The organism is Streptomyces sp. STAM6, assembly GCF_054963715.1.
On record NZ_JBUEFZ010000013.1, the window covers coordinates 1 to 55,614 of the forward strand.

A 55,614-nucleotide genomic window follows, 5' to 3' on the forward strand; every position below is an offset into this window, starting at 1 on the left:
ACGGGAGCCGACAGGGTGTGCACCCCGGCGACGGCCGGAGTTCGGCGGGGCGTGCACCCCGGCGACGGGAAGGACGCGGCGGGGCGGCGCGGCGGGGCGTGAGTCCCCGCGGCGGACGGGGCTCAGCGGCGCCTGACGCCGGCTTCCTCGCCGTACTCGCCGAGGAGCACCACCCCGACCGCCGCCTCGGCGAAGACCTTGATCGCACGCAGGGCGTTGCCGATCCGGTGGGCGGGGTGAGGCGTCGCGCCGAGGGCGGTGGCGCCTGAGCCGGTGGAGGTGAAGGTGGCTGTGGTCATGTCTCCATGATGGTTTCCCGCACGTCGGGACCACATCGGTCGACAGACCGAAACAGTGTGCCGTCCGCGTACGACTCCAGGCATACGGCATCCCCTACGGGTCGGATATTCGCTCGCTCCCGCCCCCGGGCCCTGGCTAGAATCGCCGACCTTGCCCGCCTCCCTGAGTGGAGCGCTGCCCTCCGGTCGGAAACCGGACGGCCCCGCACACCTATCCATCGCCACGGACCGGAGGCCCCGCTGTGCCCGCGCACGACCCGCTCGCCCATGAACGCGACCACCTCGCCGCCTCCCGCGCCGCCCTGCGGGCCATGCGCGAGGACGTCGAGGCGCTCGACATCCGCGACGTCACCGCGAACTGGGTGAACGCGGCGGTCCTGGAGTCCCAGATCGAGCAGCGGATCAAGGCCCTGGCCGATCTGTCCCACACGCCGCTGTTCTTCGGGCGGCTCGACTACCTGCCGACGACCCAGGAGGGACAGCGCTTCTACATCGGGCGGCGGCACGTCCACGACGGGGACGGCGACCCGATGGTCATCGACTGGCGCGCCCCGGTCTCCCAGCCGTTCTACCGGGCGTCCCGGAAGGACCCCCAGCACGTCGCGCTGCGCCGCCGCTTCGGCTACACGGGCGGCGACCTCACGGCGTACGAGGACGAGCACCTGAGCGACCCGGCGGAGGAGCAGCGCGCGTCCAGACTGCTCCAGCAGGAGATCGAGCGCCCGCGCGTCGGCCCCATGCGCGACATCGTGGCGACGATCCAGCCCGAGCAGGACGAGATCGTCCGCTCCGGGCTCGGCGGCACGGTCTGTGTGCAGGGAGGGCCCGGCACCGGCAAGACGGCCGTCGGGCTGCACCGCGTCGCGTACCTGCTCTACGCCCACCGCGAGCGCCTCGCTCGCACCGGCACCCTCGTCATCGGGCCGAACCGGTCCTTCCTCCAGTACATCGAGCAGGTGCTGCCCGCACTCGGCGAACTGGAGGTCAAGCAGGCGACCGTCGACGACCTGGTGGCCCACGTCGAGGTGCGCGGCACGGACGACGCGGCCGCCGCCGTCGTCAAGGGCGACGCCCGGATGGCGCGGGTGCTGCGCAGCGCGGTGCGCTCGCACGTGACGATGCCGGTGGAACCCGTCGTCGTGGTGCGCGGCTCACGGCGCTGGCGCGTCCCGGCGTACGAACTGGAGGAGGTCGTCCGCGAGTTGCTCGACCGCGACATCCGCTACGGCGCCGCCCGCGAGGCCCTGCCGCAGCGGATCGCGCACGCGGTGCTGGTGCAGATGGAACGCTCGGGCGAGGCGCCGGACGACCGCGTGCAGGACGCCGTGGCCCGCAACCCGGCGGTGAAGGCGGCCGTCAAGGCGATCTGGCCGCCCGTCGACCCGGCCAAACTGGTGCTGCGGCTTCTCGGCGACGCGGACTTCCTCGCCGCGCACGCCGACGGCGTCCTCACCGACGAGGAGCAGAAGACGATCCTGTGGGCGAAACCGGCACGGTCGGTGAAGTCGGCGAAATGGTCGGCGGCGGATGCCGTGCTGATCGACGAGGCGACCGATCTCGTCCGGCGCACGCACTCGCTCGGCCACGTCGTGCTCGACGAGGCACAGGACCTCTCGCCCATGCAGTACCGCGCGGTGGGGCGCCGCTGCACCACCGGCTCCGCGACGGTCCTCGGCGACCTCGCGCAGGGCACGACGCCGTGGGCGACCCGGAGCTGGGACGAGGCACTCGCCCACATGGGCAAGGACGACGCGGTCGTCGAGGAGCTGACGGCCGGTTTCCGTGTGCCGACGGACGTCATCACCTACGCGTCCCGGCTGCTCCCGCACATCGCGCCCGGGCTGACCCCGGTGTCCTCGATCCGCGAGAAACCCGGGTTCTTCGAGCTCCGCCCGATCACGTCCGACGCGCAGGTGGTCGCCGCCTGCGAGGAGTTGCTCCGCAGGGAGGGGTCGATCGGCCTCATCGCGGCGGACGCGCGGATCGCGCCGCTCGCGGAGGCGCTGAGCGCGTCGGGGCCGGCGTTCCTCGACCCCGGCGAGGAGACGACGCCGGACGTCCGTCTCACGCTGGTACCCGCGTCCCTGGCGAAGGGCCTGGAGTACGACTACGTGGTCCTCGACGAGCCGGCGGCGATCGTGGACGGCGAACCCGACGAACGCACGGGCCTGCGCCGCCTGTACGTGTCCCTGACCCGAGCGGTCTCGGGCCTGCTCGTCACCCACGCGGCGCCGCTGCCGGCGCAACTGTCCTGAGGACGGGGCGGGACCCCTCCGCGCCGTGACGGGCCACGGCCCCCCACCGGCCCCCGGGTTCGGGGGCATACGTTCCGCCAGGGGCGATGGGGGTCCCCTGTTCGAGCGAAGCCGAGCGCTTGGGGGAGGGTGGGCGCGGACCGGCCACCGGCGGGGAGCCGCCTGACGACCCCCGCCGGGGGCGGCGCCGCGCGTGCGGCGACCGGCCGGTCGGCCACCCGCCGTCCAGGGACAAGGGCGGCCCAGGACGCTTCCTGCATCAGCCCGGCTCAGGGAGCGGGTTCTCGTGCGGTGCCGACGCAGGGCGGGGAGGGAGCCGCCGCGGTGGGGCACCTCCCGTGCCCGGAAGGGCCATGGGGGGCAGGCGCGACCGACGACGCGGCGATCGCACGCACCGGACGCCCCCGCGCCCCGCCCTCCGGGCGGACGACGCCGCTTTCGCCACACGCCCTAGTCGTCGAGGGCCTTGCGCCAGGTACGGACCGCCGTCGGGGAGACCGGGTTGTCCCACCCCGCCGGACGGGCCGCGCCTCCGATGTGGAAGGCCCGGACCCCCGCCGCCCGCAGCGTCGGCACGTGGTCGAGTCGCAGCCCGCCGCCCACGAGGAGCTGCGCCTCGTACCCCGGCTCGCCCGAGCGCGCCGCCTCGGCCAGGAGTGTCGGAAGACCCTCGTCGACGCCGCCCGCCGCGCCCGCCGTGAGGTAGGTGTCGAGGCCGGGCAGATCGGCGAGCTGCTTGCGCAGCCCGTCGCGGTCGGCGGCGTGGTCGATCGCCCGGTGGAAGGTCCACCGGCAGCCTTCCACCTCGGCGACGAGCCGTTCCACCGCGACCAGGTCGGGGTGGCCCGCCGCGTCGAGGAAGCCGAGGACGAATGCGTCGGCGCCCTCCGCGCGCAGTTCCCGTGCGGCCCGGACCAGCGGGTCGATGTCACCCGCCACGAATCCGCCGGCCAGTCGCAGCATCACGCGCAGGGGGATGTCCACGGCGGCGCGGATCCGGGCGTAGGTCTCGCGGGACGGGGTGAGTCCGTCCGCCGCCATGTCCGTGACCAGCTCGAGGCGGTCCGCCCCTCCGGCCTGGGCGGCAATGGCGTCCTCGGCGTCGAGGGCGATCACCTCCAGGACTGCACGGTTGCTCATGGGAATCCATTCCTCTGGAGGGCCTACAGGTCTAGTCCAATGTACTCCGCAGGGCCAGAACTTGCCCGGCGTACGGGGCGGGGGTATATATTCTGTACCCCCTAGGGGTATGCAGGCCTGTACGTGAGCGAGGAGCATCGGCCCATGAGCACCGCCACCAGTACAGCCGAGGTCGAACTCGCCATCGGCGGCATGACCTGTGCCTCGTGCGCCGCCCGCGTCGAGAAGAAGCTCAACCGCATGGAAGGCGTCACCGCGACCGTCAACTACGCCACCGAGAAGGCCAAGGTCAGCTACGGCGGGGGTGTCTCGGTGCAGGACCTCGTCGCCACCGTCGAGAAGACCGGCTACACCGCGCACGAACCCGAGCCGGAGGCGGACGAGGAGGACGTCGACGACCTGCGCCCGCGGCTCCTCACCGCCGTCGCGCTCGCCGTTCCGGTCGTCGCCATGGCCATGGTCCCGGCGCTGCAGTTCCCGTACTGGCAGTGGCTCTCACTGGTGCTGGCCACCCCGGTCGTCACCTACGCGGGCCTGCCCTTCCACCGCGCCGCCTGGGCCAACGCCCGGCACGGCGCCGCCACCATGGACACGCTGATCTCGGTGGGCACGTCGGCGGCGTTCCTGTGGTCGTTGTGGGCGCTGGTCTTCGGGGACGCGGGCATGCCCGGCATGACGCATCCGTTCGAGCTGACCATCGCCCGCACGGACGGCGCGGGCAACATCTATCTGGAGGCCGCCGCAGGCGTGACCGCCTTCATCCTGGCCGGGCGCTACTTCGAGGCCCGCAGCAAGCGGAAGGCGGGCGCCGCGCTCAGGGCGCTGCTCGAACTGGGCGCGAAGGAGGTCACCGTGCTGCGCGGAGGCCGCGAGGTGTCGGTGCCGACCGCCGAGCTGAAGCCCGGTGACCGGTTCGTCGTGCGGCCCGGCGAGAAGATCGCGACGGACGGCACGGTCGTGGAGGGCTCGTCCGCCGTCGATGCCTCGATGCTCACCGGCGAGTCGGTCCCCGTGGAGGTCGGGACGGGCGACCCGGTCACCGGCGCCACGCTGAACGCCGGCGGCCGGCTGGTCGTCGAAGCCACCCGGGTCGGCGCGGACACCCAGCTGGCGCGGATGGCGAAGCTGGTGGAGGACGCGCAGAACGGCAAGGCCGCCGCCCAGCGCCTGGCGGACCGGATCTCGGCCGTCTTCGTACCGGTGGTCATCGTGCTGGCGCTCACCACGCTCGGCTTCTGGCTGGCCGCGGGCGCGGGGCTGACCGCGGCGTTCACGGCCGCCGTCGCCGTACTGATCATCGCCTGCCCGTGCGCACTGGGACTCGCCACTCCGACCGCCCTCATGGTGGGCACCGGGCGCGGCGCCCAGCTGGGCATCCTGATCAAGGGTCCTGAGGTGCTGGAGACCACCCGCCGGGTCGACACGATCGTGCTGGACAAGACCGGCACGGTCACCACCGGCCGGATGACCCTGCTGGCGGTGCACACCCACGGCGCGACCGAGGACGAGGTGCTGCGGCTGGCGGGTGCGCTGGAGCACGCCTCCGAGCATCCGGTCGCCCGGGCCGTGGCAGCGGGCGCCGCCGCGCGGGTGTCGCTTCCGGCGGTCGAGGACTTCGCGAACGTCGCCGGACTGGGTGTGCGGGGCGTCGTCGAGGGCCGAGCCGTGCTCGTCGGCCGCGAGAAGCTGCTGGCGATGGGGGTCCCCCCGCGCGAGCGGAGCCGAGCGTGGGGGAGGGCGATCGAACTGCCCGCCGAGCTGGTCCGCGCCAAGGACGAGGCGGAGGCCGCGGGGCGTACCGCCGTCGTGGTGGCCTGGGACGGTGAGGCCCGCGCGGTGCTGGAGGTCGCGGACGCGGTCAAGGACACCAGCGCCGAGGCGGTCCGGCGGCTGCGCGCGCTCGGCCTCACCCCGATCCTGCTGACCGGCGACAACGAGCGCGTCGCGCGGGCCGTGGCCGCCCAGGTCGGTGTCGACGAGGTGCACGCCGAGGTCCTGCCCGAGGACAAGGTCGACGTCGTCAAGAGGCTGCAGGCGGAGGGCCGCAGCGTGGCGATGGTCGGCGACGGCGTCAACGACGCGGCCGCGCTCGCCCAGGCCGACCTCGGTCTGGCGATGGGCACCGGCACGGACGCCGCGATCGAGGCCGGTGACCTGACCCTCGTACGTGGTGACCTGAGGGCGGCGGCGGACGCCGTCCGGCTCGCCCGCCGCACCCTGACCACCATCAAGGGCAACCTGTTCTGGGCCTTCGCCTACAACGTCGCCGCGCTGCCCCTGGCCGCCGCCGGGCTCCTCAACCCGATGATCGCCGGTGCCGCGATGGCGTTCTCGTCGGTCTTCGTGGTCGGCAACAGCCTCCGCCTGCGGGGGTTCAAGCCGATCAGCCGGACGTGACGAAGCCCTCTCCGGCCGCTTCGTGGCGCGTAGCACAATGACCGCATGGCCGCCCTTCCGGAGCACCCCGCCCACGACGCCCTGCGCAGCCGCTGGGCCGAGACCGTCCGCCACGCCCCGCACGCCGACCGGTACGCGGACGACCTGCTCGGCAGGTGGGCCGAGCCACAGCGCCGGTACCACACCACCGACCACCTGGTGGCGGTCCTGGACCGCGTCGACGAGCTGGAGCAGTACGCCGACGACCCGGCGCTGGTCCGGCTCGCCGCCTGGTTCCACGACGCCGTCTACCTCCCCGAGCGGTCGACCAACGAGGACCGCAGCGCCCGCCTCGCCGAACGGGCCCTCCCGGAGCTGGGTTTCGACGAGGCGGGTACCGCCGAGGTGGCCCGTCTCGTGCGGCTCACGGTCACCCACGACCCCGAGGGCGGCGACCGCAACGGCATGGTGCTGTGCGACGCGGACCTCGCGGTCCTGGCCGCCGCTCCCGACGCGTACGCCGCCTACACCGCGGCCGTCCGCGAGGAGTACGGGTTCGTGCCGGACGAGCTGTTCCGCCAGGGCCGCGCCGCGGTGCTGCGTCAGCTGCTGGACCTGCCGCGTCTCTTCCGCACCCCGCACGGGGAACGGTTCTGGGAGGAGCGGGCCCGCCACAACCTCACCGCCGAGCTCGCGGCGCTGACCGGGGAAATGTAAGCAGCTTGTTCGGCATCGGCGCCCCGGTCGGTACGACGATCGGCGGCCGGGTCGCCGACGCGCACATGTTCGGCGTGCTGCTGGGCGGCATCACCGCGTCCACGGTCTTCCTGGTGGGCCTGGCCCCGTTCGCGCGGAGCCCGGTCGCCGCCGTGGCCCTGTCGTTCCTCCTCGGCGTCTCGGCGTGTTCACGGCACCGGCGCTCAACGCCCGGGTGTTCAGCGTCGCCGGCGCGGCCCCGACCCGAGCGGGCGCGACAACGACCGCCGCGTTCAACCTGGGCAACACGAGCGGCCCGTGGCCCGGCGGTACGGTCATCGACGCGGACTTCGGGCTCCAGGCGACGGCGTGGGCGGGAGCGGCGACGGCGTGGGCCGGAGCGGCGATGGCGCTGACGGTGCTCGCCGCCGCGGCGCTCGCGCCGGCCCCACCACCGCACCTCGGCCTCCCGCGTGGTGGCGGGCTCCGCGGGCGGGCCCGCACCCGCCTCGACGGAGGCCGCACGCACGTAGCGCCGCTCCGCGGGCGGGCCGGGCGCGCGTCCGGCCCGCCCCGCCGCCGGGTGCACCGTCACTCGGGCCGACGGCCCGTCAGTGCCACCGCGGCCGCGGCCAGCGCAAGCCCGCCGCCGGCCCACAGCACCGCGCCCACGCCCCACCAGTCCGCGGCGCGGCCGCCGAGGGCGGCACCCAGAGCGATCGCCGCGTTGAAGACGCCCGCGAAGAGGGCCGAGCCGGCTTCGCGGGCGGACGGCACCGCCGCCATGACCCAGGACTGGGCGGCCACCGACACACCGCCGTAGGCCAAGCCCCATGTCACCAGCAGGGCGGCCCCCAGCAGGGGGGTCAGCAGGACGGTCGCGGCCAGGGCGCCGCTCAGCACGAGCAGGGTGAGCCTCGGCGAGCGGCCCGCGCCCGCGCCCGCGCCCGCGACGAAGTTGCCGGCGACGCCCGCCACGCCGTACACGAGCAGCAGGGTGCCGACGACGCCGGGCCGCACGCCCGAGACCTGCTCCAGGACCGGACGCACATAGGTGTACGCGGCGAAATGGCCGGTCACGAGGAGCGCCACCACCAGCAGCCCCGTCCTGAGCGAGGGGTTGCCGAGCAGGCGCAGCACACCGCCCGTGGGGGCCCGTTCGGCGGGCAGTGGCGGAAGGAGCAGGGCGAGCAGTCCCCCGACGGCCACGGCCAGGCCTCCGGCGACGGCGAACGGGGCACGCCAGCCCGCAAGCTCGCCGAGCCATGTGCCCGCCGGGACGCCGAGGACCGAAGCGACGGCGATCCCGCTGAAGATCAGCGATGTGGCGCCGGGCACCGCGGCGGGCGCGACCAGCCGTACGGCGAGCCCCGCCGCGACGGCCCACACCCCGCCCATGCCGAGTCCGACCAGTACCCGGCCGGCCACCATGAGCGCGAAGTTCGGTGCGCACGCGGCAAGGAGGTTCCCGGCGGCGAGGGCGCCCATGAGGGCGACCAGCGCCCGCCGCCGGTCCAGGCCGCCCAGCAGGGGGGCGGCGAGCGGGGCGGACACGGCGGCGACCAGGCCGGTGATGGTCAGGGTGAGCCCGGCGGTGCCTTCACTGACGGCGAGAGCGCCGCCCATCGGGGTGAGCAGTCCGACGGGAAGCATCTCGGAGGTGACGACGGTGAACGTCGCGAGTGCCAGGGCGAGGACGGCCGTCCGCCCGCCGTGCCGTGCGGGAGTGCCTGTGTGGGATCCGGTCTGTGCCATGTCCCCAGGCAACTCCCGCTCGCCACCGGGAACAACGGCCGATCGCTCACGCTTCCACAAGCGTGACTCATCGATCGCCCGCCGCCCACCCGTCCGTGGACCTCAAGGAGTTGGAGGCGTTCCTCGTCCTGGCCGAGGAGCTGCACTTCGGACGGACCGGCGAGCGGCTGTACGTGTCACAGAGCAGGGTCAGCCAGTTGCTGCGCGCCCTGGAGGGCCGGGTCGGCGCCCGCCTCGTCGAGCGGACCAGCCGCCGGGTCCGGCTCACCCCGCTCGGTGAGCGGTTCGTGGCCGATCTCGGGCCCGCGTACGCCGCGCTGCTCGCGGCCGTCGACACGGTCAGGGCGGCCGCCCGCGGCGTGGAGGGCACGCTGCGCATCGGCTTCCAGGGGACGTTCGGCGACCACGTCGTGGCCGCGGTCGACCTCTTCGAGAGCCGTCACCCGGGCTGTGCGACGGAGGTCGTCGAGGTGCCCCTGGCGGACCCGTTCGGCGCGGTGCGGCGGGGCGAGGTGGACGCGGCGGTGGTGCTGCTGCCGGTCGAGGAGCCGGACCTGGTGCTCGGTCCGGTGTTCTCGCGGCAGCGGCAGACACTGGCGGTGGCCGCGGACCACCCGCTCGCCTCGCGGGTGTCGGTCCCCGCGGAGGAGCTGGCCCGGTGCGCGCTGATCGGTGTCCGAGGTCCGGCGCCCGCCTACTGGCGTCGGGCCGCCGCGCCCGACCGGACACCGGCCGGGGTGCCGATTCCGCCGGGTCCGTCCGTCACGACCCTCCAGGAGGGGCTGACGCTGGCCGCGGCGGACCGCGGCGCGATGCTGCTGTGCCGGCCGACCGCCGACTACCACGGGCGGCGGGCGCTGGCGTTCGTGCCGGTGGAGGGGCTGCCGGAGTCGGCGCTCGGCCTGGTCTGGCACGCGCACCACGAGACGGCCCGGGTACGGGCTTTCGCGCGGGCCGTCGCCGAGACGGCCCCCGCGCCGGTGACGCCCGCGCCCTCCGCCCCGGGAGCCTCCGGGCCGGGGCCCGCCGCCCCGGGAGCGTCCGTCCCGGGGCCCTCCGGGCCGGGGCCGTCGGGCGTCAGGGCGTCGGGCGTCAGGGCGTCGGGCGTCAGGGCGTCGGGCGGCGCCGCTTCGGGCGCCGCAGCCCCGCCTCCGTAAGCCTGCGGACGAGTTCCTTGGAGCCCACTTCCACCGCGCCCGCCGCGACCGCGTCCGCGTACCGCTCGGAGGGGATGTCGTAGTGGTCCCCGTCGAACGCGCGGGGCGGTGCCCCGATCTTCTCGGCCAGGGCGTGGAGTTCGTCGTACGAGACGTCGCTGATCATGTGGGACCACATGCGGCCGTGGCCGGGCCAGTTGGGCGGGTCGATGTACACCGTCACGTGAGGCCGCCCACGCGGGCCACCACGACGCCCGCCTTGCCGCACACCCAGTGCGGGTCGGGGCCCAACTCCGGTTCCACGTCGAGCGCGTGCGGATCGCCGGAGGAGCAGACGGGACACAGCGGCCAGCGACCGTACCGCTCCAGCAGGGCGTCCTGGACGTCCTGGGCGACGAGCCCCGCGAGGTACTCCCGGCCCTCGGGCCACTGCTCGACCCACCAGCGGCGGTGCGTCACCGCGTTCTCGACGAGCGAGACGACCTCGGCCTCGGCGACGTCACGTGCGACGAGGTCGGCGAGGACCAGCGCCCTGGCCGCATGGAGGGCCTGCTCCAGGGGGTCTACCGCGTTCATGGGGCCATTGTCACCCCTCCTCACCAGGGGGTTGACGCCACACAGTGCTGAAAATACCTTTCAGGTGTGACCAATGACGTGAAGGAAAGTTTCACCCGGGCCCACGGCGGCGCCGAGGCCCCGCCCGCCCCCGCCGCCCTCGCGGCGAAGGTGCGCACCCTCGCGCCGTCCATGACCCGCTCGATGCAGCGGGTCGCCGAGGCCGTCGCCGGCGACCCGGCCGGCTGCGCGGCCCTCACGGTCACCGGACTCGCCGAGCTGACCGGCACCAGCGAGGCGACCGTCGTGCGCACCGCCCGTCTGCTGGGCTATCCCGGCTACCGCGACCTGCGTCTCGCCCTCGCCGGCCTCGCCGCACAGCAGCAGTCCGGCCGGGCGCCGTCCGTCACCGCCGACATCGCGGTCGACGATCCGATCGCGGACGTCGTCGCCAAGCTGGCGTACGACGAGCAGCAGACCCTCGCCGACACCGCCGCCGGGCTCGACACCGTGCAGCTCGGGGCCGCGGTCACCGCGCTCGCGGTCGCCCGCCGCACGGACATCTACGGCGTCGGCGCCTCCGGCCTCGTCGCGCAGGACCTCGCCCAGAAGCTGCTGCGCATCGGGCTGGTCGCGCACGCCCACAGCGACCCGCACCTCGCCGTCACCAACGCCGTCCAGCTCCGCTCCGGCGACGTCGCGATCGCCATCACCCATTCGGGGTCCACCGGAGACGTCATAGAACCGCTCCGGGTGGCCTTCGACCACGGCGCCACGACCGTGGCCATCACCGGCCGCCCGGACGGCCCCGTCTCCCAGTACGCCGATCACATACTGACCACGTCCACGGCCCGTGAGAGCGAGCTGCGTCCGGCGGCGATGTCGTCCCGGACGAGCCAACTCCTCGTCGTCGACTGCCTCTTCACCGGTGTCACCCAGCGCACGTACGAGACGGCGGCCCCCGCTCTCGCCGCGTCGTACGAGGCGCTCGCGCACCGGCACTCTCCCCGCACCCGCTGAAAGAGCACCGCCCATGACCTCCGACCTGCAGTCCGAGCTGTCGGCCCTCACCACGGAAGCGTTCCGCCCCGAGCTCGCGGAGATCGATCGGCTGCCCACGGCCGAGATCGCCCGCCTGATGAACGCCGAGGACCAGTCCGTACCGCCGGCCGTCGCCACCCAGCTGCCGCGGATCGCCGCGGCCATCGACGCCACGGCCGAGCGGATGGCCCGCGGCGGCCGGCTGATCTACGCGGGGGCGGGTACGGCGGGCCGGCTCGGGGTCCTGGACGCCAGCGAGTGCCCGCCCACCTTCAACACCTCGCCCGGGCAGGTCGTGGGACTCGTCGCGGGCGGCCGTCCGGCACTGGTGGAGGCGGTCGAGGGCGCCGAGGACTCCCGCTCCCTCGCGGCCGACGACCTGACGGCCCTCGCCCTGACCACCGACGACACAGTCGTCGGCGTCTCCGCCTCCGGCCGCACTCCGTACGCCGTCGGCGCGGTCGAACACGCCCGCGCGCACGGGGCGCTGACGATCGGCCTGTCCTGCAACGCGGGCAGCGCCCTCGCGGCCGCCGCGGAACACCGCATCGAGGTCGTCGTCGGGCCCGAACTCCTCACCGGCTCCACCCGCCTGAAGGCCGGCACGGCCCAGAAACTGGTCCTCAACATGATCTCGACGATCACGATGATCCGGCTGGGCAAGACGTACGGGAACCTGATGGTCGACGTCCGGGCGTCGAACGACAAACTCCGCGCCCGCTCCCGCCGCATCGTCGCGCTGGCGACCGGCGCGTCGGACGAGGAGATCGAAACGGCACTCGACGCGACGAACGGCGAGGTGAAGACCGCGATCCTCACCCTCCTGGCGAGCGTCGACGCCGAAACGGCCACGGAGCTGCTGACGAAGACCCGGGGTCACCTGCGAGCGGCACTCGGTGAAGAGGCCCCGCCTCACGGGAGATCGTGACGCAGGGCGGAACGGGTGGGCCTGCCCCCCGCACCGGCGTGCGGCCACCCCACGACCGGCCCCTGCTGGCAGCATCCGCGAACATGACCGACGCCCGCACCACCGCCGCCGCCCTCCTGCCCCTCCTCGGCGGCGCCGCCAACATCACCTCCGTCGCCCACTGCATGACCCGTCTCCGTGTCGGCCTCGTCAACCGCTCACTCGTCCGTGATGCCGAGCTCAGAGCCCACCCCGCCGTGCTGGGCGTCGTCGAGGACGGCGGCACCTACCAGGTCGTCCTCGGCCCCGGCACGGTCGCGAGAGTCACGCCCGAGTTCGAGGCCCTGGTCCGGGTCGCGGGCCGGGACCTCACCGCCCAGGCACTCGCCACCCGCGGCGCGGCCCTCAAAGCGGCCCAGCAGACCAGGAACGCCACTCCCTTCAAGCTCTTCCTCCGGAAGATCGCGAACATCTTCGTCCCCCTGATCCCCGCCCTCATCGGCTGCGGCATCATCGCCGGCCTCAACGGCCTCCTCGTCAACCTCCACTGGCTTCCCTCCGCCACTCCCGCCCTCGCCGCCGTCGCGTCCGGCTTCATGGCCCTGATCGCCGTGTTCGTCGGCCTCAACACGGCCAAGGAGTTCGGCGGTACGCCCATCCTGGGCGGCGCGGTCGCCGCGATCATCGTCTACGCGGGCGTGGCGCGGATCGAGGCGTTCGGCCAGCAGCTCTCCCCCGGCCAGGGCGGCGTCCTCGGGGCCCTCGGGGCGGCGCTCATCGCCGTGTACGTGGAGAAGTGGTGCCGCCGCCGGGTGCCCGAAGCGCTGGACGTCCTCGTCACCCCGACCCTCACGGTCCTCGTCGCCGGGCTGGTCACCGTCTTCGGTCTGATGTTCCTGGCGGGCGAGGTGTCCTCCGCCATCGGGCACTTCGCGAACTGGCTCCTCGCCCACGGCGGGGCCGCCGCCGGCTTCGTCCTCGGCGGGCTGTTCCTGCCGCTCGTCATGCTGGGCCTGCACCAGGCCCTGATCCCCATCCACACCACCCTGATCGAGCAGCAGGGCTTCACGGTGCTGCTGCCGATCCTGGCGATGGCGGGCGCGGGCCAGGTGGGCGCCGCCGGGGCCGTCTACGTACGCCTCCGCCACAACACGGAGATCCGCCGCACCATCAGGTCCGCACTGCCCGCCGGCCTCCTCGGCGTCGGCGAACCGCTCATCTACGGCGTGTCGCTGCCCCTCGGCCGCCCCTTCGTCACCGCCTGCGTCGGCGGCGCCTTCGGCGGCGGGTTCGTCGGCCTGTTCGGCATGCTCGGCGACCAGGTCGGCTCGACCGCGATCGGCCCGTCCGGCTGGGCGCTGTTCCCGCTCCTCGCCGGCAACCGGGGACTCGGCGAGACCGTCGCGATCTACGCCGGCGGCCTGCTGACCGGGTACGCGGTCGGCTTCCTCGTCACCTACGCCTTCGGCTTCGACCGGCGGCAGCTGGAAGCGCTCCGGCCGGATCCGGTACCGGACGCGCAGCCGCGGACCGCCGCCGCCACCTAGGGCGTGTTTCGAAAGTGGCGTCGTCCGCCCGGAGGGCGGGGCCGGGGGCGTCTGGTGCGTGCGATCGCCGGACGGGACTCTCGAAACACGCCCTATGAGCCGCTAGAGCCGGACGGCGATCCAGCCCGCCATCGTCCCCGGCGACTTCGCCGCCCGGTCGACGTCCCGCGCGGTGCGAGGGGGCGGGCCCAGCCCGCTGGTGACGACCAGCAGCAGGCCACCGCGTTGCCGGATCGCGTGTTCGAGCACGTCGTCGACACCGATGCCCCACGTCTCCACGCCCGGCCGGACCTGGAGCTCGCGGCCCAGCAGGAATGCGGCTTCCGGAGCGTTCCGGACATCCGCGCGGAAGTCCCTCCGCGCATCGAACGGCTCCAGCCGCACCAGGCTCGCGTCCATCACGGGGCCGGACACCACCCATCTGCCCGAATCGCCGTCCGGCCGCAGGTTCAGCGACTCCGCCGACGGGTTGACCACGAAGGCGGCGAACCCGCCCGGCGTGCCGTTCCCGATGACCAGGCCTTCGGCCCACCAGGTGGCGCCACCGTTCCGGGAGGAGACGAACACCGGACCCGAGTCGTTCCAGAGGGGATAGCGGCACACACCGAAGTGGAACAGCCGGGCGTCGGTCATGTCCGGCCCCGCTTCGTCCACGTGAAGCGCGGGCACCCCCTCGCCCAGCGGATAGCCGCAGTCCATGCAGTCCCCCGCCCACAGCCGCGACATGAGCGTGCGGATCTCCGTCTCGCCGAGCCGCTCCCAGGTCTTCCCGTCCACGGCCAGGGCGCTCAGCCCCGGCCCGCTTTCCTCCCGTTCGACGACGATCCAGGGCAGTTCGCCGCCCCGTTCGGCAGCGTGCCGGGCCCACCGGCGGCCTTGTGCGCGCTCTCCCAGCACCATGGCCACCACGGACGCCAGCAGTGCGCTTCTCGGGCTTCCGCTCAGCAGGGCGTCCTTGCGGGCGGCGTCATAGGCGCGGGCGACGAAGGCGTTGGCCTGCTGGACCTCGTCCCGGGCGAGCAGGGCTCCCGCGTACCTGAGCCCGGCGATCGGGAGCCCGCCCTCGGCCGCCGCGCGCAGGGCGTCGAGCGACTCGTCGTCGTGGATGAACTTGCGGCCCAGGGCCCTGGAGAGGCCGAAGGCGCTGCCCGGGTCGCCGTGCTCACTGCCCTTGCGCCACCAGTCGAGTGCCTCCTGCTCGTTCCCGGCCTCTTCGGCGAGGTCGCCCAGCGCGCCGTAGGCCTGGGGCTCACCCAGCTCCACCGCTCTCAGGAACCAGCCGCGTCCGCCGTCCCGGTCGCCCGCGAGGCTCCTGAGGCAGCCCATGTTGTGCGCGCCAACGCCATCGCCGTGTTCGGCGGCGCGGGTCCACCAGCGTTCGGCCTCGGCGGTCTCCCCCGCGCGCAGCAGCACCGCACCGAGGTTGACCATCGTGGCGACGTCCCCGGCGATGGCACGCGGTGTCAGTACGGCCATGGCCAGATCGGTCCGTCCGGCCGCCAGGGCCGTCATCCACACGAGCTCCCGGTCCCCGTCGCCGACCAGTGTGGCGGTGGCCCGCCATGTCTCCTCGGGCAGTTCCTCCAGCGCCGAAGTACGGGCCGTGGCCGACACCAGGTAGTCGAAGGGCCGCCAGCGCTCGCCGCCGGCCGGGATGAGGGGGCTGGTCACACCCAGCACCACGGCACCGGCCCACGCCCAGGCCTCGTCGAGGGGCTCCGGCCGCAACGCCGCCCCTCCGGCCGCGTCGAGGTAGTGGCTGTGGAGCCGCTCCAGCACCCCGGCGTCGACGGCGCCCCGCACGCCGGTCCTGGCCAGGTCGACGGCTGCCGCCACGAGCGCGGCGCCCCTGGGGTTGCCGCCGACGCGGGCGGCCTCCTTCCACAGGTTCCACAGCTGCGGCCCGGCCGCGAGGTACTCGGCCACACCATGGACGCTGTCCGCGGCGAGCGCCTCGGCCATCCGGGGATCCAGGTCCTTCCGCTCCCCGGCCCGGCGCCTCTCGGCGCTGCTCCAGGTCCGCGGCAGCTCGACGCGACTCGCGGATCGCATCACCCGGAGCATCCCGTGGGAGACGTCGCCGACGGAGCCTCGGCGCGGGGCGTGCCCCATCAGGGGGCCGTAGAACTCGGAGCGCAGCGTGGCCAGTACGACGCATCCCGCGTCCATCAGGTCGTTCAGCAGCCGCGCCGTCAGACCGTCCGGCCGCAGGTACATGTGGATGTCGTCGAGCCAGAGCACGAGCCCGCCGCCCTGCCGGGCAGCCGCGGCGGCGATGGTGGAGAGCGGTGCGTCCGGGTCGGGATGGCACACCGCCCACCCCTCGAGATTGCGGCGCATCGCCTCGTACAGGGCCCGTGTCTTGCCCGCCGTGGAGTCTCCGGTGACGAGGAGCAGGCCGCCCGTCGCCGCGAGGCGCCCGATGACGGCGTCCAGTTGGTCGTCGCAGTCCCGCGGCACGTAGTCGACGGTCTCCGGCAGCCCGGGCACCTCCGGAACGCGGTGCACTCCGAACGCCGCCGGGTCGGCCGACGACACCGGTGTCCACGCGAACTCGGTCCCCCGGACCTCGGGTCGCCCGCCCAGTTCCACCAGGACCGGACGCCGGCCGGTGTGCCGCTCGACGGCCGCCGAGAACGCCGGGTCGTCCACCAGGACCTCGGCGGGGACGGCCTCCACCCGCCCGTGTGCCCAGCTGCGCGGATCTCCGCTGACGACCCCCATGAGCAGACCGTCGGCGAACAGCGCCGCGCCCGACATGCCCTGCCAGGGCGAGGATGCCGCGCCGGACGGCGCCGGCGCCCCGTGGATGTTGTCCAGGACGTACCGTCCGCGCAGGACGGACGACCCGGGCTTGAGCGTGCCGACGAGCTGCTCGGTGTCGGGGCGTTCGCCGTTCCCCGCGGCCTTGGGATAGCCGATGGCCTGGCATCCGGGCCGGGCGTCGAGCGTGACGGTACGGCCCCACGCCACGTCCGTGAAGCGCCGTGCGGTCTCCGCGTCGACCAGATCGCGGTCGGCGAGCAGCAGCGCGGCGTCGCACAGCCTGTCCTGGCGCGCCCACAGCACCCTGCACTGTTGCATGCCGGTCCCTCTGGGCACGGCGGCAGAGGGCTTCCCGTTCCGCAGGACATGGGCCGAGGTCAGCACGAGCCGCGGTGTCAGAAGGAAACCGCTTCCCTGGGCCCCCGCGTCGACGACGGCTATACGGCTCTCGCTCAGGAGCATGCCGCTAACGACCCCCCGGCAGCCCGAAGTCGCTGAAGTCGACCGGCTCGTCGTTGCCGATCGCGATCGGGTCACCGGTGCGCACGTCGGCCGGTTTCAAGGTCAGTCCGATCCGCTGGGTACGCCGCCGCCCCGCGCTGCCCTCCATGTCACCGGAGACGACCCAGGCCTTGAAGCCCGCCTTCGCCTTGGCGTCCGCGCGCAGCTCCACTTCGAATTCCAGCGTGATCTCGCCGACCTCGAAGCGGATCTCCTCGCCGTCGGCGGCGGCCGCGGCGGTGCGCAGTTCGTCCCTCAGGACCCGTACCGCTGCGGCCAGCTCGATCTCGTCCACCATCTACCCCCCGTTGAAAGCCGGTTGAGCCTTCATTCTGCCCGGCCGCGTCCGGCACGGCGGGGCTGCCGGGGGGTTTGCTGCAGGGCGCCCTAACAGCCCATGGACCACACATGGGCGTCGCCGCGGTCGTTGGCAGTGGCGTTGTAGCCCACCTCGTCGCCGGGGCGGAGGCAGATCGTGACGTCGCCGCCTCCGGAGGGCCACTGGATCGCGCTCTCGTACACCTTGACGTGGTCCTTGACGCCCGGGCCGGAGATCCCGTGGTTGGCCCAGGAGGAGTCGGTGTCGGCGATGAACCCCTCCCACCACTCGTCGTCACCCGAGGCGTTCATGCGCTGGCCGCCGTAGTTGGCCTCGGTCCAGGCGCAGAAGTGGCCGCTGGGGCAGTCCGCCGCCGACGCGGGTGTGGCGGTGACCAGACCCGCGCCGGTGGCGAGCAGGACGGCGGCGAGCAGGGCTACGGGCTGCTTCATGACGTGCGGTTCTCCTTGTGTGCTGCGGTGGATGCGTGGTGTTCGGCGGTGAGCAGGGCCCTCGCCTCGGCGAGGGCGTGCGCCCGCAGCTCGCGGTAGGCGGTGCGGTCGCGCGAGGGAGCCTCGGACTTCAGGTTGTTGACGGTCGTGACGGCCTGGAACCAGCGGCGCTGGTCGCCGTAGAGACGGCGTTCCGCGTCCGCCAGGCAGCCGTCGGTGTGGTGGCCGATGACGTGCCCGCTGGGCAGCGTGAGGGTCAGTTCGGTGCGTCCGGTTCCGAACAGCGCGCGGTCGACGCGCCGGGCCTCGGCGTCGCTCGCGGGCGGCCTGCCGGGGCGGGGCGGGGTGAGCCCCTGCCGGGTCAGACAGCGGTCGGTGAGGACGACTTGGGCCGCCTTGATCGTGTCGGCCGGGCTGAGCGAGACGACCGGCTCGCGCGGCGCGCCACAGCCGGTCAGCGCCGTCGGCACGGCCATCAGGCAGAGCGTGGCGAACGCGGCGGCGCGCGTACGGGCCGGGCCGGTCACCCGGGCTCGCAGTCGGAGTGCGGGGTGGTGTCGACGGCGACGGTGCGCCGCGGGCAGCGTCCCTGGCGGGGGAAGTGGAGGGCGTACACGGTCGTATCGACCTGCGAGCCGAACGACGTGGCGTGCCGGCGTACGCGGTCCTCCGGTACGTCGAACCCCGAGCCCGGCCGAGAGCACCAGGCGCCTCCGGGCCCCGTCTCACCCGGCTCGGGCCAGAAGCAGAGGTGCCCGGGCAGGGCCTCCGCGGGGGCTGCGCGCGGGGGCGCCGACAGCATCGCCGGCATGGCGAGGGAGCCGGAGAGGGCGAGCGCGGAACGTCTCAACTGGGCCTCCGGAGACGGTGGTCGGACCGTGGTGCACGCGCTGACTTCCCCTGCGTCGTCGCAGGTAAGCGCCGCGGGTCCGGGTGTCACCCGAGGTGGTGAGTAGTCGTATCGCAGCCGTGGTGCGCGTGACCGTACGCGACCGCCCGCCCGGGCGCCCACGGCGTGGCGGGCACCCGGGACGGGCGGCGTGGCGGGCGGCCGGGCGGGCGCCCGGGGCTCGGGCGGCGGGCCTCAGCCCACGACCTGCTCCCTGATCGTCACGCGTCCCTGGCGGATCGTGGCCAGCCGGGGCGCCCGCCGTGCCAGCGCCGTGTCGTGGGTAACCATGACGAAGGTCAGGCCGTTCTCCTCCCACAGCCCTTCCAGCAGGTCCATGATCTCGTCGCGCATCGACTCGTCGAGGTTGCCGGTCGGCTCGTCGGCGAGCAGCACGGCGGGCCGCTTGACCAGGGCGCGGGCGATCGCCACCCGCTGCTGCTGGCCGCCGGACAGTTCGCCCGGGAGGTGCCCGCGGCGCTCCCCGAGCCCCACGGAGACCAGCGCGTCGGCGGCCCGTTCGCGCCGGTCGGCCGCCTTGAGCCCGAGGGGGACGAGGGCGGTCTCGACGTTCTCCTGGGCGGTGAGGGTCGGCACCAGGTTGAAGCCCTGGAACACGAAGCCGATCTTCTCCGCGCGTACGCGGGTGAGCCGCGCCTCCGGAAGCGTGGCCAGGTCGACGCCGTCGAGGACCACCTTTCCCCCGGTGGGCCGGTCCAGGCCGCCCAGCATCTGCAGCAGCGTCGACTTGCCCCCGCCGGTCGGGCCCTGGACGACCAGCCGTCCGCCGTCCTCGATGATCAGATCCACGCCGTCCAGGGCCTGGACGGTCTCCTTGCCGCGCCGGTAGCGCTTGGTGACGCCACTGAGCTCGTACATCTTCTGCTCCTGTTGGTACGTGTGAGGTGTCGGGGGCCGGGATCACTCGACGCGGCGCAGCGCGTCCGCGGGCCGCAGCCGGGCGGCCCGCCAGCTGCCGAACCCGCCCGCGACGAGCCCGCCGGCGAGGGCGAGCGCCACGGCAAGGCCGACGGTGGTGAGGGAGACGGGCGCGGTGAGCGTGATGTCGAGGGCATGGGAGGCGGCCTGCCGCACGGGCCCGCCGCCGGGGCCGCCGACCACCGTCCCGCCGCCCACGGGTCCGCCGCCCCCGCCACCCGGGCCGCCGCCGAGCCGTGCGGTCAGCGTCGGGCCGAACGCGGTGATCGCCCACGCGCCCGCGAGACCGAGCGCGATGCCCAGGGCACCGCCGATCAGCCCGTTGACCAGCGCCTCACCGGCCACCTGCCGGGTCACCCGGCCACTGCGCCACCCCAGCGCCTTCAGCGTGCCGAACTCCCGCACCCGCCGGCTCACCGCCGACGACGTGAGCAGCCCCGCGACCAGGAACGCGGCCGCCAGCACCAGGTAGGAGAGCCACTTGCCGACGCCCGACGCCAGATCGGAGGCGGTGGACAGGGAACCGGAGACGGTGTCGGCGAGGTCGGCGGACGTCGTCACCGTCGTACCGGGGATGTTCTTCCGGATGGTCCGCTCGACCCCGTCGATCCGCTGCGAATCGGTCGCCCGGACGTACACGGTCGTGATCCTGTCCTTCGCGTCGGCCAGCGCCTGGGCCCGCGCGAGCGGCAGATAGACGTCGGCGGCCGCGTCCCCGCTGTCGGCGGTGGCGATGCCGATGACGTCGAAGGCCGTCCCGTCGACCGTCAGCTTCTCGCCGACCGACAGGCCCTGCTCCTTGGCGTAGGCGCTGTCCAGAACGGCGACCGCGGCGTTCGTCTCGGTCGCCTCGAACGTGCGCCCGGAGGTGATCTTCGAGGAGGTCAGCGGCCCGAGGTTCCGGTGGGTGACGTCGGTGCCGTAGGCGGTGTACGCGTCGACGTCGAACGCGGCCCCGCCGCCGCGCACGTCGCCGCCGCCCCCGGCGGGCGCCGTTCCGCGGCCCTGCCCGCCCGGTTGCTGCGGTACCTCCCCGCGCGTGAAGTCGCCGTCGACCGTCATCACGCGCACGTTCAGCCCGCCGGCGGCGTCCGCGACCCCCTCCTGCTTCCCGACCCGCGCCACGATCGAGGCGGCCAGCGTCTCGAACCCCTGGACCATGACGATGTCCTGGCTCTGGTTCGTGTCGTCGTCGCCGTCCTTCGCGTCGAACTCGAACCGTGGCCGCCGGACGGTTTCCCCCTTTCCCGGCGGCGAGGCGGCCTTGGTGACCGTCATGTCGGTCCCCAGCCCGTACAGCGATTCCAGGACCTTTCCCTGGGCCTGACTCATCCCGGCCGAGACCGAGTTGACGACGATGACCAGCGCGATTCCGAGGGCGAGCCCCGAGGCGACGACGAGCGCCGCCCTCCTTCTACGGCGCAGCTCGCGCCGGAGGTACGTGAAGAACATGCCGCGAAAACTAGGGACGCGGCGTGATGGCCGGTTAAGGCACCGATGAGATGCACATGAGAAGCACCGGGGTCACGGCAGGCGCCCCTGCCGGTTGAGCTGCCGCACCCTCGCCCGCAGCACCTCGGCCGGCGGCGCCGGGGTCAGCACATGGGCGGGGCAGTCCCATTCCCGGCCCCCGCCCGGCGGACGCAACTGCACGTAACCGCCGACGTGCCCCATCACCTGGCCGATCCGCCCGTCACGGGCGTCGACCATGTACTCCCCGGCGGTCACCGGCGGGCCTCGTGCAGAACCGCGACGATCCGCAGCGCCGTGTCGAGGTTGCACCGCCCCAGATCCACGAGCGGGAACGGCAGATCGCCCGCGACCGACACCGGATCCACCCGCAGCGAAGGCAGGGTCACCCCCACCTCGACCAGCTCGTTACGGAGCTGGGTCACCACTTCCTCCGCCGCACGCAGCCGATCCATGCCCCGCAACCCCATGACCAGGCACCTCCACGCTCGGTGTTCGCTTTACCCACACAGCGTGGTCGACATGGCCTCGACCTGAACAGCGATGACGGCTCAACAACCCCATCTGTGCTAACGGGAGTTGACACGCGCCCGGTCCGGCGGATCGAGATCCGCCCTCCTCGCCGCGGGCCCTGCCCGGCACGGAACTGCGCCACGCCCGCGAGAACGCCGGCCCCGGCCGGGAAGCGCCGGGCCGGCCGCCGTTCCCCCGGGGCTCAGCCCTCGGGGCCGATACTTCGCTCCATCAGCCGCCGCAGGGCCGCGAGGTCCCTGCGGTTGGCGCGGCGGACCGCCACCGTGGCCATGCGACTGCCTTCGCCGCGGTTCCTGAGCGTCATGCGCGTGCGCTCGCCGGCGACGCCGTACGGTTCCCAGGCGTACGTGGTCTCCATGGGGAAGGGCCCCTCGGTCGTGCGCATCACCAGGCGCCGCCCGGGGTCGTACGCGACGATCTCGTACGTGTAGACGAGCCGCCGCCCCAGGAAGCGGGCCACGAACCGGACGCGGGCGCCGACCTCCACGACGGAGGAGGTCTCCCACTCGACCGAGACGATGTTGGCGTACCACTCGGGCGCGGTCGACGGGTCGGCGGCATATGCGGCGACCCGCTCGCAGGGGGCGTCGATCACGGTCTCGGTCAGGACGTCGACGGCCATAACCCCAGCGTAGGCCCGAAGCTCCAGCCCCGATCGCCGAGCCCTCTTTACGAGGAATGGTGGTAAGGGCCTGTCTGCAACCCACCCGCCCACCCGCTGAGTTGGCAACAAGTATGACTATGCGGAGTGCATTTGCCACGGAGGGTGATCTCCCTCTAGCGTCCCGCATAACGAAACAGCCCCCGCCCGGTGCGGGAACACCTGCGGGGGCTTGACCTCTAGATCGAAGGACTCTCGATCCATGGCTGACAGCCAGCTTAGTGCCGCCGCGCACCCTCTCGCCAACCCCGGCTACGGCAAGCGCTCCGCGCCGGGCCAACACCGGGCGACGACCAGCGACTTCGCCCATCTGCCCCGGCGGGAAGCCGCCATCGCGGGGTACATCGACCGGTTGACGGACGGCGCGGACATCTCCTACAAGACCCTCGCCAAAGTCCTGCCGGACTACGGCCAGTGCGCCGTGCGCACCGCGCTCAACAACCTCGTCCGCGCCGGGCACCTGCGTCGGGGGCAGGAGCACATCGCGGGCTCCGGCAGCCGGCTGTGGGTGACCCGCACCTGGTGGTCGCGCACCCCGCGGGACGACGCCTGGTGGGCGGCGTTCCAGCGCGGGGACGTGCCGGAGGACGAACCGCCCCGGCGGCAGACCCGTTCGCGGGCGTACATCCTGCTCGCCGCACTGGGGCGCGAGGCGCCCACGATGTCGCTGTCCGCGACCGAATGCGTCGCGCTCGCGCCGCTGGTGACCGAGTGGTTCGACCGGGGTGCGACGGAGGCGCAGATCATGACCGCCCTGACGGCGGGCCTCCCGACACCGGTCCACCACCCGCTGGCCCTGGCCCGCACCCGCCTGACGACCAAGATCCCACCGCCCCGGACCGTACCCGAACGCCCTCCCCTGCGCGTCCTGGAGTGCGCCACGTGCGGTGCGCCTGCCCGCCCGGAGGCTTTGCTGGGTGGCGACTGCGCACCCTGCCGGGGCGAGCCCCTGCCCGTACGGCGACCGAGCCTGTCCCCGGACCGGGTCCGAGCCCGAGCCGCCCAGGCGCGGGCGAACCTCCAACCCGAAGGAAGCCGTACGTGACCACCGGGGCCGCCCCCGCTCGCGCTGCGGGGGCCCATGGGCCGGACGTATCGTGGGAGAGGCGCCACCCCAGCATCGATGCGTGACCTTCGGTGTGAGGAGGAGGCGAAGCCCCGTGAGGCGTTCGGTCCTCGCGCTCGCCATGACGAGCGCTCTCTCGGTCGCCACCGTCGTTCCGGCCACCGCATCGGCCGAGACGGTCCCGGCCACCCACAACATGAACTGCGGTGCGGTGGAGAAGGACAGACCACCTGGCACCGGCACCAGCCGCTTCGGGTTCGACATCCTGTTCCCCTCCATCGCGGTGGCGTGCCTGATCAACGAGGAGCGCGCCAGGCGCGGGCTTCCACAGGTCGAATGGCAGGACGCCCTCGTGCAGGCGGCGCAGAAACACGCGCGGGCCGCCGTGAACATCAAGTGGTGGGGGCCCGGCAAGGACTCGCACACCAATCCGCAGACCGGTTCGAAGCCGGTCGACCGGATCCGGTCGGAGGGCTACTGCGCCCACGGGCGGTCGTGGCGGGTCAACGAGGTCACCTACAACGGGTGGGGTTCCGGCCATGGAACGCCTCGGGCGGCGGTGAACTGGTGGGTCAATGTGAGCAAATGGGGCCACCGGGAGATCGTTCTGGACCCGAACCTGCGTGACATAGGCGCCGCGGCGCGCGGCGGGGCGGCCGATCCGGCGGGGGCCGGGTTCAGCGACGCGGGCACGTTCGTCGTGACCTTCGGGGTCTGCGCCTAGGGCGTGTTGCGAAAGTGGCGTCGTCCGCCCGGGGGGCGGGGCCGGGGGCGTGTGCGCCGGCGGCGGAAACGCCCGAGGGCGGCACCCCCTGGGAGAAGGGGTGCCGCCCTCGGTCAAGGACGGTGATCAACCAGAGGTCGATCAGAAGTCCATGTCACCGCCCGGCATGCCGCCCGGAGCGCCGGCAGCGGCCTTCTCCGGCTTGTCGGCGATGACGGCCTCGGTGGTGAGGAACAGCGCCGCGATGGAGGCCGCGTTCTGCAGAGCGGAACGGGTCACCTTCGCGGGGTCGAGGATGCCCTCGGCGATCATGTCGACGTACTCGCCGGTCGCGGCGTTCAGGCCGTGGCCGATCGGAAGGTTGCGCACCTTCTCGACGACGACGCCGCCCTCGAGGCCACCGTTGACGGCGATCTGCTTCAGCGGGGCCTCCAGCGCCAGCTTCACCGCGGCGGCACCGGTCGCCTCGTCACCCTCGAGCTCCAGCTTCTCGAAGACCGAGGAGGCCTGCAGCAGGGCCACGCCACCACCGGCGACGATGCCCTCCTCGACGGCGGCCTTGGCGTTGCGCACCGCGTCCTCGATGCGGTGCTTGCGCTCCTTGAGCTCGACCTCGGTGGCGGCACCGGCCTTGATGACGGCCACGCCGCCGGCCAGCTTCGCCAGACGCTCCTGGAGCTTCTCGCGGTCGTAGTCCGAGTCGGAGTTCTCGATCTCGGCGCGGATCTGGTTGACGCGACCGGCAACCTGGTCGCTGTCACCGGCACCGTCGACGATCGTGGTCTCGTCCTTGGTGATGACGACCTTGCGGGCGCGGCCCAGCAGGTCCAGGCCGGCGTTCTCGAGCTTGAGGCCGACCTCCTCGGAGATGACCTGGCCACCGGTGAGGATGGCGATGTCGTTCAGCATGGCCTTGCGGCGGTCGCCGAAGCCCGGGGCCTTGACGGCGACGGACTTGAAGGTGCCGCGGATCTTGTTGACGACCAGGGTCGACAGGGCCTCGCCCTCGACGTCCTCGGCGATGATCAGCAGCGGCTTGCCGGACTGCATGACCTTCTCCAGCAGCGGAAGGAGGTCCTTCACGTTGCTGACCTTGGAGTTGACGATGAGGATGTACGGGTCGTCGAGCGACGCCTCCATACGCTCCATGTCGGTGGCGAAGTACGCCGAGATGTAGCCCTTGTCGAAGCGCATACCCTCGGTGAGCTCCAGCTCCAGACCGAAGGTCTGGGACTCCTCGACGGTGATGACGCCTTCCTTGCCGACCTTGTCCATGGCCTCGGCGATGAGCTCACCGATCTGGGTGTCGGCGGCGGAGATGGAGGCCGTGGAAGCGATCTGCTCCTTGGTCTCGACATCCTTCGCCTGCTCCAGCAGCGCGCCGGAGACGGCCTCGACGGCCTTCTCGATGCCGCGCTTCAGGGCCATCGGGTTCGCACCGGCGGCGACGTTGCGCAGACCCTCGCGGACGAGCGCCTGGGCGAGGACGGTCGCGGTGGTCGTACCGTCACCGGCGACGTCGTCCGTCTTCTTGGCGACTTCCTTGACCAGCTCGGCGCCGATCTTCTCGTACGGGTCCTCGAGCTCGATCTCCTTGGCGATGGAGACACCGTCGTTGGTGATCGTGGGGGCGCCCCACTTCTTCTCGAGGACGACGTTGCGACCCTTGGGGCCCAGGGTCACCTTGACGGCGTCGGCGAGCTGGTTCATGCCGCGCTCGAGGCCGCGCCGTGCCTCCTCGTCGAACGCGATGATCTTGGCCATGTGAAGTGGTCCTCCCGGACGGGGTGGAAACGCAAACGGACCGTGCTGGTGCCCGCGACGGACGGCCTGCGCGCCCAGTGGTTCCTTGCCCCACTCGGCCTGCGGACCTCACCGACCCGATCCAAGTTCTGTCACTCTCACCTTCAGAGTGCTAACGCCAATGATTAGCACTCGACCCTGGAGAGTGCAAGGCCGCTCCACGGGAGCGTCGCCGGGAGGATGGCGGTCGGGCGGCGGGAGGGCGCGAGCGGCGCCCGCGGATCGGCCCCCTCCGGGGGCCGTCCCGGGCATGCGCGAGGGGCCCGCATCCCTCCTCGGATACGGGCCCCTCGACGCTGCTGAAGTCGATGGTCGATCGAACGCGCGGCTCTCAGCCGGCGGCGAGCTTGACCATGTCCGCCTGCGGACCCTTCTGGCCCTGCGAGATCTCGAACTCGACCCGCTGACCTTCTTCAAGGGTGCGGTAGCCGTCCATCTGGATCGCGCTGTAGTGGACGAAAACATCCGCACCACCGTCGACCGCGATGAAGCCGTACCCCTTCTCCGCGTTGAACCACTTGACGGTGCCCTGAGCCATGCCTAACTCCCCTATTACTGGCCCTTGCACAGGACCGCACTTCGCGGACCCGGGTCAGACCTCACCCACTGACAGTTCCCCTATGCCCAGGGGGCATGGGGAGACCCCATGAGCGTGCGCCGGAACGCGTCGACCGCCGCTGAATGTATCTGCCCAACTGCCGTCTGCAACAGGTCAATCGGACGAGAATTCCGAGCACGAGTGAACGGAAAAGGTGGCCGAATTCGGCGGAACCCCGGGCAAGTCGGGCCGGGCAAAGCGCGCATATGGCGCAAAATGCAGGGGTACTTTGACTGCATCTTGTCGCGCCGGGCTGCATTTTCATATGCACGTGACATGGGCTGCGGCGGGGACTTCCCCAACTCTACCGCGCTCAACCATGCAGAATTGCCCCCTCCGCTTCTCTCGCGGAGGGGGCAATCGTGGTGACTCTGCGTGTCCGCAGGGGCTGCGGCGGGACGGTTCAGCAGCCGCCGGCCACGGCGGGAATGATCGAGACGCCCGCACCGTCCGGCGTGGCGGTACCCAGACCGTCCTCGAAGCGCACGTCGTCGTCGTTGACGTACACGTTCACGAACCGGCGCAGCTTGCCCTGGTCGTCCAGGACGCGGGCGGCGATGCCCGGGTGGTTCTTCTCCAGGGACTCGATGACCTCGGAGAGGGTCGAGCCCTCCGCCGGGACCTCGGCCCGACCGCCGGTGTAGGTGCGGAGGATGGTGGGGATGCGGACATTGACGCTCATGCGAGGCCAGCCTCTCGGAAAGAGTCCAGGTTGGGGCTGATGACCGCGGACATGCCCGTGGTGGGGGCCACCGCGTCAAGGGTCTTGAGGCCGTCACCGGTGTTGACGACGACCGTGGTGAGGGCGGGGTCGATGACGCCGGCCTCGATCAGCTTCTTCGCGACTCCGAGGGTCGTCCCGCCGGCGGTCTCCGTGAAGATGCCCTCCGTGCGCGCCAGCAGCTTGATCGCGTCCACGATCTGCTCGTCGGTCACGTCCTCGACGGCACCGCCGGTGCGGCGGCAGATGTCCAGGACGTACGGGCCGTCCGCCGGGTTGCCGATGGCGAGCGACTTGGCGATGGTGCTGGGCTTCTGCGGGCGCACCACCTCGTGCCCGGCCTTGAAGGCCACCGACACCGGCGAGCAGCCCTCGGCCTGGGCACCGAAGATCTTGTACGGCTTGTCCTCCACGAGGCCCAGCTTGATCAGCTCCTGCAGACCCTTGTCGATCTTGGTGAGCTGGGAGCCGGAAGCGATGGGGATGACGATCTGGTCGGGCAGCCGCCAGCCGAGCTGCTCGCAGATCTCGTACGCCAGCGTCTTGGAGCCCTCGGCGTAGTACGGCCGCAGGTTGACGTTGACGAATCCCCAGCCTTCGCCCAGCGGGTCGCCGATGAGTTCGGAGCAGAAGCGGTTCACGTCGTCGTAGTTGCCCTCGATGCCGACGAGCTCGCCGCCGTACACCGCGGCCATGACGACCTTGCCCTGCTCCAGGTCGTGCGGGATGAACACGCAGGAGCGGAAACCGGCCCGGGCGGCGGCGGCGCCGACCGCGCCGGCCAGGTTGCCGGTGGAGGAGCAGGACAGGGTGGTGAAGCCGAAGGCGCGGGCGGCCTCGATGGCCTGGGCGACGACACGGTCCTTGAAGGAGTGCGTCGGGTTGCCGGAGTCGTCCTTGACGAAGAGCTTGCCCGGCTCGACGCCCAGTTCACGGGCGAGGTTGTCGGCCTGGACGAGCTGGGTCCAGCCGGGGTTCAGGTTCGGCTTGTCGGCCACGTCGGCCGGGACGGGCAGCAGGGGCGCGTACCGCCAGATGTTGGCGGGGCCGGCCTCGATCCGCTTGCGCAGGGCCTCGGCGTCGCCGCTCGGCAGGTCGTAGGCGATCTCGAGCGGCCCGAAACACTCGGCACAGGCGAAAATGGGTCCCAGCGGGAAGCGCTCGCCGCATTCGCGGCAGGAGAGTGCGGACGCAGGCCCGAGGTCGACGGTCGTGGGGCTGTCGGTGGCAACAGTCTGTACAGCCATGGAGGCGAGGCCCTTTCTCCTCATCTTCCTCACGACGCATTTCGCCGCGAGACGGATTTGGCACCTTCCCTAGCCGGGGCCTCGCGTGCTGAGACGTGCGAGTGCCGACTGGAGGGTTGCCGGGGCTTCAACGGGCCGTGTCCCTCTGCCCCTCTGGATGAGCGGTATTCGATTGTTCGCGGCAGGACCCCCGACATGCGACGGTCATCCGCGTTGTTCAAGACTGTAACCGAACCCCCGGACGGTTGAGACGGTCGTCCGATCCGCGAGATGGAGATCACGTGCTGGAAGAGGTGGAGCGCTGGCTGGACCGGCGGTCCTGGTCCGTGGCGGACCGCCCGCTGGACCGGATCCTCGCCGCCAAGCAGGGCACCACGATCAGCGTGGTGCTCCCCGCGCTGAACGAGGAGGCGACGGTCGGTGACATCGTCGCGGTGATCCGGCGCGAGCTGATGTCACGGGCGGTGCCGCTCGTCGACGAGCTGGTGGTGATCGACTCGGGTTCGACGGACCGCACCGCCGAGGTCGCCGCCGCGGCCGGGGCGAGGGTGGTGGCGCGGGACGCGATCCTGCCGCGCATACCGGCCGTTCCGGGCAAGGGCGAGGTGCTCTGGCGGTCACTGATGGTGACCAGCGGTGACATCATCTGCTTCATCGACGCGGATCTGCGGGACTTCTCGGCCGATTTCGTCAGCGGCGTCGTGGGGCCGATGCTCACCGACCCGCCGGTGCAGTTCGTCAAGGCGATGTACGACCGGCCGCTGACGGTGTCCGGCGAGCCCGCCTCCGGCGGCACCGTCGCGGGTCAGGGAGGCCGGGTGACCGAGCTGGTGGCGCGTCCGCTGCTGAATCTGCACTGGCCGCAGCTGGCCGGGTTCGTCCAGCCGCTGGGCGGGGAGTACGCGGCGCGGCGCTCCCTGCTGGAGCGGCTGCCCTTCCCGGTCGGTTACGGAGTGGAGCTGGGGCTGCTGGTGGACGCGCTGCACACGGTGGGCCTGGACGCGCTGGCCCAGGTGGACGTGGGGGTGCGCAAGCACCGGCACCAGGACGACCGGGCGCTCGGGCGGATGGCGGCGGCGATCTACCGGACGGCACAGCTGCGGCTGTCGAGGGGGCACCTGGTGCGGCCGAGGCTCACCCAGTTCGACCGGGGCGAGGAGGGCTTCGTGCCGCGCACGCACCCGGTGGACACCGAGGAGCGGCCGCCGATGGCCGAAATCGCCGAGTACGCGCAGCGGCGCCGGGTGGCGTGAGCGGCCGTACGTTTGAGCGTTTCCGGTACGGGCTAGGTTCGGCTACATGGCTTCCGAGCAGGGTGCTTCCGAGCACGGTGAAAAGGCCCGGGTCCTCGTCGCCTCGAACCGCGGGCCGGTCAGCTATGTGCCGCACGCGGACGGCACGCTGGACGCCCGGCGGGGCGGTGGCGGACTGGTGTCCGGGCTGTCGGCGATCGGACCGGACGCGGGCGCGCTGTGGGTGTGCGCGGCGCTGACCGACGGCGACCGCGAGGCGGTGCGGCGCGGGGTCGGCGAACCCGGCGTGCTGATGCTCGACATCGACGCGCGCGTGCACGCGGACGCGTACAACGGAGTGGCGAACTCGGTGCTGTGGTTCGTCCACCACATGCTGTACCAGACGCCGCTGGAGCCGGTCTTCGGCTCGGAGTTCCGGCGGCAGTGGGCGGCGTACCGGATCTACAACCGGGCGTTCGCCGAGGCGCTGGCGGCCGAGGCCGCCGACGACGCCGTGGTGCTGGTGCAGGACTATCACCTGGCGCTCGTGCCGGGAATGCTGCGGGAGCTCCGCCCGGACCTGCGGATCGGGCACTTCTCGCACACCCCGTGGGCGCCGCCGGAATACTTCCGGATGCTGCCCGACGACATCGCGGAGGAATTGCTGCTGGGGATGCTCGGCGCGGACCGGCTCGGGTTCCTGACCCGGCGCTGGCTCATGGCGTTCCAGAACTGCTGCGCGGCCGTGCTCGCCCCCTACGACGGGCGGACGAGCTGGCCCAAGGACCAGGAGCCGGCGTTCGAGTACGCCCTGCCGGGCCGGCCGCGCAGGCGGACCCGGCTCGGGGTGCACGGCCTGGGCGCGGACGCCGACTTCCTGCGGGAGCGGTCGCGCCGCTCGGACGTGGAGGACCGGATGGCGGTGCTGCGGGAGCAGGTCGGCGACCGCAGGACGATCATCCGGGTGGACCGTACGGAGCTGTCGAAGAACATCGTGCGGGGCCTGCTGGCGTACGAGACGCTCCTGGAAGAGCGCCCGGAGTGGCGCGAGCGGGTGGTGCACATCGCGTTCGCCTACCCCTCCAGGCAGGACCTCCCGGTGTACCGGGACTACACCGCGGAGGTGTCGCGGGTCTCCGACGCCATCAACGCCCGGTTCGGTACGGAGGACTGGACGCCGGTCCTGCTGCATGTGAAGGACGACTTCGCCCGCTCCCTGGCCGCCTACCGGCTGGCCGACGTGGCACTGGTCAACCCGATCCGGGACGGCATGAACCTGGTCGCCAAGGAGGTTCCGGTCGTCTCCGACGAGGGCTGCGCGCTGGTCCTGTCGCGGGAGGCGGGGGCGTACGCGGAGCTGCACGAGGACGCGGTGACGGTGAACCCGTACGACGTGACGGGTACGGCGCGGGCGCTGCACGAGGCACTGTCCATGCCGCCCGCCGAACGCGCGGAACGCACCAAGCGCCTCGCGGCCGCGGCCACGGCCCTGCCGCCGGAGCGCTGGTTCCTGGACCAGCTGGCGGCCCTGCGGGACGTGTGAACCGCCCGGCCTGTGCGGCGCCCCGGAGGAGCCGAACCGAGCCCTAGAAGGCGGACGCCAGGGCAGCGAGGAAGGCGACGACGGCGGCCGGGCCGGGGAGCAGGAGGTCGGCGCGGTCGGAGAGTTCGGTGACTTCGGCGCTGCCGCTGCACACCAGGAGGCCGGGCCGGCCGTCGGAGCGGAGCTTTTCGACGGCCGCGAAGGCGGGGAGGTCGCCGAGGTCGTCGCCCGCGTAGAGGACGGACTCGGCGCCGGTGGCGCGCAGGTGCTCGCCGAGGGCCATGCCCTTGTCCATGCCGGGCGGGCGCAGTTCCAGGACCATCCGGCCCGGTTCGAGGACGAGGCCGTGCCGGGCGGCCAGGCCGGCGAGGGGCTCCTTGAGGGCCTCGAAGGCGGCCTGGGGGTCCTCGGCGCGGCGGGTGTGGACCGCCACCGCGCGGCCCTTCTCCTCGATCCACGTACCGCGCCAGGCGCCGACGCTCTCCAGGAAGCCGGGCAGCTCCGCGCGGACCGCCGCGACCCCGGGGTGCGGGGCGGCGGCCGTCACGGTGCCGGTGCGGGCGTCCCAGCGCTCGGCGCCGTAGTGCCCGAGGACCACGAGGTGTTCGAGGCCGGGCACCCCGGCGAAGCCGCCGTACCGTACGGCGACGCCGGCCGGGCGGCCGGTGACGACGGCGACCGAGGCGACGCGCGGTGCCAGCGCGGCGAGCGCGGGGACGGTGCCCTCGACGGCCCGGGCCTGCTCGGGGTCGTCGACGATCTCGGCGAGCGTGCCGTCGAAGTCGAGGGCGACGACGGCCTTCTCGGGGCGCGCGAGCAGTGCGGCGAGGCCCTCGCGGCCGGCGGCGGTGGCGGGACGCGGCAAGGAATCGGGGGTGCTGCCCATGCGGGGAACCCTATCCACGCACGGGTGTCCACACACCTGGTCGCGTCACACCCGGGCACACCTTTGGCACCTCGCGGACCTTCGCCGGGGCGTGTTTCGAAAGTCCCGTCCGGCCGGGGCCCGGCCCCGCCCCCCGGGCGGACGACGCCACATTCGAAACACGCCCTAGCGGCGCGCCTCGCGGGAGGCGCGCAGACGGCGGAGGCGGTTGACGGTGACGGGGTCGTGGGCCAGCGCCGCCTCGTCGTCGAGCAGGGCGTTGAGGAGCTGGTAGTAGCGGGTCGGGGAGAGGGCGAGCTGCTCCCTGATCGCGCGTTCCTTGGCGCCGGGGCCCGGCCAGGAGCGCCGTTCCACGGCGAGGACGGCGCGGTCCCGGTCGGTCAGCTCGCGCCCGGCGGCGGGCTCGGGGTCGGTGGCGGACTCGGGGTCAGTGGCGGACTCGGGGTCGGCGGTCATATCAGCAACATAATGCCGGGCCGGCCGGGGAGGGTCACTCCTCCTCGGCCTCCGCGGTCCGGGCGTCCCGCGCTATCTCCTCCAGGACGCTCTCGGGGCTGCCGTCGGGCTCGACCGCCCGGCCGATGTTCCGCTTGACGCTCTCGCTGACCCTGGCCCAGGACATCTCGCCGACCGGGTAGAGCTCCGAGGTGGGCAGGGCCTCCAGGAAGGCCTTGAGGTCCTTGTGCTTGGGGTCGTCCCGCATGGCGCTGGACGCGGTGACGGTCACCGGGAGGATGTCGTACAGGTCGGAGAACTGCAGCACGTTCTTGTCCTGGTACACGAAGTCCAGGAACTTGCCCGTCTCCTCACGGTGGCCGTTCTGCTTGAACGCCATCATCCAGTCGGCGACGCCCATGGCGGCCTTGGCCCTGCCGGTGGTGCCGGGCAGCGGCACCTTGCCGACCTTCACGCCCGCCTTCTCGGCCTTCTCCATCAGGGTCGGGTGGCCGTTGAGCATGCCGACCTCACCCTTGGCGAAGGCGTCGAAGGCCTGCTGGCGGTCGAGCTTGCCGGGGGCCACCGGGCCGGTCAGTCCCTCTCCGACCAGGTCCTCCTTGAGCCACTTGAAGGTGGCGACGTTCTCGGTGGAGTCGATCTCGTAGGACGTGTTGGTGGCGTCTCGGTAGCCGCCGCCACCGCTCAGCAGCCACATCATGGTCTCGGCCTGGGACTCCTCGGAGCCGAGGGGCAGTGCGAAGGGGTACTTCACCCCGTCTGCCTTGAGAGCCTTGGCGGCCTTCTGGATGTCGTCCCAGTTCTGCGGCGGCTTCACGCCCGCCTTGTCGAACAGCTCCTCGTTGTAGAAGAGGAGCCGGGTGCTGGCGGCGAACGGCATGCCGTACTGCACCCGCTTGACCTCGCCGGCCTCGCTCAGCAGCGGCAGGAAGTTGGCCTGGGTGGGCACCGACAGCAGGTCGTCGACCTTGTAGAGCTTGTCGGCGTCGGCGAAGTCGGCGTACGCGCCGATCTGCGCGAGGTCGGGCGCCTCGTCCCGCTTCACCATCTCGGCGACCTCGCGGTCGACGTCCTTCCAGGACAGGACCTGGACGTCGACCTTGATGCCGGGGTGGGTGGACTCGAACTCACGGGCAAGGCCGTCCCAGTACTTCTGGGACGAGTTGGCCTCGCTGTTGCCGTAGTCCGCCGCGACCAGTTTCAGGGTCACGTCCCCGGACTCGCCGGTCGATCCGCAGCCGGCCAGCGGAGCGGCCATGCTCAGTGCGGCCACCGCCGCGATCAATGACTTGTAGCGGCGCTGCACAGCTGTTTCCCACCCTTTGCTCTTCGTTGAGCTGCGATTCTCCCTCATGGCGAGCCATGAGGTCTACACCACTCTGGGTATCGCTCCGACCACGTGTCTGCTAGACCGGCAGGGACCTGTACGCGTACGACGCCGTAGGAGCCGCCTCGCATGTCCCGTACCGCAGCAGAGATAGCCACTCAGCCGAGCAGCTGGCGTCGCGCCGCCGAGGCGGCGGCGTCCTTCGAGGGCATGCCCCGGCCGGGCGAGCGGGTCGCCGTCACCGGGTGCGGCACGTCGTGGTTCATGGCGATCGCGTACGCCGCGCTGCGCGAGGCGGCGGGACAGGGCGAGACCGACGCGTTCCCCTCGTCGGAGTTCCCGTCGGGCCGTTCGTACGACCGGGTCGTCGCGATCACCCGATCGGGTACGACGACCGAGGTGCTGGCCCTGCTGGGCGCGGTGCGCGGCAGGGTGCCGACGCTGGCGCTGACGGCGGACCCGAAGACGCCGGTCATGAAGGCGGCGGACGCGGTGGCGGTGCTGGACTGGGCGGACGAGGAGTCGGTCGTCCAGACCCGGTTCGCGACGACGGCCCTGGCGTTCCTGCGGGCGGGTCTGGGCGATCTCTCGGCGCTCGGGGTCAAGCCGGTCACGCAGGCGGCCGTGGACGCCGAACTCGCCGTGACCGAACCGCTGCCCGAGGCGGTGACGGCCGCCGAGCAGTGGACGTTCCTGGGCCGCGGCTGGACCTACGGGCTGGCGCTGGAGGCCGGGCTGAAGATGAGGGAGGCGGCGGGCGCGTGGACGGAGGCGTACCCCGCGATGGAGTACCGGCACGGGCCGATCGCGATCACCGGTCCGGGCCGGGTCGCCTGGGTCTTCGGCCCGCTGCCGGAGGGGCTCGCGGCGGACGTGGCCCGGGTCGGCGGCACCCTGCACGCGCACGCCACGGCGGACCCCATGGCGGACCTGGTCCGCGCGCAGCGGCTCGCGGTCGCGCTCGCGGAGGCCGCGGGCCACGACCCGGACCGGCCGCGGAACCTCACCAGGAGCGTCATCCTTTCCCCCTGATCACCGCTGGCCCGGGATTTGTATGGCTTCACAACAATCCCGGAAGTGGACTAGACCTTTCATGGGTGCACCAGCCACACTGTCTCCCGTGAGACACGTCATCGCCCTGGATGTGGGCGGCACCGGGATGAAAGCCGCCCTGGTCGGAGCGGACGGCACCCTGTTGCACGAGGCGCGCCGCGCGACCGGACGGGAGCGCGGCCCGGACGCCGTCGTGGAGTCGATCCTCGACTTCGCGGCCGAGCTGCGCGCCCACGGCCGGGAGCGGTACGGCGAGAACGCGGCGGCCGCCGGCGTCGCCGTGCCCGGGATCGTCGACGCCGCGGCGGGCGTCGCCGTGTACGCCTCCAACCTGGGCTGGCGCGACGTGCCGATGCGGGCCCTCCTCAGCGAGCGGCTGGCCGGCGTGCCCGTGGCGCTCGGGCACGACGTGCGCACCGGCGGGCTCGCCGAGGGGCGGGCCGGCGCCGGGAAGGACTCCTCGCGCTTCCTGTTCGTGGCGCTCGGCACCGGAATCGCCGGAGCCATCGGCATCGCCGGCGGTATCGAGGCCGGTGCCCACGGGTACGCGGGGGAGATAGGGCACATCGTGGTCCGCCCCGGCGGGCCCGCCTGCGGCTGCGGACAGCGCGGCTGCCTGGAGACCCTCGCCTCCGCGGCCGCGGTGAGCCGGGCGTGGGCCGCGGCGAGCGGCGACCCGGACGCGGACGCGGCGGACTGCGCCGAGGCCGTCGCGTCGGGCGACCCCGCCGCCGTGCAGGTGTGGCAGGAGGCCGTCGACGCGCTCGCCGACGGGCTGGTCACCGCGATCACCCTGCTGGACCCCCGCACGCTCATCATCGGTGGCGGCCTCGCCGAGGCGGGGGAAACGTTGTTCACACCCCTCAGGGCCGCGGTCGGGGAACGGGTGACGTTCCAGAGACTGCCCGCCATCGTGCCGGCGGCCCTCGGGGACACCGCCGGATGCCTGGGCGCGGGCCTCCTCGCATGGGACCTACTCACCAATTCGGAGGTAACCGCCTGATGGCCGATCACAAGGTTCTCGCCGGCGCCCACGTGGTGCTGCCGACCGGGATCGTGGACAGCGGGCGGGTGATCGTCGAGCACGGGAAGATCGCCGGCGTGGGTCCGGCCGACGCGCCGGCGGCTCCGGGCGGCGCCCCGGCCCTGGACCTGTCCGGGCACTGGGTCGTGCCGGGCTTCGTCGACATGCACAACCACGGCGGCGGCGGCGCCTCCTTCACCTCCGGCACGATCGACGAGGTCCTGCACGGCGTCCACACCCACCGGCTGCACGGCACCACCACGGTCGTCGCCTCCACCGTCACCGGCGACATGCACTTCCTGGCGCAGCGGGCGGGCGAACTGTCGGAACTGGCCGAGCAGGGCGACATCGCCGGCATCCACTTCGAGGGGCCCTTCATCTCGCCGTGCCGCAAGGGCGCCCACAGCGAGGAACTGCTGCGGGACCCCGACCCCGCCGAGGTGCGCAAGCTGATCGACGCCGCGCGCGGCCGGGCCAAGATGGTCACCCTCGCCACCGAACTGCCCGGCGGCATCGACTCCGTACGGCTGCTCGCCGAACACGGGGTGATCGCCGCGATCGGACACACCGACGCCACCTACGAGCAGACCGTCGAGGCCATCGACGCGGGCGCGACCGTGGCGACGCACCTCTACAACGCGATGCCCGCGCTCGGACACCGCGCGCCCGGCCCGATCGCCGCGCTGCTGGAGGACGAGCGGATCACCGTCGAGCTGATCAACGACGGCACGCATCTGCACCCCGCCGCGCTGGAGCTGGCCTTCCACCGGGCGGGCGCCGACCGGGTCGCGTTCATCACGGACGCGATGGACGCGGCCGGCTTCGGCGACGGCGTCTACCACCTCGGACCGCTGGAGGTGGAGGTGCGCGACGGCGTCGCCCGGCTGGTCGAGGGCGGTTCGATCGCGGGCTCCACGCTCACCCTGGACACCGCCTTCCGGCGGGCGGCGACCATCGACCGGCTGCCCGTCGAGGCCATCGTGCGGGCGCTGTCCGCCAACCCGGCGAAACTGCTCGGGCTGTACGACAAGGTCGGCTCCCTGGAGGCCGGGAAGAACGCCGACCTGGTCGTCCTGGACAGCGAATTCACCCTCAAGGGTGTGATGAGGCAGGGCGAATGGGTGATTGAGCCTCAACAGGGCTGAGTGTTCCACTCATTCCTGCATGCTGTTCGGCCGCGTTCGGCCCTCGGGGCTGGGCCAACCGCCTTCCGTTTGGCATGATCAGGGCCCGGAAGCAGGCTGGTCACGTCTCGGGGGTGCGCAGGGTGATCTTGACGGTCACGCTCAACACCGCGCTCGACATCACCTATCGGGTGCCCTCGCTGACCCCGCACGCCTCGCACCGCGTCACCGACGTCGCCGAACGCCCGGGCGGCAAGGGCCTGAACGTGTCACGGGTCCTGGCCGCGCTCGGCCACGAGACGGTGGTCACGGGCTTCGCCGGCGGCCCCACCGGCGACGTCCTGCGCACCCTGCTCGCCCCGCTGCCCGTGCGCGACGCGCTCGTCCCGATCGACGGCACCACTCGCCGCACGATCGCGGTCGTCGACGACACGACCGGCGACACCACCCAGATCAACGAACCCGGCCCCACCGTGTCCCCGGCCGAGTGGTCGGCGCTGCTCACGACGTACCGCTCACTGCTCGCCGACGCCGACGCGGTCGCCCTGTGCGGCAGCCTGCCCCCCGGCATCCACGTCGGCGCGTACGCGGACCTGATCCGCCTCGCCCGCGGCGCGGGCGTGCCCGTACTGCTGGACACCAGCGGCGAACCACTGCGCCGGGGCATCGCGGCCCGCCCGGATCTGGCCAAACCCAACGCCGACGAGCTGGCCAGGCTGACCGGTGCCCGCGAGCCGCTGCGCGCCACCCGCGACGCCCGGCGGCGCGGCGCCCACTCCGTCGTCGCCTCGCTCGGCGCGGACGGGCTCCTCGCCGTCACCCCCGAAGGCACCTGGCACGCTGCCCCGCCCACCGCGGTGAAGGGCAACCCGACCGGCGCGGGCGACTCGGCCGTGGCCGGCCTCCTGGACGGACTCGTCACGGAGCTGCCCTGGCCGGACCGCCTCACGCGCGCGGTGGCCCTCTCCGCTGCCACCGTCCGGGCGACCGCGGCGGGCGAGTTCGACCTGACGACCTACCAGGAGCTGCTGCCCCGGGTGACAGTGACGGAGCACGCCACGGCCGCTTGATCGGAGGTACCACGGATGCCCCTCGTCCCCACCGGCGAGCTGATCCATCGGGCCAGGTCCGCCGAGGGCGCCGTCGCCGCGTTCAACGTCATCACGCTGGAGCACGCCAAGGCCATCGCCGCCGGCGCCGAGCGGGCCGGGGCTCCCGCCATCCTCCAGATCTCCGAGAACGCCGTGAAGTTCCACGGCGGGGACCTCTCCGCGATCGCGGCCGCCACCTCGGCCGTCGCCCGCGCCTCCACCGTCCCCCTCGCCCTCCACCTCGACCACGTCGTCTCCACCGACCTGCTGCGCGCGGCGCACACCGAAGGCTTCAGCTCGGTCATGTTCGACGCGTCGAAGCTGCCCTACGGCGACAACGTCAAGGCGACCGCGGACGCCGTCCGCTGGGGGCACAAGCGGGGCATGTGGGTCGAAGCCGAGCTCGGCGAGGTCGGCGGAAAGAACGGGGAGCCCCCGCCGGACGCCCACACCCCGGGCGTCCGCACCGACCCGGCGGAGGCCGCGGCCTACGTCGAGGACACCGGCGTCGACGCGCTCGCCGTCGCGGTCGGCTCCACCCACGCCATGACCGAGCGCACCGCGACCCTGGACCACGCCCTGATCACCGCCCTGCGCGACGCGGTCGGCGTTCCCCTGGTCCTGCACGGCTCCTCGGGCGTCCCGGACCACGAACTGCGTGCCGCGGTCACCGCCGGCATGACCAAAATCAACATCGGTACGGCCCTGAACACGGCCTACACAGCCGCGATCCGCGGCTTCCTGGCCGACGACGTCACGACGGTCGACCCCCGGAAATACCTCGTCCCGGCTCGCGAGGCGATGACCGGGACGGTGGCACGGTTCCTGACGGTGGTGGGCGGCGCGCACCCCTAGGGCGCTTCTTTCACGTGCCCTAGTCGCTGGTGTGCTGGCCCTTCTTCAGCCACACCTGGTCCAGGTACGCCTCGCACTGGTCACCGGGCTCGCACGACATCTTCATCGTGTTCTTGCCCTTCTTGAGCTCGGCGTAGGAGTACGTGTAGGTCCAGCCCTTCTCCCAGTCGCCTTCCTTGGCGTGGGCGAAGTTCTTCATCCGGATCTCGCGGGACTGCCCGCCGTTGACGGAGAGCGACGCCTTCCCGTCCTTGCCCGGCACGGTGTACTGGATGAACAGCGTGTACTGGCCGTCCTCCGGGACGTCGACCGTCCAGCTGGCGGAGCCACCGACACCGTTGAACATCACATAGGCGCCGTTGATGCCCTGGGCGCCCTTGATCTGCGTGCCCAGCGCCGCCGGGCCGCCCAGCTGGAGCGTCGCCGCGTCCTGCTTCGGCAACTCGCCCGGCTCCGGGGAGGGGTTGTCCGAGGGCTTCTGGGAGGGGGACTCCTGGACCTGGGACGCCGGGGCCGAGGGCTGCGGCTGGGCGCCGTTCTTGTCGCCCTCGCCGTTGTTCGTGAGCAACGCCACGGTGATACCCGTCACCACGACCGCCACGACGGCGATCGCGCCGATCAGCAGACCCTTGGTGTTCGGGCCGCCGCCGCGTCCGCCGCGCTGCGGCGTGACGGGCACCGGGCGGGTGGCCTGGGCTCCGCCCGGCAAGGTCTCGGGGGCCGCGTACTGCGGGTTCGGCTGGGCGTACTGCTGCTGCGGGACCTGGCCGTACTGGCGCTCGCCGACGGCCCTGACCTGGTTGTACGACGTCCTGGGCACACCCGGCTGGGCGGCCGGACCCGGGTAGCCGTAGCCGCCCTGGCGCGGCGGCTGAGCCCCTGACGCCTGCCCGTCCGCGTACAGGTAGCCGAACGGATCGTCGTCCTCGGGCGTGCTCGCGCCGTTGTTACCGGCAGCCATCCCTGGTCACTCCTCATCCCTGCTCGTCAGTCGTCACCGACCCGGCGAGCCTACCCCGAACGGACCAGCCGACCGGGCGGGCAGGGTCAACCGGCCCGGCGGTGCACCTTGGCGCGGGACCGCTTCTCGATGTACATACGCTGGTCAGCGGAGTTCAGCACTTCCTCGACGGTCATGCCGCACTCGGCCCATCCGATGCCGAAACTCGCCCCGACGCGGACGGCGCGCCCGTCCACCCGGATGGGCGGGATGATCGCGTTGCGCAGACGGACCGCCAGGTCGGCGGCGTCGGCGGCGCCCAGGCCGTCGGCGAGGACCACGAACTCGTCACCGCCGAGCCGGGCCACCGTGTCCCCGTCGCGGACCCCCGCCGTCAGCCGGCGGGCCACCTCGATGAGAACCGCGTCACCCGTGTGGTGACCGAACCGGTCGTTGATCGACTTGAAGCCGTCCAGGTCGCAGAAGAGGACCGCCAGCCCCTTCGTACCGTCGTCCACGTCACTCGACGGCGCGACGGCGTGCACATGGTGGTCGTAGGCCCCGCTGGCCGCGACCACGAAGTCGAAGCCGTCCGTGCGGTAGGCGTGCTCGCCGCGGCCGTCGTCGTAGCTGTACTCGGCGCGGTCCGGTTCATGGCCGCCCCCGGTGGCGGAGCGGGCCGCGTGGGGGCGGCGGCACAGCCTGGAGCTGAGCCGGGCCCGCAGCTCGGCGCTGTTGGGCAGGCCCGTCAGCGCGTCGTGCGAGGCACGGTGGGCCAGCTGCAGCTCGTGCCGCTTGCGCTCCTCGATGTCCTCGACGTGCGTGAGCAGGAAACGCGGCCCGTCGGCGGTGTCGGCCACCACCGAGTTCCGCAGGGACACCCACACATAGGAGCCGTCCCGGCGGCCGAGGCGCAGCTCGGCACGGCCGCCCTCGGCCGAGGTGCGCAGCAGGGTGCCGATGTCCTCGGGGTGGACCAGGTCCGCGAAGGAGTACCGCCGCATCACGGACGCGGGGCGGCCGAGCAGCCGGCACAGCGCGTCGTTGGCACGCAGCAGCCGCCCGTGCTGGTCTCCGCCCATCTCGGCGATCGCCATGCCCGACGGCGCGTACTCGAAGGCCTGGCGGAACGACTCTTCACTGGCCCGGAGGGCCTGCTGCTCGCGCTCCAGACGGACCAGGGCGCGCTGCATGTTTGCTCGCAGCCGGGCGTTGCTGATCGCAATCGCGGCCTGCGAGGCGTACATCTGGAGCGCCTCCTGGCCCCAGGGACCGGGACGGCGGCCGTTGCGCGGCCGGTCGACGGAGATGACCCCCAGGAGCTCACGGCCGCTCCCCGAGGCGTACATCGGGGCGTAGAGCCGGTCCCTGGGGTGCCACTCGTCCTCGAAGCGGGGCTCGGGCCCGTCGGTGTGCCACTGGGGCACGTCGTCCTCGATGAGGACCCAGCCCTCGGTGTGCGGGATGAATCGCAGCTCGCCCCACGCCTCACCCATGCTCAGGCGGCGCTCCCAGGAGGCGCGGGAGCCGACACGGCCGGTGATCAGGGCTTCCGCTGCGGGACTGCCCGCGAAGGCGGCGACGACCAGGTCACCGTCGGGGCGCACGAGATTGACGCAGGCCAGCTCGTACCCGAGGCCCTGTGTGACACCGTCCGCGACGGTCTGCAGGGTGTCGGCCAGGCTCCGGGCCGTGTTGAGGTTGGCGACGACCTGATGCAGCTGCCGCAGGGTCGCAAGACGGACGTACGGCTCCGACTCGGTCTCCATTGCTCGCTCTCCCCGAGACCTCGACAGCAACTCCAGGGTTCTCATCGGCGCTCGTGTTGCACTGTCATCGGCCACTGAATCACAGCGAGCTGTGCCCCAGGTACACAGGGTCAACAATTAAGGCGCTCTGTGACTCAAGTCACAGCAGATGATGTCGGGTCGCACGCATTACGGATGCTTTGCCGATCGCAAATCGACGGTCCATGGTCCTAGGACCCGGCTGGTCCCCTGGTCCGATGCGGGCGGCCGGAGGCCGCGGCTAGCGTTCCGGGTGTGTTGCCGACGACGCGGTCTCCCGCCCCCGCCCCTGCCGTCCCTCATCCTGAGGGGGTGAGCAACGACGACTTCCGTGCCGCCATGTCCCGGCTGGCCGCCGGAGTGGTGCTGGTGACCGCGCAGGAGCCGCCGCTGAGCGCGGACGGCCCGGGCGGCGAGGACGTGGGAATGACGGCCACCGCGTTCATGTCGGTGTCTCTGGAACCGCCGCTCGTGATGGTGAGCCTGCGCAACGGCTCACGGATGGACGACCTGCTGGAGGAGCAGCCGCGGTGGGGCGTCTCGATCCTCGCCGAGAACCAGCGGCACATCGCGGGCCGGTTCGCCATGAAGGGCCGGATCAGCGACCGGCTGCTCTTCGCGGACATCGCCTGCACCCGGGGCGAGGTGAGCGGCGCCCTGCTGGTGAGCGACGCGCTGACGGTCCTGGAGTGCAGGACGGAGGAGCGCGTGGTGGCGGGCGACCACACGCTGGTGATCGGCCGGGTCCTGAACGTCGGCTTCCCCGGCGGCGCCGACGGCCCGCTGCTGTACTTCCGCGGCAGGTACCGCCACCTGAGCTGAGCCCCCGGCCCGGTACGGGCCGGCCGCGGGAGACCCCCGTCCCCCCGCCACCGGCCCACGGCCCCCACCAGGGGCGGCGCCCCCGGCCGCCCACAGGCGCACCACCCACCACACCGCCACCACCGAGCCACCGGCCCAGGGCGACCCGGGCGCGGGGTGGCCCTACCAGTCGCGGCCGGAGCGGCCGCGCTTCGTCTCCGCGCGCTGCTTCTTCTGGCGCAGGCGGCGCTCGTTGATGCCGCGGGGGATCTTCGTGGGGCGGCGCGGCTTCGGCGGCGGGGCCGTCGCCTCGGCGAGCAGGGCCGCGAGCCGTACCGCCGCCGTCTCGCGGTTGCGCCACTGCGAGCGGTGCTCCGACGCACGCACCGTCAGCACCCCACCGACGAGCCGGGACGCGAGGCGCTCCAGCGCCCGCTCCTTCCAGACCCGCGGCAGCGATTCCGTGCGCGCCAGGTCGAAGCGGAGCTCCACCTGCGAGTCACTGGTGTTGACGTGCTGCCCGCCCGGCCCGGAGGATCGCGAGAAACGCCACATGAGCTCGGCCTCCGGAAGGACGACCGAACCGCGGATGGGATAGGGACCGGACATGGCTCCCATGGTCCCGCCCCGGCGGGGTCGCGTCATCCGCTTTTCCGGACCGCGTGTGGAACCAGCCAGTGGCGCACTGCGTTATGTGCAGTGACGCCACGACGTACGAACCGTAAGAACAACGAAGGGGACTTCCCATGGCTGTAAGCCTGTCCAAGGGCGGCAATGTCTCGCTGACCAAGGAGGCACCGGGCCTGACCGCCGTCACCGTGGGCCTCGGCTGGGACGTCCGTACCACCACCGGCACCGACTTCGACCTGGACGCCTCCGCGATCGGCGTCGACGGCGCGGGCAAGGTCGCGTCCGACGCGCACTTCGTCTTCTTCAACAACAAGTCCACGCCGGACCAGACCATCGTCCACACCGGCGACAACCGCACCGGTGAGGGCGGCGGCGACGACGAGCAGATCAACGTCAACCTGGCGGGCCTCCCGGCCAACGTCGAGAAGATCGTCTTCCCGGTCTCGATCTACGACGCGGTCAGCCGCACGCAGAACTTCGGCCAGGTCCGCAACGCCTACATCCGCATCATCAACCAGGCCGGCGGCGCGGAGATCGCCCGCTACGACCTGAGCGAGGACGCGGCCACCGAGACCGCCATGGTCTTCGGCGAGCTGTACCGCCACGGCGCGGAGTGGAAGTTCCGCGCGGTCGGCCAGGGGTACGCCTCGGGCCTGGAGGGCATCGCCCGCGACTTCGGCGTCAACATCTGACGGACGGCACGCGTTCCGACGGGCCCCGGCGACGGACTCCGCGCCGGGGCCCGTCGCGTACCGCGGTTGTCCGGCGGACACCGCCTAGGGTGTCCGCATGATCGTCGAACCGCTGGTGCTCGGCGAGGACAGCGCCCTGCCCGGGCCACTTCTCACCGAACTCACCGAGTTGTACGCGTCGAACCAGGAGTTCCAGCAGCTCAGCGGGGACTTCCCGAACCCGGACGACATCCGTCCCGAGCAGGTCGCCGCCTCGCTCGCCCAGGAGCTGGCGCAGCCGGGCGCCGAGGTGCTGCTGGCGCGCTCGGCCGGGCGGGTGATCGGCATCTCGGTGACGCTGGCGCACCATCCCGACCCGGACGACCCCGACCCGTGGATCGGTCTGCTGATGGTGCACGCGCGCGACCACCGGGCGGGGTTCGGACGCGAGTTGGCGGAGATCGTCGAGAAGCGGTTCCGGGAGTCGGGCCGCACCGGCGTCAAGCTCGCCGTGCTCGACAACAACCCCCGGGCCGTCGCCTTCTGGACGGCGCTCGGGTACGAGGAGATCGACCGGCGCCCGGATCTGCGGGCAGGCCGGGACTGCCTGGTCATGCGGAAGGATCTGTAGGTTTTCCGTCCCCGTAGAGCCAGGTGTCCCACAGCTCGGTCAGGTCCTCGTCCGACTCCTCCTCGACGTACCGGGTGAAGTCGCTCGTCGAGGCGTTGCCGTGCCGGTGCTCGGCGGCCCAGCCGCGGAGGATCGAGAAGAAGGTGTCGTCGCCGACCGCCTGACGGACCTTGTGGAGCACCATCGCGCCCCGGTAGTAGACGGGGTCGCCGGAGATGTCCTCGGCGGTGGGCGGCTCGGCGGGCGGGAAGGCCCAGTTGTCGTCGTCGGCGAAGGCCGCCTCGAAGCTCTCCTGGGCGGGCGTGTCCTTGAAGTCCTCGGCGTACAGCCACTCGGCGTACTGGGCGAAGCTCTCGTTGAGCCACATGTCGCGCCAGGACTCGGGCGAGACGGAGTTGCCGTACCACTGGTGGGCCAGCTCGTGGACGAGCACTCCCTCGGTGAGGGTGTCCTTCGCGAAGAACGGCCTGGTCTGGGTCTCCAGCGCGTACTCCACGTCCACCAGGGGGTCGACGATCGCTCCGGTGGAGGAGAAGGGGTACGGGCCGAAGTTCTCCACCTCCCACGCCAGCAGCTCGGGAATCCGGGCGAGCAGGGCTGGGTTGCCCCGCGAGGCGGTGTGGACGGGCAGCCCGGCCGGTGTGCGGGACGACCTGGTATCGTACCGGCCGATGGCGAGGGTCGCGAGATAGGTCGCCATGGGCTCGGCCGAACGCCAGACGAAGGTGGCGCGGCCGCCGCGTGTGTGATGCTCCTTCAGCTCCCCGTTGGAGACCGCCTGCAGAGCCTCGGGGACGGTGACGGTGAGGCTGTAGGTGGCCTTGTCGCTGGGGTGGTGGTTGCCGGGGAACCAGGTCGTGGAGCCGGTCGGTTCACCGAGCGCGACCGCGCCGTCGGCGGTGCGGATCCAGCCCTCCCTCGACTCGTCGGCGCCGGTGAGGGTGCGCGGGGTGCCCGAGTAGGTGACGACGGTACGGAAGGTGTCGCCCTTCTCGGGGCCCGTGCGGGGGCGCAGGGTCAGTTCCCCGCCGGAGCGGTCGACCGCGGCCGGCTCGCCGTCGACAGTGGCGCCGTCGACGGTCAGCCCGGTCAGGTCGAGGTTGAAGGCGCTGAGGTCCTGGGTGGCGCGGGCGGTGATGTCGGCGGTGCCCTTCAGACGGCCGGTGGACGGCTCGTAGTCCAGGGTGAGGGCGTAGTGCCGGACGTCGTATCCACCGTTGCCGAGCCCGGGGAAGTACGGGTCGCGCAGCCCTGCCGCGCCGGGCTTGCCGTGTACGCCGTCGTCACCGCCGCCACCGCCGCCGGTGCAGCCGGCGGTCAGGGCGGCGGCGAGCAGCAGGGCGGCCGCGGCACGGGCTCGGGCTCCCGCGCGGGCTCGTGCGCGGGCTCGGCTTCGGGTTCCTAAGGGAATCTGCTGGTCCACGCAGCGATCCTAGGAGCTCGAACAGATCAGCGGCCGAGCGACGCGACACCCGCCTGGGCGTACTTCTCGTCGAGGGCACCGCTCGGCGCGCCCGCGACACCGATCCCGGCGATGGGCGCACCGTCGGCCGCGACGGGGACACCGCCGCCGAGGAAGAGCGTGCCGGGGATGTCCTTGAGGTTCGGGGCGGTCTCCAGGCGCTTGACCAGCTCCGAGGTCGGGGCGTTCCAGGAGACGGCGGTGAAGGCCTTGCGCTCGGCCGACTCGTAGGACTGCGGGCCGGCGCCGTCGCCGCGGAGGGTGACGAGCGTGTTGCCGTTGCGGTCGACCACCGCGACCGTGACGCGCTGGTTCTCCTTCTCGGCGGCCTTCAGTGCCGCCTGGGCGGCCTCGGTGGCGGCGTCGGCGGTGAGGTGCGTGGTGGTGCGCAGGTGGTGGTCGGAGGCGTTGACGCTCGCGGCGGGCGCGGCGGCGGGGGCGGTGGCCGGGGCGGCGTTCGCCGAGAGGGCGCCGAAGGTGCCGGCGGACAGCGCGGCGGCGGCCACGGCACCGGTCAGGATGCGGGCACGCGTCGACATCTTCTTGCCGTGCTTCATGGGCGGATCTCCTCGGGAGGATCGGGTCGGGCTGGCTTGACGTCTCGATCCTGGGGCCGCCACCGGGGGTGCGGGGTCAGCCGATCGGTTGATGCCGCCGCGCGCGGGCGGGGTGAGGATGGAAGCGGAATTCCGGTACGAGGAGTGATGTGCGAGGAGTGATGGACGTGGAGCGGGACCCCGACGCCCCCTGGCTGGCCCGGGTGATGCACGCCGCGTTCTTCGCCCTGCTCGGCGCGTCCCTGGTGCGGTTCCTGCTGCGGCACCCGTGGCTGGACCTCGGCCCGTGGGTCGTGGCCCTGTCGGTGACCCTCGCCGTGCTGTACGTGGTGGCGACACCGCGCATGCACCGGCTGGTGTGGCTGTTCGCGGTCGTCGCGGTGTGGATGGTGCTGGTGGTGCTGGCGCCGAGCTTCGCCTGGTGCGCGGTGCCGCTGTTCTACACCGGGCTGCGGACCCTGCCGTCGCGTGCCGCGCTGGTCCTGGTCGCGCTGCTCACGGTGTTCGTCGTGGCCGCCCAGCTGAAGCTGGCGGACGGCGGCATCGACCCCAACCTGCTGGTCGCCCCACCGGCGGTGGCGGCCATCGCGACCGCCGTGTTCGTCCACGCGCAGCGGCAGGCGGACCGGCTGGCCGCCACGCAGCGGCGCGAGGGCGTCCTCGCCGAGCGGCAGCGGCTCTCCATGGAGATCCACGACACCCTGGCGCAGGGCCTGTCCAGCCAGCAGATGCTGCTGCAGGCCGCGGACCGGACCTGGGACAGCGAGCCGGACACGGCCCGCCGCCACGTCCGCACCGCCGAGTCGATCGCCGAGCACAGCCTCGCTGAGGCCCGCCGCTTCGTCCACGACCTGGCCCCCGCCGACCTGGCCGGGGGCGGCGGACTGGAGGACGCGCTCGCCTCGCTCGCCGCCCGCGAGTCGGCCGGCTTCCGGGTCGACGGCACACCGGTCGCCCTGCCCGACCGGGTCCGCTCGGCGCTGCTGCGGATCGCCCAGGGCGCCCTGGCCAATGTGCGCGAACACGCGGACGCGACGTCCGCCGCGCTCACCCTGACGTACCTCGGCGACCAGGTCGTCCTCGACATCGCGGACGACGGCCGCGGCTTCCGGCCCGGTGCGGCACCTGGCGGCACCCGCGCCGGGCGCGGCGTCCGGGGCCACGGGCTGCCCGCGATCCGGGCGCGCGCCGAGCAGCTCGGCGGCACGCTCACCGTCGAGTCCGCACCCGGCGAGGGCACCGTGCTGTCCGTCTCGATCCCCCTGGAGAGCCCATGACGGTCCGGATCCTGCTCTGCGACGACCACGCCGTCGTACGTGCCGGGCTGCTCGCCCTGCTGGGCAGCGAACCCGACATCGAGGTCGTCGGGGAGGCCGGCGGCGGCGGGGAGGCGGTCGCCATGGCCGCCAAGCTGACCCCCGACGTGGTGCTGATGGATCTTCAGCTCGGTCCGGGCATCGACGGCGTGGAGGCCACCCGCCGTGTCGCCGCGATGCCGGGCGTCCATGTCCTGGTCCTCACGACGTACGACACGGACGCCGACATCACCCGGGCCGTCGCGGCGGGCGCCACCGGCTACCTGCTGAAGGCCGAACGCCCCGAGGAACTCTTCGCCGCCATCCGCGCGGCCGCCCGGGGTCGCACCGCGCTGTCCGCCCCGGTCGCCCTGCGCGTCCTGGACCGCAAACGCGGCACGGCCGGCCCGTCGCTCACCGACCGCGAGCGGGACATCCTCGCCCAGCTCGCCCACGGCCTGGGCAACCGGGAGATCGCCCGCGCGCTGTTCATCAGCGAGGCGACCGTCAAGACCCACCTGGGCCGGATCTACGCCAAGCTGGGCGTCGAGACGCGTGCGGGCGCGGTGGCGGTGGCCAAGGAGCGGCGGCTGCTGACCTGAGGCAGCCGCCCGAGCACCGAAGGGCACGGCACCTTCCGGTGCGGCGCCCTCCGGTACGGCACGTTCCGGGGCGGGATCAGTAAAGCCCCTTGTAGCGCTGCCAGCCCGTTCCGATCTTCACGGTGGACCGGAACGACCCGGTGCCGTTGCCGTAGTTGCGGAGCAGGTCACCGGCCGCGTTGCGACTGATGAGGTCCGGGATGCGGTCCTTGTTGAGGTCGCCCACGCCGACGAAGGCGTTGCGGCCGGAGGCCCAGTTGCTGCCCAGGACCAGCTTGCGCGGCTTGAGACGGCCCGTGCCCGTGCCGTCGTAACGCCACAGCGAGTTGGCGCCGTCGACCGCGAGGACGTCGGCGATGCCGTCGCCGGTCATGTCACCGGCGCCGAAGACGGCTCGGTAGCCCTTCCACCCGGCACCGATCCTGCCCCTGGCCTTCAGGCCGCCCCAGCCGTTGTGCTCGTACAGGTAGAGGTCGCCGGTGGTGGCCTGGCGGCCCACCAGGTCGGGGTTGCCGTCGCCGGTCAGGTCCCCGGGGGACATCAGGATGTTGAACTGGCTCCAGCCGGTGCCGAGGACGGTCTCCTCCCAGAGCTCCTGGCCCTCGGCGGTGCAGTTGCCCCGGAGGGCGACGAGCCGGCCACTGGCCCGGCGGGCGATCACGTCGTTGCACCGGTCCCCGACGATGTCACCGAACGGCACCACGTGGTTGATGTCGCTGTACATGAAGCCGGTCGGCGTCCGCAGGCCCCCGCTGCCGTTGCCGTAGTGGAAGGACAGCGCGTTCTCCGCCTTGTCGAGCGTGACCAGTTCCCCGAGGCCGTCCGTCGGGCTGGAGAAGTCCCGCCACGGCGAGAGTGCCCCGGTCAGCCTGAAGGCCCCCTCCCGGACGAGGGGCGCGCCGTGCCCGTCGGCCGGGGTCGCCGTCAGCGTCCAGCGGTAGGCGCCGGAGAGGAGCAGCCGGCCGCCGTCGCCCCTGCCGTCCCAGGCGGGCTGGAGCACACCGCGCGTCTCCGCGCCGCTCATCGTGCGCACGGTCTTGCCGGTGGCCTGTTCCTTGACGGTCAGGGTCCAGGCGGACGCGGGCTTCGACAGCGTGCCGCCGACGAGCGTGCCGTTCTGGTCGCCGCCGGGGTTGAAGCCGATCGTGTCGTCCGCGGTCACGTCGTTCAGGGCCAGGGGCTGGGTGGGCACCCCCATGGGCACGACGTGGACGCGCTGTTGGTCGTCGGCGTACGCGGCATGCCCGCCGAACCGGTCCACCGTCCAGCGCACGTGCCGCTGCGAGGCACCGCTGCCCGCCGGAAGGTCGCCCACGGTGCGGCTGACCGCCGTGCCCGTGGTCACCGCCGTCCCGATCAGCTTGCCCGCCGCCTTGTCGTGCGTGACGACGAAACCGTCGCCGAGCAGGGCCTCCCCGGACGGGACCGGCACGGACTTCTTCGCCGTGCGGTCGTAGACGCCCGCCGCGCCCGACTCACAGGTCCAGTACATCCAGCGGCCGGTGTTCTGCAGCTCGGAGGGGACGCAGCCGGAGCCGGTGTCGACGGTCTCCACCGTCTTCTTCGAGGCGAGGTCCAGCGCGGTGACGGTGCCGGGCGTGCCGGCGGCCACGGGCGTCCACAGCTTGCCGTCCCAGACCGCGGCCGCGCCCGGGGCACGCTCCAGGACCTGGATGCCGTTGACGTTGTAGACCCGCTGGCTGGCGGGAGCCGTGTGGATGATGTGCCCGCCCGAGACGTCGGTCACGGCGCCGTACTCGGGGACCCGGAAAGAGGTGACGCCGTGGGGCTTGCCGCGCACCGTGATGTAGCCCGCGTCACCCGCCCGCACCTCGCGCACGAACGCGCCCTCGCCGCTGCCGGTCAGCGCGCAGGCCGACGGGTCGGCCTGGGTGCATGCCGCCACTTCCGCGTCGCCGAGCGTGTCGCGCTCCCCATAGGTGACCGGGCCGCTCGTGGACAGGGTGCGGAGGTAGTCGTACCGACGGCCGGCCTGGGTCTTGTCCGTGACGGCCAGCCGGCCGTGGGTGAGCGCCAGGCCCTCGACGGGCGCGGGCACCTCAGGGAGCACCTTGACCGTGCTGACGACGGGCTTCCCGTCCGCGTCCGCGGCGATGCGCCGGATGCCCCAGTCCGCCGGGCCGCTGCCACCGATCGCGACGGCCGTGCCGCCGGGGCCGGACGACAGCCCGTGGGCCGCACGCGGCAGGAGTGTGGTCGCCGTTCCCCCGGTGAGCGGCATCGCCTTGACGACGGGCCAGTCTTGACCGGCGGCCCGGAAGACCAGCCAGTCACCCACCACTGCCATGCCGTGGCCGGCAAGTGCCCCGGCCTGTCCGGGGTCGACCACGGCCGCCGGGGCGGACAGGTCGGTGCGCGACGCGACGGCGACCTCGTACCCCGGGGAGAGGCTGTACATCACGAGGTGCCGCGGCGACAGCACCGCGTACTGGTAGTGGTCCGGGACAGGGGCCGTGGTGCCCTCGACCAGACCCGTCTCCGCGTCGACCAGGAACATCCGGCGCCGGTCCGCGAGCGTGCCGATGAAGACGATCGTCCCGCCGTCGGCGGCGATCGGGGCGCCCAGCCGCCCGCCCTCGGGCACGCCGCCGACCGTGAGATCGCGGAGGGTGCCGTCGTCCCGGGGCGAGAGCAGATGGAGGACGTTCGAGGTGGTGGAGTCGGGGTTGGTCACCTGCTTGTACGCGACGACCGTCGAGTCGTACGTACGCAGATACGTCATGCTCTCGGGAACCGTGACCGTGCGGACCGTGCCCGCGGCGGCGTCCCGCAGCTCCACGGTGCGGCCCTTCACATGCGCGAGGACGTCGCTCCCGGTGGGCTGGACGGTCACGCCGGTGTCGGGCGCGGCGACCGGGAACGTCCGGCCGTCCGCGTACCGGGTCCACTGGCGGCCGACGAGGCCCTCCTCCCTGTGGAACACGCCCTGCTGCCCGGCGCCGTCCCCCATCGTGGAGCCCTCGGCGAACTGCAGGTCGGCGATCCGGGGGGTGGTCCGCAGAGTCGCCGGAACCACCGCCTCCTGCCCGGCCGGATCGTCGGCCGCGAACGCCGGGCCGGCCAGCGGCACCAGACCGCCGGCCAGCGACATGGCCAGCACGGCCGAGGCGCAGGCGCGCGTGAGCGCATGACGTTGCAAAGGATCCTCCCCCAGGGCCGGCGCCAGACCCCCCGGTCATCGCCCGTCACCCGTACAAGTGCGCGGATCATAGCAACGAGCGGACGGCTCGGTTCCCCCGTAATCCCACTCCGGTACCGGGCGGTCCTCCCCCGCGCGGCGGAGGAGGACCGCCGTACGGAACGAGGCGGCACCACCCCGGCCCGCGACACGCTGTCGCCATGACGACGACAGCCGCCCCTCCCCGCCCGATCACCCCACTCCCGCTCACCCGCCTCGCGCCCTCCCCCGTGGTGGCCCGCCGCGCCGCCCACGCCCTCGCGCTGTGCGCCGTCCCGTCCGGGCTGTGGCGGCTCGCCATGGCCGCCGGCATCCCCGTCGGCTACAGCGAGCAGGTCCTGCGCGACGTGTACGGCATCCCCGGCTGGGGCGTCGCGTACGTCGTCGGACTCGCCCTCCTCCAGGAAGCCGCCGCCCTACTGCCCCTGCTCCTGGTCTCCGATCGCATCCGACTCCCCCGCCCCCGCGCCGTCGCCGCGGCCGCCACGACCCTGGCCGCCCTGATCACCCTGTTCTGCGCCGGCCAGGTGGCGCTCGCCTTCTTCGTCGAGCCCGACCCCCGCATGACCGCCACCGGACACCTGGTGGTGAACCTCTGCTACGCCCCGCTCCTGGCCACCGGCCCCCTCCTCGCGGTCGTCGCCCGCTCCTACCGGCGGCGGCACCTGCCCACCACCCGGGCATGACACCATCGACCCCGTGCTCGACATCGGCTACTCCCTCTCCCGCCGTTTCCCCGACCCTCCGCAGACCGACTACCGCCACGCGGACGTCCACTCCCTGCGCCACGACCTCTTCTGCGGCGACGTGTACCTCGCGGACACCAAAGCCGACCGCGAAGTGTCCACAGCCTGGGGATGGGTCCCGGTGCTGGACTTCGCCTGGGCCCTGTGCGACATCGTCGAGCGGATCGACCGCGACCCCCGCGGCAGCCGCGCCGCCCAGCCGCAGTACGCCGAACTGGACTTCACCGAGTCCACCGACCGGATGCTCTTCGAGCGCCGGTTCGGCTGGGTCGACGTCGAGGCCGACTGGATGCCCGGCGACGAACCACCGCTCACCTTCAGCCACACCGCCCTGCGCCGCGAGGCCCGCGACTTCCTGCACGACCTGATCGCCGACCTCACCGACATGCACGAAGGCCTCGCCGACAACCCGGTGATCTGGGACCTCCAGGCCCGCTTCCCCCGCATCCCCTGAGGCCTCCCTCCCGACGCTCCCGGGCGGAGTGACGCACGCCACGGACAACGGCCCACCGCCGATGTCACAACGCGCACCCCTCGACCGGTCTCCTCTTCGAGACCGCATCACCGAGGCACCGCACAGGCCCCCGCCCGGGCCACCGCCCAGAGGAGAGACGTCATGCCCCACCGCATCCCCGTCACCGTCATCGGCGGCGGCTTCGCCGGACTCACCGCGGCCATCAGCGCCGCCGAGGCCGGCGCCCGAGTCACCCTCCACGAAGCCCACCACACCCTCGGCGGCCGGGCCCGCACCGCCGAAGGCCCCTACCTCACCAACGAAGGCCCCCACGCCCTCTACTTCCGCGGCCCCCACTGGACCTGGCTCGGCCTGCGCGACCTGCTCGGCCCCATGGCACCCCTCCCGCCCGCCGAAGCCGCCCGCCTCCGCTTCCACCGCGGCGGAACACTGCGCCGCACCCCGCCGCTCGGCATGCTCCGCCTCACCCGCCGACGGGCCGAACAGGCCCCCGTCGACACCGACTTCCTCACCTGGGCCACCACCCAGGCCGGCCCCGACGCCGCCCTCGCCGCCGCCCACTACAGCGCGGTCGCCCTCTTCCACCACGACCCCGGCTCGCTGTCCGCCCGGTTCGTCCAGGAGCGGCTGCGCCGGGCCGCCGCACTGCCGCCCGAGGCCCACTACCCCCGCGGCGGCTGGGGCCAGGTCATCGACCGCATGATCGAACGCGCCTGGAACCTCGGCGTACGCATCGAGACCGCCTCCCGCGTCGACACACTCCCCACCGACGGCCCCGTCATCGTCGCCACCTCCCTCGACGCCGCCCGCCGCCTCCTCGGCGACCCCGCCCTCACCTGGGACAGCGGCCGCACCGCTCTTCTCGACCTCGCGCTACGCACCCGCAAGGGCGACCCGTTCGCCATCTCCGACCTCGACGAACCCGCCTGGCTTGAACGGTTCACCGCCCAGGACCCGTCCCTCGCACCGGCCGGACAGCAACTGCTCCAGGGCCAGTTCCCCATCGCCCCGCACGCCTCCAAGGCCGACGGCATCGCCCACGCCGAACGCCTTCTCGACAAGGGCTTCCCCGACTGGCGCGACCGCGCCGTCTGGCGCCGCGAAGCCCTCGCCACCGGCCGTACGGGAGCCGTGGACCACCCCGGCAGCACCTGGCGCGACAGGCCCGCCATCGACCGCGGCGACGGCGTCTACCTCGTCGGCGACCAGGTCGCCGCCCCCGGCGTACTCGCCGAAGTGTCCTTCAACAGCGCCGTCGAAGCGGTCTCCCTCGCCATCAAGGCCACCCGCACCAAGCCCCTTGACCTCAAGCGCGCTTGAGGCTGAAGGCTGTTCCGCGACACCCCACGAGAGGAGCAGCCGCCATGCACGCCATCCGCCTCCACAGCTTCGGGCCCGCCGAGAACCTGCTGTACGAGGAGACCACCGACCCCACCCCCGCCCCCGGCCAGGTCCGCATCGCCGTCACCGCGGCCGGTGTGCACCTCCTCGACACCGCCCTCCGCGAAGGCCGGACCGGCCCCTTCCCCGCCCCCGCCGAACTGCCCACCATCCCCGGCCGCGAGGTCGCCGGAACCGTGGACCGGCTCGGCGAGGGCGCCGACCCGGCCTGGCTGGGCAAGCGCGTCGTCGCCCACCTCGGCATGGCCCCCGGCGGCTACGCCGAACTCGCCGTCACCGACGCCACCAGGCTGCACGAGATCCCCGACGGCCTCGGCGACGCCGAAGCCGTCGCCATGATCGGCACCGGCCGCACCACCATGGGCATCCTGCAGTTCACCGAACTCGGCCCCGACTCCGTCGCCGTCGTCCCCGCCGCCGCCGGCGGAATCGGCACCCTCCTCGTCCAGTACGCCAAGAACGCCGGCGCCACCGTCATCGGCCTCGCCGGCGGCCCCGGCAAGGTCGCCCGCGTCCTGGCCAACGGCGCCGACCTCGCCGTCGACTACACCCTTCCCGACTGGCCCGCCCAGGTCCGCGCCCACCTCGGGGACCGGCACGCCACCGTCGTCTTCGACTCCGTCGGCGGCGCCACCGGACGCGCCGCCGTCGACCTCCTCGGCAAGGGCGGACAGCACATCGTCTTCGGCTGGTCCGGCGAAGGCCTCCACGACGGCAGCCCGCTGACCTTCACCGACGAGGAACTCGCCGAACGCGGCATCACCTCCGAGGGCGTCCTCGGCCCCGCCATGCTCCAGAAGGCCGGCGGAGACGTACGCAACCTGGAACTCCGCGCCCTCGCCGAGGCCGCCACCGGCCGCCTCCACCCCGCCGTCCAGCGCTTCCCCCTCGCCGAGGCCGCGACCGCCCACCGCGCCCTCGAAACCAGGGCCACCATGGGCAAAGTCGTCCTCGTCCCCTGAGAGCGAGGCCGGGTCAGGTCCCTACGACCCCAGCTCCGCCAGCGCCCCGTCGGTCAGCCGGTACACCGTCCACTCGTCCTGCGGCCGCGCGCCCAGCGACTCGTAGAACGCGATCGACGGGGCGTTCCAGTCCAGCACGGACCACTCCAGCCGCTCGTACCCCCGCGCCACACAGATCCGTGCCAGCTCCGTCAGCAGCGCCTTTCCGTGGCCACCGCCCCGCGCCTCCGGACGCACGTACAAATCCTCCAGATAGATCCCGTGCACCCCGCGCCACGTCGAGAAGTTCAGGAACCACAGCGCGAAGCCGACCGCCTCGCCGTCGTCCGACTCCGCGATGTGCGCGAACGCCGCGGGCCGTTCGCCGAAGAGCGCCTCCCGCAACTGCTCCTCGGTGGCCTTCGCCTCGTCCGGAGCCTTCTCGTAGGCGGCGAGCTCACGGACCA

The 55,614-nt window shown here is 72.7% G+C and carries 53 protein-coding genes, 2 pseudogenes and 1 riboswitch (1 of these 56 only partly in view); of the genes and pseudogenes, 26 read left to right on the forward strand and 29 right to left on the reverse strand.

The genetic code is table 11. The features are described 5' to 3' along the window. Window positions 1–122 precede the first annotated feature (122 nt). Complete coding sequence (locus ACY34K_RS17395; RefSeq protein WP_462747953.1) at window positions 123–299, reverse strand: hypothetical protein; 177 nt, start codon at window positions 297–299, stop codon at window positions 123–125. 242 nt (window positions 300–541) lie between these two features. Here ACY34K_RS17395 and ACY34K_RS17400 point away from each other — a divergent pair, with 242 nt between their 5' ends. Beyond that, the gene (locus ACY34K_RS17400) at window positions 542–2,554 is read left to right on the forward strand and encodes a HelD family protein (protein ID WP_462747955.1); all 2,013 of its coding nucleotides are present in this window, start codon (window positions 542–544) and stop codon (window positions 2,552–2,554) included. Between the two features lie 450 nt (window positions 2,555–3,004). On the opposite strand, the gene ACY34K_RS17405 is transcribed toward ACY34K_RS17400, so the two are convergent. After that, on the reverse strand, window positions 3,005–3,694 hold the full coding sequence (locus tag ACY34K_RS17405) for a copper homeostasis protein CutC (RefSeq protein ID WP_462747957.1): 690 nt from the start codon (window positions 3,692–3,694) through the stop codon (window positions 3,005–3,007). Window positions 3,695–3,838: 144 nt separating this feature from the next. Here ACY34K_RS17405 and ACY34K_RS17410 point away from each other — a divergent pair, with 144 nt between their 5' ends. From ACY34K_RS17410 to ACY34K_RS17420, 3 genes and pseudogenes are all read left to right on the forward strand, one after another. After that, window positions 3,839–6,091, forward strand: a complete 2,253-nt coding sequence (locus ACY34K_RS17410) for a heavy metal translocating P-type ATPase (protein WP_462747958.1) — start codon at window positions 3,839–3,841, stop codon at window positions 6,089–6,091. A 45-nt stretch (window positions 6,092–6,136) separates the two neighbouring features. Then, window positions 6,137–6,787: an HD domain-containing protein gene (locus ACY34K_RS17415; RefSeq protein ID WP_462747961.1), complete on the forward strand. Its 651-nt coding sequence runs from the start codon at window positions 6,137–6,139 to the stop codon at window positions 6,785–6,787. Further along, a pseudogene (locus tag ACY34K_RS17420) lies at window positions 6,784–7,299 on the forward strand (Cmx/CmrA family chloramphenicol efflux MFS transporter); the annotation flags it as partial. The gene ACY34K_RS17415 and the pseudogene ACY34K_RS17420, both read left to right, overlap by 4 nt. Window positions 7,300–7,357: 58 nt before the next feature. Here ACY34K_RS17420 and ACY34K_RS17425 read toward each other — a convergent pair. Continuing rightward, a complete protein-coding gene (locus ACY34K_RS17425) occupies window positions 7,358–8,521 on the reverse strand; it encodes an MFS transporter (protein ID WP_462747962.1) in 1,164 nt (387 codons plus the stop codon). Window positions 8,522–8,583: 62 nt separating this feature from the next. Here ACY34K_RS17425 and ACY34K_RS17430 point away from each other — a divergent pair. Continuing rightward, window positions 8,584–9,498: pseudogene (locus ACY34K_RS17430) on the forward strand (LysR family transcriptional regulator); the annotation flags it as partial. 130 nt (window positions 9,499–9,628) lie between these two features. On the opposite strand, the gene ACY34K_RS17435 reads toward ACY34K_RS17430, so the two are convergent. Then, window positions 9,629–9,901 carry a DUF4031 domain-containing protein gene (locus tag ACY34K_RS17435; protein ID WP_462747963.1) on the reverse strand — a complete coding sequence of 91 codons (273 nt, stop codon included), beginning with the start codon at window positions 9,899–9,901 and terminating at the stop codon, window positions 9,629–9,631. Continuing rightward, window positions 9,898–10,254 carry a hypothetical protein gene (locus ACY34K_RS17440; protein ID WP_462747964.1) on the reverse strand — a complete coding sequence of 119 codons (357 nt, stop codon included), beginning with the start codon at window positions 10,252–10,254 and terminating at the stop codon, window positions 9,898–9,900. The genes ACY34K_RS17435 and ACY34K_RS17440 overlap by 4 nt, the downstream gene beginning before the upstream one ends. A gap of 66 nt (window positions 10,255–10,320) precedes the next feature. Here ACY34K_RS17440 and ACY34K_RS17445 point away from each other — a divergent pair, with 66 nt between their 5' ends. The 3 genes from ACY34K_RS17445 to ACY34K_RS17455 all read left to right on the forward strand — a co-directional run bounded on the left by ACY34K_RS17445 (window position 10,321) and on the right by ACY34K_RS17455 (window position 13,728). Continuing rightward, complete coding sequence (locus ACY34K_RS17445; RefSeq protein ID WP_462747966.1) at window positions 10,321–11,253, forward strand: MurR/RpiR family transcriptional regulator; 933 nt, start codon at window positions 10,321–10,323, stop codon at window positions 11,251–11,253. A gap of 13 nt (window positions 11,254–11,266) precedes the next feature. Beyond that, window positions 11,267–12,202 (forward strand): N-acetylmuramic acid 6-phosphate etherase, encoded by a 936-nt coding sequence (gene murQ, locus ACY34K_RS17450; RefSeq protein WP_462747969.1) that lies wholly within the window; start codon window positions 11,267–11,269, stop codon window positions 12,200–12,202. Window positions 12,203–12,285: 83 nt separating this feature from the next. Continuing rightward, window positions 12,286–13,728: a PTS transporter subunit EIIC gene (locus tag ACY34K_RS17455; protein WP_462747972.1), complete on the forward strand. Its 1,443-nt coding sequence runs from the start codon at window positions 12,286–12,288 to the stop codon at window positions 13,726–13,728. A gap of 102 nt (window positions 13,729–13,830) precedes the next feature. Here the strand turns inward: ACY34K_RS17455 and ACY34K_RS17460 are convergent, their stop codons facing one another. The 10 genes from ACY34K_RS17460 to ACY34K_RS17505 all read right to left on the reverse strand — a co-directional run bounded on the left by ACY34K_RS17460 (window position 13,831) and on the right by ACY34K_RS17505 (window position 22,220). Next, entirely contained in the window at window positions 13,831–16,956 is a 3,126-nt protein-coding gene (locus ACY34K_RS17460) for a trypsin-like peptidase domain-containing protein (RefSeq protein WP_462747974.1), read from the reverse strand. A gap of 4 nt (window positions 16,957–16,960) precedes the next feature. Then, entirely contained in the window at window positions 16,961–17,293 is a 333-nt protein-coding gene (locus tag ACY34K_RS17465) for a trypco2 family protein (RefSeq protein WP_462747975.1), read from the reverse strand. 89 nt (window positions 17,294–17,382) lie between these two features. After that, window positions 17,383–17,766 (reverse strand): peptidase inhibitor family I36 protein, encoded by a 384-nt coding sequence (locus ACY34K_RS17470; protein ID WP_462747977.1) that lies wholly within the window; start codon window positions 17,764–17,766, stop codon window positions 17,383–17,385. Then, window positions 17,763–18,242, reverse strand: a complete 480-nt coding sequence (locus ACY34K_RS17475; RefSeq protein WP_462747978.1) for a hypothetical protein — start codon at window positions 18,240–18,242, stop codon at window positions 17,763–17,765. The genes ACY34K_RS17470 and ACY34K_RS17475 overlap by 4 nt, the downstream gene beginning before the upstream one ends. A 47-nt stretch (window positions 18,243–18,289) precedes the next feature. Continuing rightward, window positions 18,290–18,616: a hypothetical protein gene (locus ACY34K_RS17480; protein WP_462747979.1), complete on the reverse strand. Its 327-nt coding sequence runs from the start codon at window positions 18,614–18,616 to the stop codon at window positions 18,290–18,292. A gap of 234 nt (window positions 18,617–18,850) precedes the next feature. Continuing rightward, window positions 18,851–19,534, reverse strand: a complete 684-nt coding sequence (locus ACY34K_RS17485; RefSeq protein WP_462747981.1) for an ABC transporter ATP-binding protein — start codon at window positions 19,532–19,534, stop codon at window positions 18,851–18,853. Window positions 19,535–19,576: 42 nt separating this feature from the next. Continuing rightward, on the reverse strand, window positions 19,577–21,046 hold the full coding sequence (locus ACY34K_RS17490) for an ABC transporter permease (protein ID WP_462747982.1): 1,470 nt from the start codon (window positions 21,044–21,046) through the stop codon (window positions 19,577–19,579). 72 nt (window positions 21,047–21,118) lie between these two features. Further along, a complete protein-coding gene (locus tag ACY34K_RS17495) occupies window positions 21,119–21,304 on the reverse strand; it encodes a hypothetical protein (protein ID WP_462748284.1) in 186 nt (61 codons plus the stop codon). A gap of 14 nt (window positions 21,305–21,318) precedes the next feature. Beyond that, window positions 21,319–21,519 (reverse strand): hypothetical protein, encoded by a 201-nt coding sequence (locus ACY34K_RS17500; RefSeq protein ID WP_462747984.1) that lies wholly within the window; start codon window positions 21,517–21,519, stop codon window positions 21,319–21,321. A 260-nt stretch (window positions 21,520–21,779) separates the two neighbouring features. After that, window positions 21,780–22,220 (reverse strand): SRPBCC family protein, encoded by a 441-nt coding sequence (locus ACY34K_RS17505; protein WP_462747985.1) that lies wholly within the window; start codon window positions 22,218–22,220, stop codon window positions 21,780–21,782. Between the two features lie 241 nt (window positions 22,221–22,461). Here ACY34K_RS17505 and ACY34K_RS17510 point away from each other — a divergent pair, with 241 nt between their 5' ends. After that, the gene (locus ACY34K_RS17510) at window positions 22,462–23,304 is read left to right on the forward strand and encodes a hypothetical protein (RefSeq protein WP_462747987.1); all 843 of its coding nucleotides are present in this window, start codon (window positions 22,462–22,464) and stop codon (window positions 23,302–23,304) included. A 115-nt stretch (window positions 23,305–23,419) separates the two neighbouring features. Next, window positions 23,420–24,049 (forward strand): CAP domain-containing protein, encoded by a 630-nt coding sequence (locus ACY34K_RS17515; protein ID WP_462747988.1) that lies wholly within the window; start codon window positions 23,420–23,422, stop codon window positions 24,047–24,049. A gap of 141 nt (window positions 24,050–24,190) precedes the next feature. Here ACY34K_RS17515 and groL read toward each other — a convergent pair whose 3' ends face one another. The 4 genes from groL to thrC all read right to left on the reverse strand — a co-directional run bounded on the left by groL (window position 24,191) and on the right by thrC (window position 28,442). Then, window positions 24,191–25,813 (reverse strand): chaperonin GroEL, encoded by a 1,623-nt coding sequence (groL, locus tag ACY34K_RS17520; RefSeq protein WP_462747989.1) that lies wholly within the window; start codon window positions 25,811–25,813, stop codon window positions 24,191–24,193. A gap of 370 nt (window positions 25,814–26,183) precedes the next feature. Continuing rightward, window positions 26,184–26,390 carry a cold-shock protein gene (locus ACY34K_RS17525; protein WP_008743607.1) on the reverse strand — a complete coding sequence of 69 codons (207 nt, stop codon included), beginning with the start codon at window positions 26,388–26,390 and terminating at the stop codon, window positions 26,184–26,186. Between the two features lie 463 nt (window positions 26,391–26,853). Next, window positions 26,854–27,132 carry a MoaD/ThiS family protein gene (locus ACY34K_RS17530; RefSeq protein WP_462747990.1) on the reverse strand — a complete coding sequence of 93 codons (279 nt, stop codon included), beginning with the start codon at window positions 27,130–27,132 and terminating at the stop codon, window positions 26,854–26,856. Further along, the gene (gene thrC / locus ACY34K_RS17535; RefSeq protein ID WP_462747992.1) at window positions 27,129–28,442 is read right to left on the reverse strand and encodes a threonine synthase; all 1,314 of its coding nucleotides are present in this window, start codon (window positions 28,440–28,442) and stop codon (window positions 27,129–27,131) included. The genes ACY34K_RS17530 and thrC overlap by 4 nt, the downstream gene beginning before the upstream one ends. Beyond that, a riboswitch (SAM riboswitch) is annotated at window positions 28,436–28,582 on the reverse strand. Its footprint overlaps the gene before it by 7 nt. A gap of 117 nt (window positions 28,583–28,699) precedes the next feature. Here thrC and ACY34K_RS17540 point away from each other — a divergent pair. Next, window positions 28,700–29,671: a glucosyl-3-phosphoglycerate synthase gene (locus ACY34K_RS17540; RefSeq protein ID WP_462747994.1), complete on the forward strand. Its 972-nt coding sequence runs from the start codon at window positions 28,700–28,702 to the stop codon at window positions 29,669–29,671. 46 nt (window positions 29,672–29,717) lie between these two features. Beyond that, complete coding sequence (locus ACY34K_RS17545) at window positions 29,718–31,193, forward strand: alpha,alpha-trehalose-phosphate synthase (UDP-forming) (RefSeq protein ID WP_462747996.1); 1,476 nt, start codon at window positions 29,718–29,720, stop codon at window positions 31,191–31,193. A 43-nt stretch (window positions 31,194–31,236) separates the two neighbouring features. Here the strand turns inward: ACY34K_RS17545 and otsB are convergent, their stop codons facing one another. The 3 genes from otsB to ACY34K_RS17560 form a co-directional block, all read right to left on the reverse strand. Beyond that, window positions 31,237–32,079: a trehalose-phosphatase gene (otsB, locus tag ACY34K_RS17550; RefSeq protein ID WP_462747999.1), complete on the reverse strand. Its 843-nt coding sequence runs from the start codon at window positions 32,077–32,079 to the stop codon at window positions 31,237–31,239. 165 nt (window positions 32,080–32,244) lie between these two features. After that, window positions 32,245–32,535 carry a DUF3263 domain-containing protein gene (locus ACY34K_RS17555; protein ID WP_462748001.1) on the reverse strand — a complete coding sequence of 97 codons (291 nt, stop codon included), beginning with the start codon at window positions 32,533–32,535 and terminating at the stop codon, window positions 32,245–32,247. Window positions 32,536–32,569: 34 nt separating this feature from the next. Continuing rightward, entirely contained in the window at window positions 32,570–33,841 is a 1,272-nt protein-coding gene (locus tag ACY34K_RS17560; protein WP_462748003.1) for an extracellular solute-binding protein, read from the reverse strand. Window positions 33,842–33,991: 150 nt separating this feature from the next. On the opposite strand from ACY34K_RS17560, the gene ACY34K_RS17565 reads away from it, so the two are divergent. From ACY34K_RS17565 to ACY34K_RS17585, 5 genes are all read left to right on the forward strand, one after another. Further along, window positions 33,992–34,894 carry an SIS domain-containing protein gene (locus tag ACY34K_RS17565; protein WP_462748005.1) on the forward strand — a complete coding sequence of 301 codons (903 nt, stop codon included), beginning with the start codon at window positions 33,992–33,994 and terminating at the stop codon, window positions 34,892–34,894. Between the two features lie 88 nt (window positions 34,895–34,982). Further along, window positions 34,983–35,918: an ROK family protein gene (locus ACY34K_RS17570; RefSeq protein WP_462748006.1), complete on the forward strand. Its 936-nt coding sequence runs from the start codon at window positions 34,983–34,985 to the stop codon at window positions 35,916–35,918. Then, complete coding sequence (gene nagA / locus ACY34K_RS17575) at window positions 35,918–37,084, forward strand: N-acetylglucosamine-6-phosphate deacetylase (RefSeq protein WP_462748008.1); 1,167 nt, start codon at window positions 35,918–35,920, stop codon at window positions 37,082–37,084. Before ACY34K_RS17570 ends, nagA begins: the two co-directional genes overlap by 1 nt. 122 nt (window positions 37,085–37,206) lie before the next feature. After that, on the forward strand, window positions 37,207–38,133 hold the full coding sequence (locus ACY34K_RS17580) for a 1-phosphofructokinase family hexose kinase (protein ID WP_462748011.1): 927 nt from the start codon (window positions 37,207–37,209) through the stop codon (window positions 38,131–38,133). 15 nt (window positions 38,134–38,148) lie between these two features. Next, window positions 38,149–39,009 (forward strand): class II fructose-bisphosphate aldolase, encoded by an 861-nt coding sequence (locus tag ACY34K_RS17585; protein WP_462748013.1) that lies wholly within the window; start codon window positions 38,149–38,151, stop codon window positions 39,007–39,009. Window positions 39,010–39,028: 19 nt separating this feature from the next. Here ACY34K_RS17585 and ACY34K_RS17590 read toward each other — a convergent pair whose 3' ends face one another. Both ACY34K_RS17590 and cdgB read right to left on the reverse strand, forming a co-directional pair. Next, complete coding sequence (locus tag ACY34K_RS17590) at window positions 39,029–39,970, reverse strand: carbohydrate-binding protein (protein WP_462748017.1); 942 nt, start codon at window positions 39,968–39,970, stop codon at window positions 39,029–39,031. An 86-nt stretch (window positions 39,971–40,056) separates the two neighbouring features. Beyond that, entirely contained in the window at window positions 40,057–41,718 is a 1,662-nt protein-coding gene (gene cdgB / locus ACY34K_RS17595; protein WP_462748018.1) for a diguanylate cyclase CdgB, read from the reverse strand. Between the two features lie 330 nt (window positions 41,719–42,048). On the opposite strand from cdgB, the gene ACY34K_RS17600 reads away from it, so the two are divergent. After that, window positions 42,049–42,558, forward strand: a complete 510-nt coding sequence (locus ACY34K_RS17600) for a flavin reductase family protein (protein ID WP_462748020.1) — start codon at window positions 42,049–42,051, stop codon at window positions 42,556–42,558. Window positions 42,559–42,720: 162 nt separating this feature from the next. On the opposite strand, the gene arfB is transcribed toward ACY34K_RS17600, so the two are convergent. Beyond that, complete coding sequence (gene arfB / locus ACY34K_RS17605; RefSeq protein ID WP_462748286.1) at window positions 42,721–43,155, reverse strand: alternative ribosome rescue aminoacyl-tRNA hydrolase ArfB; 435 nt, start codon at window positions 43,153–43,155, stop codon at window positions 42,721–42,723. Between the two features lie 128 nt (window positions 43,156–43,283). Between arfB and ACY34K_RS17610 the strand changes: the two genes are divergently transcribed. After that, complete coding sequence (locus ACY34K_RS17610; protein ID WP_462748022.1) at window positions 43,284–43,859, forward strand: TerD family protein; 576 nt, start codon at window positions 43,284–43,286, stop codon at window positions 43,857–43,859. Between the two features lie 97 nt (window positions 43,860–43,956). Next, window positions 43,957–44,469 carry a GNAT family N-acetyltransferase gene (locus ACY34K_RS17615; RefSeq protein WP_462748024.1) on the forward strand — a complete coding sequence of 171 codons (513 nt, stop codon included), beginning with the start codon at window positions 43,957–43,959 and terminating at the stop codon, window positions 44,467–44,469. Here the strand turns inward: ACY34K_RS17615 and ACY34K_RS17620 are convergent. Both ACY34K_RS17620 and ACY34K_RS17625 read right to left on the reverse strand, forming a co-directional pair. Next, complete coding sequence (locus ACY34K_RS17620; RefSeq protein WP_462748287.1) at window positions 44,450–45,808, reverse strand: M1 family metallopeptidase; 1,359 nt, start codon at window positions 45,806–45,808, stop codon at window positions 44,450–44,452. The genes ACY34K_RS17615 and ACY34K_RS17620 overlap by 20 nt on opposite strands. Before the next feature lie 110 nt (window positions 45,809–45,918). Then, on the reverse strand, window positions 45,919–46,488 hold the full coding sequence (locus ACY34K_RS17625; protein WP_462748026.1) for a GlcG/HbpS family heme-binding protein: 570 nt from the start codon (window positions 46,486–46,488) through the stop codon (window positions 45,919–45,921). Window positions 46,489–46,649: 161 nt separating this feature from the next. Here ACY34K_RS17625 and ACY34K_RS17630 point away from each other — a divergent pair, with 161 nt between their 5' ends. Beyond that, on the forward strand, window positions 46,650–47,765 hold the full coding sequence (locus ACY34K_RS17630; protein ID WP_462748028.1) for a sensor histidine kinase: 1,116 nt from the start codon (window positions 46,650–46,652) through the stop codon (window positions 47,763–47,765). Beyond that, window positions 47,762–48,385: a response regulator gene (locus ACY34K_RS17635; RefSeq protein WP_462748030.1), complete on the forward strand. Its 624-nt coding sequence runs from the start codon at window positions 47,762–47,764 to the stop codon at window positions 48,383–48,385. The genes ACY34K_RS17630 and ACY34K_RS17635 overlap by 4 nt, the downstream gene beginning before the upstream one ends. A gap of 76 nt (window positions 48,386–48,461) precedes the next feature. Here the strand turns inward: ACY34K_RS17635 and ACY34K_RS17640 are convergent, their stop codons facing one another. Beyond that, a complete protein-coding gene (locus ACY34K_RS17640; RefSeq protein WP_462748032.1) occupies window positions 48,462–51,545 on the reverse strand; it encodes an FG-GAP-like repeat-containing protein in 3,084 nt (1,027 codons plus the stop codon). A gap of 200 nt (window positions 51,546–51,745) precedes the next feature. On the opposite strand from ACY34K_RS17640, the gene ACY34K_RS17645 reads away from it, so the two are divergent. The 4 genes from ACY34K_RS17645 (at window position 51,746) to ACY34K_RS17660 (ending at window position 55,168) form a co-directional block, all read left to right on the forward strand. After that, window positions 51,746–52,270 carry a hypothetical protein gene (locus tag ACY34K_RS17645; RefSeq protein WP_462748034.1) on the forward strand — a complete coding sequence of 175 codons (525 nt, stop codon included), beginning with the start codon at window positions 51,746–51,748 and terminating at the stop codon, window positions 52,268–52,270. Window positions 52,271–52,283: 13 nt separating this feature from the next. Continuing rightward, on the forward strand, window positions 52,284–52,784 hold the full coding sequence (locus ACY34K_RS17650) for a hypothetical protein (protein WP_462748037.1): 501 nt from the start codon (window positions 52,284–52,286) through the stop codon (window positions 52,782–52,784). Between the two features lie 162 nt (window positions 52,785–52,946). Further along, window positions 52,947–54,125: an NAD(P)-binding protein gene (locus ACY34K_RS17655; protein ID WP_462748039.1), complete on the forward strand. Its 1,179-nt coding sequence runs from the start codon at window positions 52,947–52,949 to the stop codon at window positions 54,123–54,125. Window positions 54,126–54,169: 44 nt separating this feature from the next. Further along, window positions 54,170–55,168 (forward strand): zinc-binding dehydrogenase, encoded by a 999-nt coding sequence (locus ACY34K_RS17660; RefSeq protein WP_462748042.1) that lies wholly within the window; start codon window positions 54,170–54,172, stop codon window positions 55,166–55,168. Between the two features lie 21 nt (window positions 55,169–55,189). Here the strand turns inward: ACY34K_RS17660 and ACY34K_RS17665 are convergent, their stop codons facing one another. After that, a protein-coding gene (locus tag ACY34K_RS17665; protein ID WP_462748044.1) for an N-acetyltransferase family protein crosses the window boundary here: on the reverse strand, window positions 55,190–55,614 show its 3' portion. The gene runs 46 nt beyond the window's last position; only the last 425 of its 471 coding nucleotides appear in the window; its start codon lies off the right edge, out of view; the stop codon is at window positions 55,190–55,192.

Bases quoted from the DNA above. Each gene is read 5' to 3' on its own strand.
- ACY34K_RS17660 (WP_462748042.1), top strand. From the start codon at position 54,170: ATGCACGCCATCCGCCTCCACAGCTTCGGGCCCGCCGAGAACCTGCTG.
- ACY34K_RS17525 (WP_008743607.1), bottom strand. From the start codon at position 26,390: ATGGCTCAGGGCACCGTCAAGTGGTTCAACGCGGAGAAGGGGTACGGC.
- ACY34K_RS17555 (WP_462748001.1), bottom strand. From the start codon at position 32,535: ATGACCGCCGACCCCGAGTCCGCCACTGACCCCGAGTCCGCCACCGAC.
- arfB (WP_462748286.1), bottom strand. From the start codon at position 43,155: ATGGGAGCCATGTCCGGTCCCTATCCCATCCGCGGTTCGGTCGTCCTT.
- ACY34K_RS17545 (WP_462747996.1), top strand. From the start codon at position 29,718: ATGGCTTCCGAGCAGGGTGCTTCCGAGCACGGTGAAAAGGCCCGGGTC.
- ACY34K_RS17475 (WP_462747978.1), bottom strand. From the start codon at position 18,242: ATGGCCGTGCCGACGGCGCTGACCGGCTGTGGCGCGCCGCGCGAGCCG.
- ACY34K_RS17645 (WP_462748034.1), top strand. From the start codon at position 51,746: ATGACGACGACAGCCGCCCCTCCCCGCCCGATCACCCCACTCCCGCTC.
- ACY34K_RS17465 (WP_462747975.1), bottom strand. From the start codon at position 17,293: ATGGTGGACGAGATCGAGCTGGCCGCAGCGGTACGGGTCCTGAGGGAC.
- ACY34K_RS17510 (WP_462747987.1), top strand. From the start codon at position 22,462: ATGGCTGACAGCCAGCTTAGTGCCGCCGCGCACCCTCTCGCCAACCCC.
- ACY34K_RS17470 (WP_462747977.1), bottom strand. From the start codon at position 17,766: ATGAAGCAGCCCGTAGCCCTGCTCGCCGCCGTCCTGCTCGCCACCGGC.
- ACY34K_RS17615 (WP_462748024.1), top strand. From the start codon at position 43,957: ATGATCGTCGAACCGCTGGTGCTCGGCGAGGACAGCGCCCTGCCCGGG.
- ACY34K_RS17635 (WP_462748030.1), top strand. From the start codon at position 47,762: ATGACGGTCCGGATCCTGCTCTGCGACGACCACGCCGTCGTACGTGCC.
- ACY34K_RS17395 (WP_462747953.1), bottom strand. From the start codon at position 299: ATGACCACAGCCACCTTCACCTCCACCGGCTCAGGCGCCACCGCCCTC.
- ACY34K_RS17590 (WP_462748017.1), bottom strand. From the start codon at position 39,970: ATGGCTGCCGGTAACAACGGCGCGAGCACGCCCGAGGACGACGATCCG.
- murQ (WP_462747969.1), top strand. From the start codon at position 11,267: ATGACCTCCGACCTGCAGTCCGAGCTGTCGGCCCTCACCACGGAAGCG.
- ACY34K_RS17425 (WP_462747962.1), bottom strand. From the start codon at position 8,521: ATGGCACAGACCGGATCCCACACAGGCACTCCCGCACGGCACGGCGGG.
- ACY34K_RS17585 (WP_462748013.1), top strand. From the start codon at position 38,149: ATGCCCCTCGTCCCCACCGGCGAGCTGATCCATCGGGCCAGGTCCGCC.
- cdgB (WP_462748018.1), bottom strand. From the start codon at position 41,718: ATGGAGACCGAGTCGGAGCCGTACGTCCGTCTTGCGACCCTGCGGCAG.
- ACY34K_RS17655 (WP_462748039.1), top strand. From the start codon at position 52,947: ATGCCCCACCGCATCCCCGTCACCGTCATCGGCGGCGGCTTCGCCGGA.
- ACY34K_RS17565 (WP_462748005.1), top strand. From the start codon at position 33,992: ATGTCCCGTACCGCAGCAGAGATAGCCACTCAGCCGAGCAGCTGGCGT.
- ACY34K_RS17630 (WP_462748028.1), top strand. From the start codon at position 46,650: ATGGACGTGGAGCGGGACCCCGACGCCCCCTGGCTGGCCCGGGTGATG.
- ACY34K_RS17415 (WP_462747961.1), top strand. From the start codon at position 6,137: ATGGCCGCCCTTCCGGAGCACCCCGCCCACGACGCCCTGCGCAGCCGC.
- otsB (WP_462747999.1), bottom strand. From the start codon at position 32,079: ATGGGCAGCACCCCCGATTCCTTGCCGCGTCCCGCCACCGCCGCCGGC.
- ACY34K_RS17455 (WP_462747972.1), top strand. From the start codon at position 12,286: ATGACCGACGCCCGCACCACCGCCGCCGCCCTCCTGCCCCTCCTCGGC.
- nagA (WP_462748008.1), top strand. From the start codon at position 35,918: ATGGCCGATCACAAGGTTCTCGCCGGCGCCCACGTGGTGCTGCCGACC.
- ACY34K_RS17625 (WP_462748026.1), bottom strand. From the start codon at position 46,488: ATGAAGCACGGCAAGAAGATGTCGACGCGTGCCCGCATCCTGACCGGT.
- ACY34K_RS17485 (WP_462747981.1), bottom strand. From the start codon at position 19,534: ATGTACGAGCTCAGTGGCGTCACCAAGCGCTACCGGCGCGGCAAGGAG.
- ACY34K_RS17505 (WP_462747985.1), bottom strand. From the start codon at position 22,220: ATGGCCGTCGACGTCCTGACCGAGACCGTGATCGACGCCCCCTGCGAG.
- ACY34K_RS17410 (WP_462747958.1), top strand. From the start codon at position 3,839: ATGAGCACCGCCACCAGTACAGCCGAGGTCGAACTCGCCATCGGCGGC.
- thrC (WP_462747992.1), bottom strand. From the start codon at position 28,442: ATGAGGAGAAAGGGCCTCGCCTCCATGGCTGTACAGACTGTTGCCACC.
- ACY34K_RS17495 (WP_462748284.1), bottom strand. From the start codon at position 21,304: ATGGTCGACGCCCGTGACGGGCGGATCGGCCAGGTGATGGGGCACGTC.
- ACY34K_RS17405 (WP_462747957.1), bottom strand. From the start codon at position 3,694: ATGAGCAACCGTGCAGTCCTGGAGGTGATCGCCCTCGACGCCGAGGAC.
- ACY34K_RS17500 (WP_462747984.1), bottom strand. From the start codon at position 21,519: ATGGATCGGCTGCGTGCGGCGGAGGAAGTGGTGACCCAGCTCCGTAAC.
- groL (WP_462747989.1), bottom strand. From the start codon at position 25,813: ATGGCCAAGATCATCGCGTTCGACGAGGAGGCACGGCGCGGCCTCGAG.
- ACY34K_RS17440 (WP_462747964.1), bottom strand. From the start codon at position 10,254: ATGAACGCGGTAGACCCCCTGGAGCAGGCCCTCCATGCGGCCAGGGCG.
- ACY34K_RS17610 (WP_462748022.1), top strand. From the start codon at position 43,284: ATGGCTGTAAGCCTGTCCAAGGGCGGCAATGTCTCGCTGACCAAGGAG.
- ACY34K_RS17530 (WP_462747990.1), bottom strand. From the start codon at position 27,132: ATGAGCGTCAATGTCCGCATCCCCACCATCCTCCGCACCTACACCGGC.
- ACY34K_RS17490 (WP_462747982.1), bottom strand. From the start codon at position 21,046: ATGTTCTTCACGTACCTCCGGCGCGAGCTGCGCCGTAGAAGGAGGGCG.
- ACY34K_RS17460 (WP_462747974.1), bottom strand. From the start codon at position 16,956: ATGCTCCTGAGCGAGAGCCGTATAGCCGTCGTCGACGCGGGGGCCCAG.